The 55,417-nt window shown below is 70.9% G+C and carries 59 protein-coding genes and 1 tRNA gene (1 of these 60 cut by a window edge); 45 read left to right on the forward strand and 15 right to left on the reverse strand.

The window, feature by feature from the left end; translation table 11 throughout:
* Nucleotides 1-126: 126 nt before the first annotated feature.
* Together AB0E77_RS25580 and AB0E77_RS25585 are read right to left on the reverse strand one after the other, a co-directional pair.
* Complete coding sequence (locus AB0E77_RS25580; RefSeq protein WP_361574381.1) at nt 127-369, reverse strand: hypothetical protein; 243 nt, start codon at nt 367-369, stop codon at nt 127-129.
* A complete protein-coding gene (locus AB0E77_RS25585) occupies nt 366-1,454 on the reverse strand; it encodes a DUF1152 domain-containing protein (protein WP_361574383.1) in 1,089 nt (362 codons plus the stop codon). Before AB0E77_RS25585 ends, AB0E77_RS25580 begins: the two co-directional genes overlap by 4 nt.
* 85 nt (nt 1,455-1,539) lie before the next feature.
* Here AB0E77_RS25585 and AB0E77_RS25590 point away from each other — a divergent pair, with 85 nt between their 5' ends.
* The 13 genes from AB0E77_RS25590 to AB0E77_RS25650 all read left to right on the forward strand — a co-directional run bounded on the left by AB0E77_RS25590 (nt 1,540) and on the right by AB0E77_RS25650 (nt 10,253).
* Nucleotides 1,540-2,280, forward strand: coding sequence for a GntR family transcriptional regulator (locus AB0E77_RS25590; protein ID WP_019527047.1), 741 nt, complete (start codon nt 1,540-1,542; stop codon nt 2,278-2,280).
* 280 nt (nt 2,281-2,560) lie between these two features.
* On the forward strand, nt 2,561-2,998 hold the full coding sequence (locus tag AB0E77_RS25595) for an ATP-binding protein (RefSeq protein WP_054099018.1): 438 nt from the start codon (nt 2,561-2,563) through the stop codon (nt 2,996-2,998).
* 89 nt (nt 2,999-3,087) lie between these two features.
* Nucleotides 3,088-3,816, forward strand: coding sequence for a GntR family transcriptional regulator (locus AB0E77_RS25600; protein WP_361574385.1), 729 nt, complete (start codon nt 3,088-3,090; stop codon nt 3,814-3,816).
* Between the two features lie 126 nt (nt 3,817-3,942).
* Nucleotides 3,943-4,293 (forward strand): hypothetical protein, encoded by a 351-nt coding sequence (locus AB0E77_RS25605; RefSeq protein WP_361574387.1) that lies wholly within the window; start codon nt 3,943-3,945, stop codon nt 4,291-4,293.
* A gap of 5 nt (nt 4,294-4,298) precedes the next feature.
* A complete protein-coding gene (locus tag AB0E77_RS25610) occupies nt 4,299-5,672 on the forward strand; it encodes an FtsK/SpoIIIE domain-containing protein (protein WP_361574389.1) in 1,374 nt (457 codons plus the stop codon).
* Between the two features lie 81 nt (nt 5,673-5,753).
* The gene (locus AB0E77_RS25615) at nt 5,754-6,383 is read left to right on the forward strand and encodes a DUF2637 domain-containing protein (protein WP_361574391.1); all 630 of its coding nucleotides are present in this window, start codon (nt 5,754-5,756) and stop codon (nt 6,381-6,383) included.
* Nucleotides 6,384-6,401: 18 nt separating this feature from the next.
* Nucleotides 6,402-6,593 carry a hypothetical protein gene (locus tag AB0E77_RS25620; protein ID WP_121720106.1) on the forward strand — a complete coding sequence of 64 codons (192 nt, stop codon included), beginning with the start codon at nt 6,402-6,404 and terminating at the stop codon, nt 6,591-6,593.
* Nucleotides 6,593-6,784, forward strand: a complete 192-nt coding sequence (locus tag AB0E77_RS25625) for a mobile element transfer protein (RefSeq protein WP_019527054.1) — start codon at nt 6,593-6,595, stop codon at nt 6,782-6,784. The genes AB0E77_RS25620 and AB0E77_RS25625 overlap by 1 nt, the downstream gene beginning before the upstream one ends.
* A 10-nt stretch (nt 6,785-6,794) precedes the next feature.
* A complete protein-coding gene (locus AB0E77_RS25630; protein WP_361574393.1) occupies nt 6,795-6,989 on the forward strand; it encodes a hypothetical protein in 195 nt (64 codons plus the stop codon).
* A 14-nt stretch (nt 6,990-7,003) separates the two neighbouring features.
* Nucleotides 7,004-7,261 carry a SpdD protein gene (locus tag AB0E77_RS25635; protein WP_361574395.1) on the forward strand — a complete coding sequence of 86 codons (258 nt, stop codon included), beginning with the start codon at nt 7,004-7,006 and terminating at the stop codon, nt 7,259-7,261.
* Nucleotides 7,262-7,393: 132 nt separating this feature from the next.
* A complete protein-coding gene (locus tag AB0E77_RS25640) occupies nt 7,394-8,716 on the forward strand; it encodes a replication initiator (RefSeq protein ID WP_361574397.1) in 1,323 nt (440 codons plus the stop codon).
* On the forward strand, nt 8,689-8,883 hold the full coding sequence (locus AB0E77_RS25645; RefSeq protein WP_031039432.1) for a helix-turn-helix domain-containing protein: 195 nt from the start codon (nt 8,689-8,691) through the stop codon (nt 8,881-8,883). Before AB0E77_RS25640 ends, AB0E77_RS25645 begins: the two co-directional genes overlap by 28 nt.
* Nucleotides 8,880-10,253 carry a site-specific integrase gene (locus AB0E77_RS25650; RefSeq protein WP_361574399.1) on the forward strand — a complete coding sequence of 458 codons (1,374 nt, stop codon included), beginning with the start codon at nt 8,880-8,882 and terminating at the stop codon, nt 10,251-10,253. Before AB0E77_RS25645 ends, AB0E77_RS25650 begins: the two co-directional genes overlap by 4 nt.
* Nucleotides 10,254-10,429: 176 nt before the next feature.
* On the opposite strand, the gene AB0E77_RS25655 is transcribed toward AB0E77_RS25650, so the two are convergent.
* Nucleotides 10,430-10,939, reverse strand: coding sequence for a hypothetical protein (locus tag AB0E77_RS25655; RefSeq protein ID WP_361574401.1), 510 nt, complete (start codon nt 10,937-10,939; stop codon nt 10,430-10,432).
* Between the two features lie 227 nt (nt 10,940-11,166).
* A tRNA-Arg gene (locus AB0E77_RS25660) sits at nt 11,167-11,238 on the reverse strand.
* Nucleotides 11,239-11,402: 164 nt separating this feature from the next.
* Here AB0E77_RS25660 and AB0E77_RS25665 point away from each other — a divergent pair.
* The 25 genes from AB0E77_RS25665 to AB0E77_RS25785 all read left to right on the forward strand — a co-directional run bounded on the left by AB0E77_RS25665 (nt 11,403) and on the right by AB0E77_RS25785 (nt 37,702).
* Complete coding sequence (locus AB0E77_RS25665) at nt 11,403-11,900, forward strand: response regulator (RefSeq protein WP_361574402.1); 498 nt, start codon at nt 11,403-11,405, stop codon at nt 11,898-11,900.
* A gap of 181 nt (nt 11,901-12,081) precedes the next feature.
* Nucleotides 12,082-13,179: an ArgS-related anticodon-binding protein NrtL gene (gene nrtL, locus AB0E77_RS25670; RefSeq protein WP_361574404.1), complete on the forward strand. Its 1,098-nt coding sequence runs from the start codon at nt 12,082-12,084 to the stop codon at nt 13,177-13,179.
* Nucleotides 13,180-13,197: 18 nt separating this feature from the next.
* The gene (lysA, locus tag AB0E77_RS25675) at nt 13,198-14,589 is read left to right on the forward strand and encodes a diaminopimelate decarboxylase (protein WP_361574406.1); all 1,392 of its coding nucleotides are present in this window, start codon (nt 13,198-13,200) and stop codon (nt 14,587-14,589) included.
* 160 nt (nt 14,590-14,749) lie between these two features.
* Nucleotides 14,750-16,042 (forward strand): homoserine dehydrogenase, encoded by a 1,293-nt coding sequence (locus AB0E77_RS25680; RefSeq protein WP_361574408.1) that lies wholly within the window; start codon nt 14,750-14,752, stop codon nt 16,040-16,042.
* A 6-nt stretch (nt 16,043-16,048) separates the two neighbouring features.
* On the forward strand, nt 16,049-17,107 hold the full coding sequence (gene thrC / locus AB0E77_RS25685) for a threonine synthase (RefSeq protein ID WP_159328455.1): 1,059 nt from the start codon (nt 16,049-16,051) through the stop codon (nt 17,105-17,107).
* A 381-nt stretch (nt 17,108-17,488) separates the two neighbouring features.
* A complete protein-coding gene (thrB, locus tag AB0E77_RS25690; RefSeq protein WP_361574410.1) occupies nt 17,489-18,418 on the forward strand; it encodes a homoserine kinase in 930 nt (309 codons plus the stop codon).
* A gap of 409 nt (nt 18,419-18,827) precedes the next feature.
* Complete coding sequence (gene rho, locus AB0E77_RS25695) at nt 18,828-20,867, forward strand: transcription termination factor Rho (RefSeq protein ID WP_361574412.1); 2,040 nt, start codon at nt 18,828-18,830, stop codon at nt 20,865-20,867.
* A gap of 365 nt (nt 20,868-21,232) precedes the next feature.
* On the forward strand, nt 21,233-22,378 hold the full coding sequence (locus AB0E77_RS25700; RefSeq protein WP_361574414.1) for an LCP family protein: 1,146 nt from the start codon (nt 21,233-21,235) through the stop codon (nt 22,376-22,378).
* Nucleotides 22,379-22,538: 160 nt separating this feature from the next.
* Entirely contained in the window at nt 22,539-22,763 is a 225-nt protein-coding gene (rpmE, locus tag AB0E77_RS25705) for a 50S ribosomal protein L31 (protein WP_019326867.1), read from the forward strand.
* 106 nt (nt 22,764-22,869) lie between these two features.
* On the forward strand, nt 22,870-23,946 hold the full coding sequence (gene prfA / locus AB0E77_RS25710) for a peptide chain release factor 1 (RefSeq protein WP_361574416.1): 1,077 nt from the start codon (nt 22,870-22,872) through the stop codon (nt 23,944-23,946).
* Nucleotides 23,947-23,996: 50 nt separating this feature from the next.
* Nucleotides 23,997-24,842 (forward strand): peptide chain release factor N(5)-glutamine methyltransferase, encoded by an 846-nt coding sequence (gene prmC / locus AB0E77_RS25715; RefSeq protein ID WP_361574418.1) that lies wholly within the window; start codon nt 23,997-23,999, stop codon nt 24,840-24,842.
* A 50-nt stretch (nt 24,843-24,892) separates the two neighbouring features.
* The gene (locus AB0E77_RS25720; RefSeq protein ID WP_361574420.1) at nt 24,893-25,540 is read left to right on the forward strand and encodes an L-threonylcarbamoyladenylate synthase; all 648 of its coding nucleotides are present in this window, start codon (nt 24,893-24,895) and stop codon (nt 25,538-25,540) included.
* Nucleotides 25,537-26,217: a protein-tyrosine-phosphatase gene (locus AB0E77_RS25725; protein WP_361574422.1), complete on the forward strand. Its 681-nt coding sequence runs from the start codon at nt 25,537-25,539 to the stop codon at nt 26,215-26,217. The genes AB0E77_RS25720 and AB0E77_RS25725 overlap by 4 nt, the downstream gene beginning before the upstream one ends.
* 94 nt (nt 26,218-26,311) lie before the next feature.
* A complete protein-coding gene (gene glyA, locus AB0E77_RS25730; protein WP_361574424.1) occupies nt 26,312-27,565 on the forward strand; it encodes a serine hydroxymethyltransferase in 1,254 nt (417 codons plus the stop codon).
* A gap of 130 nt (nt 27,566-27,695) precedes the next feature.
* Nucleotides 27,696-28,985, forward strand: coding sequence for an MraY family glycosyltransferase (locus AB0E77_RS25735; protein ID WP_361574426.1), 1,290 nt, complete (start codon nt 27,696-27,698; stop codon nt 28,983-28,985).
* Between the two features lie 287 nt (nt 28,986-29,272).
* Nucleotides 29,273-29,707 carry a hypothetical protein gene (locus AB0E77_RS25740; protein ID WP_361574428.1) on the forward strand — a complete coding sequence of 145 codons (435 nt, stop codon included), beginning with the start codon at nt 29,273-29,275 and terminating at the stop codon, nt 29,705-29,707.
* Nucleotides 29,708-29,917: 210 nt separating this feature from the next.
* Complete coding sequence (gene atpB / locus AB0E77_RS25745) at nt 29,918-30,754, forward strand: F0F1 ATP synthase subunit A (RefSeq protein ID WP_361574430.1); 837 nt, start codon at nt 29,918-29,920, stop codon at nt 30,752-30,754.
* A 76-nt stretch (nt 30,755-30,830) separates the two neighbouring features.
* Nucleotides 30,831-31,061: an ATP synthase F0 subunit C gene (gene atpE / locus AB0E77_RS25750; RefSeq protein WP_009321656.1), complete on the forward strand. Its 231-nt coding sequence runs from the start codon at nt 30,831-30,833 to the stop codon at nt 31,059-31,061.
* 41 nt (nt 31,062-31,102) lie between these two features.
* On the forward strand, nt 31,103-31,657 hold the full coding sequence (locus AB0E77_RS25755) for a F0F1 ATP synthase subunit B (RefSeq protein WP_102929168.1): 555 nt from the start codon (nt 31,103-31,105) through the stop codon (nt 31,655-31,657).
* A complete protein-coding gene (locus tag AB0E77_RS25760) occupies nt 31,654-32,469 on the forward strand; it encodes a F0F1 ATP synthase subunit delta (protein WP_361574431.1) in 816 nt (271 codons plus the stop codon). Before AB0E77_RS25755 ends, AB0E77_RS25760 begins: the two co-directional genes overlap by 4 nt.
* A gap of 175 nt (nt 32,470-32,644) precedes the next feature.
* A complete protein-coding gene (gene atpA / locus AB0E77_RS25765; RefSeq protein WP_361574433.1) occupies nt 32,645-34,234 on the forward strand; it encodes a F0F1 ATP synthase subunit alpha in 1,590 nt (529 codons plus the stop codon).
* Between the two features lie 21 nt (nt 34,235-34,255).
* Nucleotides 34,256-35,173 carry a F0F1 ATP synthase subunit gamma gene (locus AB0E77_RS25770; RefSeq protein ID WP_361574436.1) on the forward strand — a complete coding sequence of 306 codons (918 nt, stop codon included), beginning with the start codon at nt 34,256-34,258 and terminating at the stop codon, nt 35,171-35,173.
* The gene (gene atpD / locus AB0E77_RS25775) at nt 35,173-36,621 is read left to right on the forward strand and encodes a F0F1 ATP synthase subunit beta (RefSeq protein WP_361574438.1); all 1,449 of its coding nucleotides are present in this window, start codon (nt 35,173-35,175) and stop codon (nt 36,619-36,621) included. Before AB0E77_RS25770 ends, atpD begins: the two co-directional genes overlap by 1 nt.
* A 130-nt stretch (nt 36,622-36,751) precedes the next feature.
* Nucleotides 36,752-37,126 (forward strand): F0F1 ATP synthase subunit epsilon, encoded by a 375-nt coding sequence (locus AB0E77_RS25780; RefSeq protein WP_019326852.1) that lies wholly within the window; start codon nt 36,752-36,754, stop codon nt 37,124-37,126.
* Nucleotides 37,127-37,255: 129 nt separating this feature from the next.
* The gene (locus AB0E77_RS25785) at nt 37,256-37,702 is read left to right on the forward strand and encodes a DUF2550 domain-containing protein (RefSeq protein ID WP_361574441.1); all 447 of its coding nucleotides are present in this window, start codon (nt 37,256-37,258) and stop codon (nt 37,700-37,702) included.
* Nucleotides 37,703-37,775: 73 nt separating this feature from the next.
* Here the strand turns inward: AB0E77_RS25785 and AB0E77_RS25790 are convergent, their stop codons facing one another.
* From AB0E77_RS25790 to AB0E77_RS25800, 3 genes are all read right to left on the reverse strand, one after another.
* On the reverse strand, nt 37,776-39,602 hold the full coding sequence (locus AB0E77_RS25790; RefSeq protein WP_361574444.1) for a glycoside hydrolase family 18 chitinase: 1,827 nt from the start codon (nt 39,600-39,602) through the stop codon (nt 37,776-37,778).
* A 123-nt stretch (nt 39,603-39,725) separates the two neighbouring features.
* Nucleotides 39,726-40,367 carry a response regulator transcription factor gene (locus AB0E77_RS25795; protein ID WP_361574446.1) on the reverse strand — a complete coding sequence of 214 codons (642 nt, stop codon included), beginning with the start codon at nt 40,365-40,367 and terminating at the stop codon, nt 39,726-39,728.
* The gene (locus tag AB0E77_RS25800; RefSeq protein WP_361574449.1) at nt 40,364-41,554 is read right to left on the reverse strand and encodes a histidine kinase; all 1,191 of its coding nucleotides are present in this window, start codon (nt 41,552-41,554) and stop codon (nt 40,364-40,366) included. The genes AB0E77_RS25795 and AB0E77_RS25800 overlap by 4 nt, the downstream gene beginning before the upstream one ends.
* A 152-nt stretch (nt 41,555-41,706) precedes the next feature.
* Between AB0E77_RS25800 and AB0E77_RS25805 the strand changes: the two genes are divergently transcribed.
* Nucleotides 41,707-42,294 (forward strand): hypothetical protein, encoded by a 588-nt coding sequence (locus tag AB0E77_RS25805; RefSeq protein ID WP_361574452.1) that lies wholly within the window; start codon nt 41,707-41,709, stop codon nt 42,292-42,294.
* Here AB0E77_RS25805 and AB0E77_RS25810 read toward each other — a convergent pair.
* The 3 genes from AB0E77_RS25810 to AB0E77_RS25820 are packed head-to-tail and all read right to left on the reverse strand — an operon-like array spanning nt 42,291 to nt 44,417.
* Nucleotides 42,291-42,863 carry a cob(I)yrinic acid a,c-diamide adenosyltransferase gene (locus AB0E77_RS25810; RefSeq protein ID WP_361574455.1) on the reverse strand — a complete coding sequence of 191 codons (573 nt, stop codon included), beginning with the start codon at nt 42,861-42,863 and terminating at the stop codon, nt 42,291-42,293. The two genes, AB0E77_RS25805 and AB0E77_RS25810, sit on opposite strands and share 4 nt — an antisense overlap.
* A 13-nt stretch (nt 42,864-42,876) precedes the next feature.
* Entirely contained in the window at nt 42,877-43,626 is a 750-nt protein-coding gene (locus tag AB0E77_RS25815; protein WP_361574458.1) for an ABC transporter permease, read from the reverse strand.
* Between the two features lie 8 nt (nt 43,627-43,634).
* The gene (locus tag AB0E77_RS25820; protein ID WP_361574461.1) at nt 43,635-44,417 is read right to left on the reverse strand and encodes an ATP-binding cassette domain-containing protein; all 783 of its coding nucleotides are present in this window, start codon (nt 44,415-44,417) and stop codon (nt 43,635-43,637) included.
* A gap of 79 nt (nt 44,418-44,496) precedes the next feature.
* Between AB0E77_RS25820 and AB0E77_RS25825 the strand changes: the two genes are divergently transcribed.
* The 4 genes from AB0E77_RS25825 (at nt 44,497) to AB0E77_RS25840 (ending at nt 49,583) form a co-directional block, all read left to right on the forward strand.
* Nucleotides 44,497-45,138: a TetR/AcrR family transcriptional regulator gene (locus AB0E77_RS25825; RefSeq protein WP_361574464.1), complete on the forward strand. Its 642-nt coding sequence runs from the start codon at nt 44,497-44,499 to the stop codon at nt 45,136-45,138.
* Between the two features lie 136 nt (nt 45,139-45,274).
* A complete protein-coding gene (locus AB0E77_RS25830; protein WP_361574467.1) occupies nt 45,275-46,123 on the forward strand; it encodes a 3-hydroxyacyl-CoA dehydrogenase family protein in 849 nt (282 codons plus the stop codon).
* 205 nt (nt 46,124-46,328) lie between these two features.
* Entirely contained in the window at nt 46,329-46,652 is a 324-nt protein-coding gene (locus tag AB0E77_RS25835) for an STAS domain-containing protein (protein WP_003973611.1), read from the forward strand.
* Between the two features lie 264 nt (nt 46,653-46,916).
* Nucleotides 46,917-49,583 carry an ATP-binding protein gene (locus AB0E77_RS25840; protein ID WP_361574470.1) on the forward strand — a complete coding sequence of 889 codons (2,667 nt, stop codon included), beginning with the start codon at nt 46,917-46,919 and terminating at the stop codon, nt 49,581-49,583.
* 72 nt (nt 49,584-49,655) lie between these two features.
* Here AB0E77_RS25840 and nucS read toward each other — a convergent pair whose 3' ends face one another.
* Nucleotides 49,656-50,327 carry an endonuclease NucS gene (nucS, locus tag AB0E77_RS25845; protein WP_361574472.1) on the reverse strand — a complete coding sequence of 224 codons (672 nt, stop codon included), beginning with the start codon at nt 50,325-50,327 and terminating at the stop codon, nt 49,656-49,658.
* Nucleotides 50,328-50,607: 280 nt separating this feature from the next.
* Here nucS and AB0E77_RS25850 point away from each other — a divergent pair, with 280 nt between their 5' ends.
* Complete coding sequence (locus AB0E77_RS25850; RefSeq protein ID WP_161165284.1) at nt 50,608-51,000, forward strand: SCO5389 family protein; 393 nt, start codon at nt 50,608-50,610, stop codon at nt 50,998-51,000.
* 111 nt (nt 51,001-51,111) lie between these two features.
* On the opposite strand, the gene AB0E77_RS25855 is transcribed toward AB0E77_RS25850, so the two are convergent.
* Nucleotides 51,112-52,140 carry an LLM class flavin-dependent oxidoreductase gene (locus tag AB0E77_RS25855; RefSeq protein WP_361574475.1) on the reverse strand — a complete coding sequence of 343 codons (1,029 nt, stop codon included), beginning with the start codon at nt 52,138-52,140 and terminating at the stop codon, nt 51,112-51,114.
* 201 nt (nt 52,141-52,341) lie between these two features.
* Here AB0E77_RS25855 and AB0E77_RS25860 point away from each other — a divergent pair, with 201 nt between their 5' ends.
* Nucleotides 52,342-52,674, forward strand: coding sequence for an ATP/GTP-binding protein (locus tag AB0E77_RS25860; RefSeq protein WP_361574478.1), 333 nt, complete (start codon nt 52,342-52,344; stop codon nt 52,672-52,674).
* 7 nt (nt 52,675-52,681) lie between these two features.
* On the opposite strand, the gene AB0E77_RS25865 is transcribed toward AB0E77_RS25860, so the two are convergent.
* The 3 genes from AB0E77_RS25865 to AB0E77_RS25875 form a co-directional block, all read right to left on the reverse strand.
* Entirely contained in the window at nt 52,682-53,551 is an 870-nt protein-coding gene (locus tag AB0E77_RS25865) for an ABC transporter permease subunit (protein WP_361574481.1), read from the reverse strand.
* A complete protein-coding gene (locus AB0E77_RS25870) occupies nt 53,548-54,825 on the reverse strand; it encodes an ABC transporter ATP-binding protein (protein ID WP_361574484.1) in 1,278 nt (425 codons plus the stop codon). Before AB0E77_RS25870 ends, AB0E77_RS25865 begins: the two co-directional genes overlap by 4 nt.
* A 158-nt stretch (nt 54,826-54,983) precedes the next feature.
* On the reverse strand, nt 54,984-55,417 hold the 3' portion of the coding sequence (locus tag AB0E77_RS25875) for an ABC transporter permease (protein ID WP_361574487.1). The gene runs 343 nt beyond the window's last position; 434 of the gene's 777 nt are visible here — the last part of the coding sequence; its start codon lies beyond the right edge, outside the window; the stop codon is at nt 54,984-54,986.

Genomic DNA, 55,417 nt, shown 5'->3' on the forward strand with positions numbered 1-55,417 from the left:
TCGGCCATGAGAAACCGCCCAGCGCCTTACCGCACCATTAGGAGGCAGGCCGCGCCGCAGAGGCGGCGCGCGCCCGCGCCGTGCGCGGGCCTTGAACCCGTAGAGAAGGTTGTAACTCAGTTAGACTCAGGTGCTGGTTGACCTGTCTGGTCCTCTGCGGGCTGTGATCCTGCGTGCTTGTTCTGCTGCGCGCTGAAGTGCCTGGGCCACCTGGTCGGCATCGTCGGCGTTCAGCAGGATCTCTTGCGTCCAAAGGATCGAGAGCCTGACGGTGCCGTCGTGCAGGTGTACGGCTACGTCGACTTCTGTGTCGTGGCTGGCTGCGTCCCGGATGTCATCCAGTCCTGGGTCGCTGGCGAACGCGCTCATGCTCCGATGTTCCACAGTGGGGCGTCGTACTGGCTCGGTCGGCTGTGGATGAGAAGTCGGCGTAGCTCGTCGCGCTGGGAGCCGCTGAGGTTCAAGGCCTCGGTGATGTGGCGGAACGTCGTGTGGGTGACTCCGCGGGCTCGGGCCTCACTCTGGAACTGGTCGAGTCGGGATAGTACGTCGTCGGAGTCCAGCTTCGTCGGTGGCCGCTCAGTCAGCCATGCTGCCTTGTTGCGTTCGTAGTCGATCTCCGAGAAGCCGCAGATCTCGCGGCTGTGTGCCTCGGCCTCGCTCAGGGTGGCGGTCGTCATGATGGCGCGGGCCAGGCTGTTGCGGCTGACCGCGTCGTCCAGGTCGACTTCGTGGACCGTGGGTCCTTCGTCGGTGAGGGGTACGGGAAGGCCGGCGTCGCGCACCTCGCAGATGCCGCGGGCTCCTCGGGCTGTTGCGGCGAGCATGGCGGTGGCCTCCGAGGGGTGCCATTCCAGGATGCTGCCGATCGTCTCCACGTCCTCGGCCGTGAAGGTGTGGACGGGAGTGCCGAACAGAGGGTGCAGGTCGTCGGGGGAGATCTCGCCGTCCAGACCGGGGCCTGCGACCAGGAGCCGGATCGGGGCGTTGACCTGGCAGCAGGCGGCGAGGGTGAGGGCGTCGGCGAGTGGGCTCTTGAGGGTGGGTTCGTCGCCCTGGGCGAGGATGTCGCCGCCGACGTCGAGCAGATCGATCGAGGCCGGCGCCAGGTGGGACATCAACTCTTCGAGCTGGCGGGTGATGCCCTCGGCGCCGTGGTGCGGGTCGAGCAGAGCCAGGGTGTGCGGGAGCTCTGTCGCGAGTCGGGGGAGTGTGGAGCCTGCCGGGGCGATCGGCTGGGCCTCGGCCGGCACCGACCAGACGGACTGAGTGACGGGTTCGAGTCCCGTGAAGCTGTCGGTTCCTCGTGGTCCCGGGAGCGGGTCGATCAGGAGGCGGTCCCACGCGTACGTGAGGATCACCGCCCGGTCCTCGTCGCCGTAGAGGGCGGCGTGAAGCATGGCGGCGGCGACTGCGTCGCCCCCTCCTCCTGCTGCGACGATCAACCGCGTCATGCGCTCAGAGTACGGGTTCACGGGTTGGCCACTCACCCTATAGTGGCCAAAGGCCATAGCCACTTGGACGAGGAAGGGAGGGGAGATGCCGCAGATCGAAGAGGCCCAGCCGAAGTATCTCCAGATCGCCCACTACATCCGTGACCAGATCCTCCGGGGTGACCTGCGGCCGGGGGACGAGGTTCCCTCGGAACGGCAGCTCGCCGCGGACTGGAAGGTGTCCCGGCCCACGGCCGCGCGGTCGTTGGAGGCGCTGAGTCATCAGGGCCTGGTCGAGAAGCGTCAGGGCTCGGGGACGTACGTGCGCAGCCTCGAAGTGAACCGGCGCGCACGCGAGTTGTACGGACGCGCACGGCAGACCGGGAAGATCTACACGCCCGGAGAGTACGCGGTGATCACCTCGACCGGGTGGCTGGAGGCTCCGGACTACGTCGTCGAGGCGCTGGGGCTGGTGAAGGATCGCCGAGCCGTGCACCGCCGGCGGGTGACGAACAACCAGGACGGCCCGATCAACCTGTCCACTTCGTGGTTCGCTGCGGATGTCGGCCAGCGGGCACCCAAGCTCTTGGATCCCGAGCGGATCCAGGAAGGTACGCTCATGTACGTCGAGCGGATGACGGGGCGTCAAGGCAGTTACGCGGAAGACCGGATGTGCGCTCGTGCTGCCACGGACGAGGAGGCGGACGACCTGCGGTTGGAGCCGGGGTCCGCGGTCCTCATCGTCCATCACGTCGTCTTTGACCTCCAGGACCGTCCCCTGGAGTTCGCCGAAGCCACCTACCCGCCGCACCGCTGGGCGTTCGAGCAGGGCTACCCGCTCACCTGACGACGACTCGCCAGTTCCGGCGAACCGCTTGCACCTCTCAAGTGGCTAATGCCACTATCCAGAAAGTGGCTAAGGCCACTTGAGGAGAAGGGGGCACGACGCGACGAGTCGGCGGCCGGTACAGGGCGCGCGGTTAGCTTGCCGGGGGTGTCGGGGGCGTGGATGGAAGCGCGTCGGCTCCCGAACGGCGCTGGCGCTCTCCACGGCCAACGACCGCGACCGTGCCACGTCGAAGCGGCGCTGCCTCGACTGCGACGGCAGCGGCAAGGAGTGAGCACGCATGGCCTACACGATCGACCGCCACCCCTGTGAGGACTCGCCGCGGCTCGGAGCGATGACCTTGCATCCGGAGCCTGAGTCCGTGTCTCGTGCGCGGCGCTGGTTCCGGAAGTTCATCGCCCCGTACAACCCGGCCTGCTCGATCGACGACTGCACGCTGATGATCTCGGAACTGGTGACCAACGCCATCTGCTACGGGAAGTCGGATGACCCGTGGTTGGTGCGGGTCGAGTGGTACCGCGAGGGAACCTCGCTCCGCGTCGACGTGCACAACCCGGGCTTCCCGGCGAACGTGCGGCTGAGGCATCCGGAGGCGAACGACGCTCACGGACGGGGGCTGCTCCTGGTCGACTCCATCGCGGATTCCTGGCGCTCCGGGCCCAGCCACCTTGGCGGAACGGTCGTCTCTTTCGTGGTCGCTGATGCCTGGCCGGCGTGATGGGATAGCTCACCTCTCCTACTGCCGGTGTGAAAGTGTCGCTAGGCTGGTTGACCAGTTGACTTGGCCAATCCCGACAGGCGGCGTTCATGGTGTATGAAGTGGAGCCACCGAAGTACGTGCGCCTCGCACAGACGCTTCAGCAGCGCATCGAGGACGGCACGTACGCACCCGGCACCCGCGTCCCCAGTGAGAACCAGCTGGTGCAGGCATTCGGGATGTCCCGCCCGACCGTCGTCCGGGCGCTGGAGCTGCTGAAGCGGGACGGCTGGCTCGAGTCCCGGCAGGGGTACGGCACGATTGTCCGCGGTCGACCGGAAGTCGTCGAACAGAAGGACCGGCGGGGGCGTGAGGCGCTAGAGCGCGACGAATCGCAGGGTGCGGGGCGGCTGATCGAAGTCGGACGCGTACCTGTCCCGGCTCGGGTCGCCTCGGCGCTCGGTTTGCCGAAGAAGGCCGAAGTCCTCATGCGTCGCTTCTTGGTCGAAGAAGACGGTGAAGCTGTCGAGCTGGTCTCGTCATACTTCCCCGCCGGCCTGGTCGAGGGCACTGAGCTGGGGGCCGACGAACCTCTGAGCGGGAGCGTCCGCGAGCACCTCGAAGCACGGAAGAAGGTCCGCTTCGACCACGTGGTCGAGCGCGTGTCGGCCCGGCTGCCCGAAGCGGGTGAAGCAGAACTGCTGGATCTGCCAGCCGGTATGCCCGTGCTGAGTGTCCTGGTCGTCGCCTGTGACGCCTCCGGCCGGTCCTTGCAGGTCGCTGACGTACTCCTGCCTGCCGACCGGCAGGAACTCGAAGACACCTACCGCCTGAGCTGAGCCCCGTCCGGAGGCGAAACCCCGCGATAGCAGCTTGACAAGTCAACCTGGCATCCTTAGCTTCGAACTTGCTAAGTCAACTTGTCAGGTCGATGAGTTGATCAACTCTCAGAAGGAGCAATCCCTGTGCGTGTGATCCGCGTTGACGCCTCGGCCGCCACGATCCTGCTCACCGAAGCTCCGGTGCCGAAGGTGCGCGACCGGCAGACCGGTGAGATCGCCAAGGATGCGATGACCGGTGAGGCGCTGATGACCGTGGGCGTCGTCTACATCGACGAGGGCGAGTCGTCACTGATCCAGGTCACCGTCCCGGAGAGCGGCGTGACCGAGGGCCTGACGGTCGGTGCTCCGGTCTCGCTTCCGGGTCTGGTGGCGCGGCCGTGGCAGAGCGTCTTCAACGGCCGGGAGCGGCACGGCATCGCCTACCGGGCGACCGCCGTCGCTCCGGGTGCTTTCTCGATGGCTCAGGCGGGCTGACCGCCGTGACGGATCTGGTGACGTGGGCCGAGCTGGGCGGTTCGCTCGCTGCGATAGGCGGCGCCGCCTACGCCCGGCACGCCCACCCGGCGGCGTACTGGTCCATGGTCGGGTTGCCGCTCTCGGTGGTCCGGCTGCTGGCCTCGTACTCCTCGACCATGGACGCCTGCGGCCTGACCGTCGAGCCGTCCCGGTGGCGGGCGCTGGCTGTCCGGGCGGCCACCCGCCGTGAGGTCCGGCCGGTGCCTCCTCGCCGGGGTGTCATCCGTCCCACCACGACCGGCCTGCGCATGCGGCTGCGGCTGGCTCCGGGGCAGGAGCCGGCGGACGTGGCGGCCTCCGCCGAACGCCTCCGGCACGCCTGGGGCGTCCACGCCGTCCATGTGCGGGACGTCAAGCCGGGCGTCGTCGAGCTGCGGCTCGTCGGCTTCGACGTGCTGCGGAAGGTGCGGATGCCCCGGCGGCTGGACGGCGGACCGCTTCGGATCCCGGTGGCGTTACGAGAGGACGCGACCGCGTTCGTACGGGACTACCGGGCCGTGCCGCATGAACTGGTGCTCGGCGCCACGCTCTCGGGTAAGTCCATGTACCTGCGGAACCTGCTGACCGGACTTGCTGTTCAGCCGGTGGCCTTGGTCGGGATTGACTGCAAGCGGGGGGTCGAGCTGGCGCCCTTCGCACCTCGGCTCTCCGCCCTGGCGACCGACCCGGACCAGGCGGCCGAGCTGCTTCCCGCGCTTGTAAAGGAAATGGAGGACCGATACGACCTGATCAAGGCCCGGCAGGGCATCGCGCCCGGCACTCCGGAAGAACTGATCACCTCGGACGTCTGGGGACTGCCGGAGGGCGAACGCCCGGCCCCGATCGTGCTGTTCATCGACGAGGTGGCCGAACTCTTCCTCGTCGCCACGCGGAAGGAGGAGGAGCGGCGGGACGAGATGGTCACCCAGCTCATCCGGCTCGCCCAGCTCGGCCGGGCCGCCGGCATCTATCTCGAAGTCTGCGGCCAGCGCTTCGGCGCCGAGCTGGGCAAGGGCGCGACCATGCTCCGCGCTCAGCTCACCGGCCGCGTCTGCCACCGTGTGAACGACGAAGCCTCGGCGAAGATGGCGCTCGGCGACATTGCCCCTGAGGCCGTCTTCGCGGCCTGCGCCATCGCCGCCGAGCTGCCCGGCCTGGCCGTCGTCGGCGACACCTCCGGCGGCTGGTCCCGCATCCGCACCCCCTACCTCTCCCTCGCCGACGCCGCGGCCACCTGCCGCGCCACGGCGGACCTCGCCCCCGACTTACCGGCGCTCCACCCCTTCCGGCCGTACGTCCCGCCGATGCCGGTGGAGGCGTCCGGGCCCGTAGCCACGGCCCGCCCAGTCACCGAGTAAGCGCACCCACCCACGGCCGGCACGGCCGTCCCGTGCCACGTCCCTACCCCCTCCATGCCTGGAACCGGAAGGAGCTGCGCCGTGCGTGCCCTGTCCGTCCGCATCGACGCCGTACTCGTCCAAGCGCTGATCGCCGCCGCGCTGTCCTTCGCCCACCTGCACGACCTGGCGCTGGCCGCCGGACAGGACGGCTGGAAGGCCTGGGCCTACCCGGTCTCCGTCGACCTGCTGTTGGTCGCAGCCTGGCGGCGGCTGCGCTCCGGTGAGGCGAAAACGGCCGGGTGGTGCTGGTTCCTTGTCGCCCTGACCGCCTCGCTCGGCGCCAACGTCGCCACGGCCGGACTCCTCGACCTCGACGACGTGCCGGACTGGCTGCGCATCCTCGTCGCCGGATGGCCCGCGATCGCCTTTCTGGGCGGAACGCTGCTCGCCCACGGAGCAACCGCGGACGCCTCGACGGGGGGACGCGAGTCGGCCCCGGAACCCATCGCGCCCGAAGCGCCTGCGTCTGCACCTGAGTTGCCCGCTGCGGAGTCGGAACCGGCTCCGCCCTCCACGCCCCCGGTCCCGCCGGCGCTCGTCACGCTTGCGCGCAAGCTCGCCGACGAACACCGCGCCCGGACCGGAACGCCCATCGACACCTCGACCCTTCGCGCCCGGCTCGGCGTCCCGCTGCCGCTGGCCGAAGTCCTCTCCGCCCACCTGACCTGACCCGGAGGACTTTCCCCCGTGCGCCCGTCCACGCTCCGCGCGCTGAAGCGCGCCGCCGAGCTGACCCGACAGAACCGCCTCACCGAAGCCGTGCTCATCGCCGAGCCCGTGATCCTCGCCGCCGACGAGTACGAGGGCGACGAGATCCTGCGCTGGCTGGCCGAGCACGTCACCGACTTCACCGGCCAAGACCTCAAGGAGACCCCCTGATGACCGCCAACCGCCGCTTCCGCCGCGTCGTCCGCATCGGCCCCGTGCAGGTCGCCACCTACTACGACGGCCGCGGCCGCGAGAAGCACACCGCAGCCTGCACGGCTCCACGCTGCGGCTTCGCCACGGACTACGACAGCCGCGCCGCCGCCGAGCTGGCCGCCCGTACCCACCGCTGCGCCATCCGCTGAGGGAGCTCCCGTGACCGTTTCGCTGCCGCTCGTCTTCGTCCTGGGCGTCATCGCCTGGGCCGCGATCAAGTTCCTCGGCGTCCGGCTCTGGGTCGCCGTCGTGATCGCGCTCTTCGGCTTCTGGCTCTCGCACACCTTCCTCGCCTCCGCCATCGAGTCCGGCACCCGCTCCGGGGTCGACGTCGTCAACGGCACCCACGAGTGACAAGGAGATCCGTCGTGTTCCGTCCCAAGCTGCCCGACGTCCCGACCCTGCCGACGCCGACCGTCACGCATCAGCAGACGCAAGCTCCGGTTGCCTCGGCCGGTCGTCCGGTCGCCCCGTACGTGGGCATCGGTGCCGGCGCGGTCGCCGCCGTGGTCGTCGTCGGGATCGTGCTCACCGCGCTCCTGGCGGCGGTCGCCGTCTCGGCCGTTTCCGTGGCCATCGCCGCCGTGGTCCTGCGCTCGCTCGTCAACGGCGCACACAAGCGCTGACCGGCCGCCGGGGCGGCAACAAGCCGCCAAGCATCCCGCCGCCCCGGGGCCGTCCCTTCCGAACCATCACGACAGCCGAAAGGAACTCCCATCATCACCCGGCAGACTCCGCCTCCGCTGGCGGAACTCTCCATGCTGGCCTCCCTCGGCACCCTGCCCGAGCTGGGCCGCCAACTGTCCGGCCTGGGTGGCTGCACCCGCCCGGTACGCCTCGACGGCCACCGCACCGAGTACGCGGTGGACCGGACGACCGGGGAGATCGGCCGCGTCCTGCACCACCTGGACTCGTCGGCCCTGCCCGCCGGTCAGCTGCTCGTCCGCTGCAACAACCGACGCGCCACCCGGTGCGCGGCCTGCGCCGAGACCTACCGCCGCGACACCTACCACCTGATCACCGCCGGACTCCACGGCGGCAAGGGCACCCCCGAACAGGTCGCCACCCACCCGCGCGTTTTCGCCACCTTCACCGCCCCCGGCTTCGGCCCGGTCCACAACCGCCCCACTGGCGGGCGCCCCTGCCGCTGCGGCATCCGCCACGACGACCAGGACCCGGCCCTGGGCACACCCCTCGACCCGGACACGTACGACTACGAAGCGGCCGTGCTTTGGAACGCGCACGCCGGTGCCCTCTGGCAACGCTTCTCGATCTACCTCCGCCGGGAGGTCGCCAAGCGAGCCGGCCTCACCCAGCGGGCCTTCCGCAACCATGCCCGGGTCTCCTTCGCCAAGGTGGCCGAATACCAGAAGCGTGGCGCCGTCCACTTCCACGCGGTCATCCGCCTCGACGGCCCGGAAGGCGGTGAGACCGCGCCCCCGGCCTGGGCGACGGCCGAGCTGCTGACCGACGCCATCCGTGCTGCCGCCACTGCCGTCCGCGTCGACGGCCCGGAGGTCAACGGCCGATTGCACACCTTCGTCTTCGGCCGACAGCTCGACGTCCGTACGATCCGGTCCACCGACTTCGACGACGGCCAGGACCTGACCGAGCGGGCCGTAGCGGCGTACGTCGCCAAGTACGCCACCAAAGGCGCCGAGACGGCGACGGGCACCCTCGACCGGCCGATCCGCTTCCTCGCCGAGCTGGCACAAGCGAGGATCACCGACCACGCCCGGCGCATGATCCGCACTGCCTGGACCCTGGGCGCACGCACCGAGCTGGCAGACCTCCGCCTGCGGGCCTGGGCCCACATGCTCGGCTTCCGCGGCCACTTCTCCACCAAGTCCCGCCGCTACTCCACCACCCTCTGCGCCCTCCGCGACGCCCGCGCCGAATGGCGCCGTGCCCAAGCCGCTCCGGCCGTCGACACCGGCCAGGAAACGACTCTCGTCCTCGCGCACTGGGTCTTCGCCGGAACGGGCCTTTCCGGCGCTGAAAGCTGGCTCGCCGCCACCCTCGAACCCGCTCCCGGAACGGAAGGAGAACCGACATGGACCGCCGACGCGACGAACTCATGACCGTTCCGCAGATCCTTGCCGAGCTGGGTGGGGTGTCCCGGCGCACCTTCTACCGCTGGCGCGAGCTGGGCCAGGGCCCCGCTGCGTTCAAGTTGCCCAATGGGGAGCTTCGGGTGTGGCGGAGTGACTTCACCACGTGGCTGCGGCAGTTGGAGGCGGCGGCGTGAAGTCTCTCGACGTGAAGGTCTGGAGCGTCCGTAAGCGGGACACCAAGACGCCCTCGTACGGGGTCCGCTGGTCTGTTGTGGGCAACGTCTTCTCGGAGTCCTTCCGGACCAAGGCGCTTGCCGACCACTACCGCACGAAGCTCATGCGTGCGATGCGCGAGGGCGAGGAGTTCGACACGGAGTCGGGCCTTCCGGCCTCGATGGAAGAGAAGAAGTCGGCCGTGTCGTGGTACGCCTTCGCTCTCAGGTACCTCGCCATGAAGTGGCCCCATGCCGCCCCCAACACGCGGGACGGCATCAACGAAGCCCTCACCAGCGTGACGCTGGAACTTCTCGACGAGCGCCCCGGACGGCCGTCCGACGAGGTGATCCGCAGAGCACTGCGCAACTGGGCCTTCGTGCTGCCGGGACCCGATGACCGGGAAGTTCGGGACGACGTGCGGAACGTTCTCCACTGGGTGTCCAAGGCGTCTCGGCTGCTCGCCGACCTCGCTGAACCGGCCACGGCCCGCGCGGTCCTCGACTCGCTGAAGCTCAAGCTCGACGGCACGGCGGCAGCGGCGGAGACCGTGCGGCGCAAGCGTCGGACGCTCGTCAACGCCGCGAATTACGCCGTCGACCTGGGGGAGCTGCGGGAGAACCCCATCACGGCTGTCCGTTGGCAGAAGCCGAAGGTGTCCAACCAGGTCGATCCGCGGGTCGTCGCCAACCCGGAGCAGGGGCGGAACCTGCTGGCGGCGGTTTCCTACGTGGGCGGGTACCGGCGTGCCCGTGGTCGTCGCCTCGTGGGTCTGTTCGCTGCCATGTACTTCGGCGGTCTCCGGCCGGCGGAGGCGGTCGGCCTCGTCGAGACGGACCTGAGCCTTCCCGGGCAGGGCTGGGGCTCGGCGCTGCTCCACCGGACTCGTCCGTCCGTCGGCAAGCAGTGGACCGACTCGGGGGAGACCCATGACGACCGCGGGCTGAAGAACCGGCCGACCGAGGATGTGAGGCGGGTGCCCATCCCGCCGCACCTCGTTGCCGTGCTCCGTGAGCACCTGGCCACCTTCGGCACGGCGGACGACGGGCGGCTGTTCTTCAGTGAGAAGGGCTCGGTCGTTCCGTCCTCGACCTACTACCGCGTGTGGCAGGAGGCCCGGCTCCTCGCGCTTCCGCCGGCCGTCGCGGCCTCGCCGCTCGCGAGTCGGCCGTACGACCTCCGGCACTCGGCGCTGTCGACGTGGCTCAACGCCGGTGTCGACCCGACCGAGGTGGCCGAGCGCGCCGGCAACAGTGTCGAGGTCCTGCTGACCCGCTACGCGAAGTGCCTCGACGGACGGCAGGACGTCGCCAACCGACGGATCGAGGACCTGTTGCGCGAGTACGAGTGAGACATCCTGCACCGATACGGAGGCCCCGGGTACTGTGCCCGGGGCTTCTTTTATGGGCCCAATGCCTAGTGATGACCGCGAAGGCTGCTGTCGCGTCAGCGAGTGTCCGGATCGAATCGGCGCACCTCAGATGGCTCCGCTGAACAGGACTTCTTGCGTGTCCGCTGCCTGTTGCCCTACTCCAGGGCCAGTCGAGCTTCCTCCTCCAGCTCTGCCAGAGCATGAGTCATGAAGTCATCGAGGTTGCTGTTCGCCCTGGCCCAATCGGCGCTCGGTTTGGGCAGCCGCTTACGGTCCAAGCGGGCTTCCAAGCACTCTCGGATGTCGCGCATGGCGACATGGGTCACCGCAAGCATGGCGTCGTCCCCGTGTGTATCACGGGCCATGGCTGCACTGGTAATCAAGTCAACGGAAGCCGTGAGACGCCTTCGCACCCGTCGGTCACGGAAGGCAAACACCGACGTCATGCAGTCCTCAGTGAACTCTTCCTGCTCAAACCAGCCGGTAAGACGGCGTCCCTCAACACGCATGCGCCGCAGAAGTCCAAGGAGTGTGACAGCGGCCTTCCGCTCCTCAGCGGCTTCACGACCCCAGCGGGTGTCTCGAATGACGAAGTAGTTCCCGAGCAGGGCGATGACTGCACCAAGGGGCCCGCCGATCAGGCCGCCTATGATCGCTTCCGACATGAGGCACAGTCTGCCAGGCGGACAGTGCTGGCCAGAGAGCTTCTTGTGGGTGTGAGTCCCTAGTCTTTCCTAGACCTCACCTGCGGCGATGCTTCAAGATCCCGTCCACGCCTCGTCCACAGGCCCCGACATACGGCCGCTCCGGGCGGCACACGCCTGCACATACGCGAAGACCCCGCTCTCAGCGTTTCCGCTGGTGACGGGGTCTCTGGGCACCTCATGCAGGGTGCCCCCGGCAGGATTCGAACCTGCGCACACGGCTCCGGAGGCCGTTGCTCTATCCCCTGAGCTACGGGGGCGTGTCGGCCGGGGAGCTGTTGCTCGCGGCGACGGGTAGAACACTACCAGCTCGCCCGGGGTGGTCATGAACGGGTTTTCCCCGCGGGCGTCCCTGGTCTGCGGAGGGTGGAAGCGGAGGGGTGGCGTCAGCACGCGGGGGCGGGGTCGCCCGCGCGGGGTGGAAGTGGGGAAAACCCGGACGCGGTGGCCGGGACGGACCTACTCTCGAGTTGTGCCTAGGGCGTCTGGCCGAGTTCTTGTTGTCGACGACAACAAGGTCATCCGGCAGCTGATCAGGGTCAATCTCGAGCTGGAGGGCTTCGAGGTCGTGACCGCGGCCGATGGTGTCGAATGTCTGGAAGTGATCCATCAGGTGCGGCCCGACGCCGTCACGCTGGACGTGGTCATGCCCCGGCTGGACGGGCTCCGGACTGCTGCGCGGCTGCGTGCGGATCCCCGGACCCGGGATCTTCCCCTCGCCATCGTCAGTGCCAGCTCCCAGTACGAGGTGGGGGGTGCGGGCGATACCGGTGTGGGGGTCAGTGTGGACGCCTTTCTTGCCAAGCCCTTCGAGCCCGCCCAGCTCGTCGCCCTCGTGCGGCAGCTCGTTGACGGGCGGGGCGAGAGGGGCGGGGCCGGCGGGGAGAGTGAGGCCTCCGCTCAGGCCGAGTCCGCCGGGTAACCCGGTCCGTCGCCGCCCGGGTTCGATGGTCGAGCGCGGCGGTCGAGTGCGTAGCCCAGTCAGGCGGTCGAGTGTCCAGCCCCTCCCGGCGAGCCCCGGCCGCAGCCGCCCCCGTCCCACATCCCGGGATTGCCGTAAACCGGTTCGCTCACCCACCCCCCTCCTCCCATACGCTTGACCCGTGACTCCCGTAGAGCTCTCCCGCACCGTGCTGCACGCGGTGCGTCGCGCCGTCGACGCGGGGGAGCTCCGGGTGGACGTGCCCGAGCGGGTCAAGGTCGCTCCGCCGGGGCCCGGGGGGTGTGGCGACTACGCCACCAGCATCGCCCTCCAGCTCGCCCGGCCGGCCGGGCAGACCCCGCGCCGTGTCGCCGAGGTGCTCCAGCCCTATCTCGCCGACGCCGAGGGCATCACCGACGTCGTCCTGACCGGGCCCGGGTTCCTCAACATCAGTCTCTACGGCACCGCCCCCGCCCTCCTCGTCGAGGAGATCCTGCGGCGCGGCACCCGCTACGGGTACGCCGACGGGCCGGACGGACCCGACGGGCAGGCCGTGCAGCTGCACTGCCCCCACGACCTGCGTGCCGTCGTCGTCGCCCAGGCCGCCGCCCGCATCCTTCGTTCCCAGGGTGTCCTGGTGCGCACGAGCTGCGCGGCCCCCCTCGACCCCGAGTGGGCCGCCGTCCTCGGTGCCCGTGTCGATGCCGAGGGGCCCGCGCCCGCGGAGGTCGCCGTGAGGGTGCGGCCCGTTCCCGTCGCGCCCGGCGATCCCGACCCGCTCCGCCTCGGGCGTGACGCCGGCCGCTGGGCCCTGCTCCACCCCGCACCCCACGACCGGCCCCGCACCGGCGGCGAACACCTCGTCCAGCGCGAGAGCAACCCCCTCTTCCGCGTCCGGTACGCCCACGCCCGCACCCGTGCGCTCGGCCGCAACGCCGCCGACCTGGGGTTCGGCGCGGACCCGGCCGGCCTCACGGCCACCGAGACCGGCAGCGAGACCGGTGCCGAGGCCACCGCCCCCCAGGGCGTGCTCGCCGCCCTCGCCGATCACCCCCGCGTCCTCGCCGCCGCCGCGCGGCACCGCGCCCCCGACCGGCTCGCCCGGCATCTCGTCACCGTCGCCGACGCCGCGCTGCCCTTCCTGCCGACCGTGCTCCCGCGCGGGGCGGAGAAACCCTCGGCCGCCCACCGCGCCCGGCTCGCGCTCGCCGAAGCCGTCGGGACGGTGCTGGCCGGCGGCCTGACCCTGCTCGGTATCGACGCACCCGACCATCTCTGAGAGAGCCCTGAAGACGCCATGAGCCGTTCCGCCCACCCCGCCGGGCCCCGTCACGCCGACGTCCTCCCCGAGGGGCACTACTCCGCACCGCCGGCCGACCTCAACGCCCTCGACGCCAAGGTGTGGGCCCAGACCGTCGCCCGCGACGCGGACGGCGCCGTCACCGTCGGCGGGATCCCCGTCACGCGGCTCGCCGAGGAGTACGGCACCCCCGCCTACATCCTCGACGAGGCCGACTTCCGGTCCCGGGCACGGGCCTGGCGCACCGCCTTCGGCACCGACGCCGACGTCTTCTACGCGGGCAAGGCCTTCCTGTCCCGGGCCGTCGTGCGGTGGCTGGACGAGGAGGGGCTGAACCTCGACGTGTGCTCCGGCGGCGAGCTCGCCACCGCCCTCTCCGCCGGGATGCCCGCCGAGCGCATCGCCTTCCACGGCAACAACAAGAGCGAGCCGGAGATCCGGCGGGCCGTCGAGGCCGGTGTCGGGCGGATCGTGCTCGACTCCTTCCAGGAGATCGTCCGCGTCGCCCACATCGCGCAGGAACTCGGCAGGCGCCAGCGCGTGCAGATCCGTATCACCGTCGGCGTCGAGGCCCACACGCACGAGTTCATCGCCACGGCGCACGAGGACCAGAAGTTCGGGATCCCGCTGGCCGGCGGGCAGGCCGCCGAGGCCGTGCGGCGGGCGCTCCAGCTCGACGGGCTCGAGGTCATCGGGATCCACTCCCACATCGGGTCGCAGATCTTCGACATGTCGGGGTTCGAGGTCGCCGCGCACCGGGTGGTCGGGCTCCTCAAGGACATCCGCGACGAGCACGGCGTCGAGCTGCCCGAGATCGACCTCGGCGGCGGGCTCGGGATCGCGTACACCAGCGACGACGACCCCCGCGAGCCGCACGAGATCGCCAAGGCGCTGACCGAGATCGTGACGCGCGAGTGCGAGGCCGCCAGGCTCGCCACCCCGCGCATCTCCGTCGAGCCCGGGCGGGCCATCGTCGGGCCCACCGCCTTCACGCTCTACGAGGTGGGCACCATCAAGCCGCTGGAGGCGCTGCGCACGTACGTCTCCGTCGACGGCGGGATGTCGGACAACATCCGCACCGCGCTGTACGACGCCGAGTACAGCGTCGCCCTCGTCTCCCGCACCTCCGACGCGGAGCCCATGCTCGTCCGCGTCGTCGGCAAGCACTGCGAGAGCGGCGACATCGTGGTCAAGGACGCCTTCCTGCCGGGCGACCTGGCACCCGGTGACCTCATCGCCGTACCCGCCACCGGGGCGTACTGCCGGTCCATGGCCAGCAACTACAACCACGCCCTGCGGCCGCCGGTCGTCGCCGTGCGGGACGGCGAGGCACGCGTCATCGTCCGGCGCGAGACGGAGGAGGACCTGCTCCGGCTCGACGTCGGGTGAGCGCGGGGCGGGGACACGGCAGTGGCCGACGGGAAGATCTTTCGCTCGTCGGCCTCGCGAAAATGAAATAAATGTCTCACGATCCGGACGAAACGCAGAAAATCCCGTCCGGTGCGTGAGACTGGTCCAACCCTAGAAGGTATGAAGGAAACGAGGTCGGATGATGCGTACGCGTCCGCTGAAGGTGGCGCTGCTGGGCTGTGGAGTGGTCGGCTCAGAGGTGGCGCGCATCATGACGACGCACGCCGACGACCTCGCCGCCCGCATCGGGGCCCCGGTGGAGCTCGCCGGCGTCGCCGTCCGCCGGCCCGACAAGGTGCGTGAGGGCATCGACCCCGCCCTGGTCACCACCGACGCCACCGCCCTCGTCAAACGCGGGGACATCGACGTGGTCGTGGAGGTCATCGGCGGCATCGAGCCCGCCCGGACCCTCATCACCACCGCCTTCGAGCACGGCGCCTCCGTCGTCTCCGCCAACAAGGCCCTCCTCGCCCAGGACGGCGCCGCCCTGCACGCCGCTGCGGAGGCGGGCGGCAAGGACCTCTACTACGAGGCCGCCGTCGCGGGCGCCATCCCGCTGATCCGCCCGCTGCGCGAGTCCCTCGCCGGCGACAAGGTCAACCGGGTGCTCGGCATCGTCAACGGCACGACCAACTTCATCCTCGACGCCATGGACACCACCGGCGCCGGGTACCAGGAGGCCCTCGACGAGGCCACCGCCCTCGGGTACGCCGAGGCGGACCCGACCGCCGACGTCGAGGGCTTCGACGCCGCCGCCAAGGCCGCCATCCTCGCCGGGATCGCCTTCCACACGCGTGTGCGCCTCGACGACGTCCACCGCGAGGGCATGACCGAGGTCACGGCCGCCGACTTCGCCTCCGCCAAGGAGATGGGCTGCACCATCAAGCTGCTCGCCATCTGCGAGCGGGCCGCGGACGGGGCGTCGGTCACCGCGCGGGTGCACCCCGCGATGATCCCGCTCAGCCACCCCCTGGCCAGCGTGCGCGGGGCGTACAACGCCGTCTTCGTGGAGTCCGAGGCCGCCGGGCAGCTCATGTTCTACGGCCCCGGCGCCGGCGGTGCCCCGACCGCGTCCGCCGTGCTCGGCGACCTCGTCGCCGTCTGCCGCAACAGGATCGGCGGCGCCACCGGCCCCGGCGAGTCCGCCTATGCCGCACTGCCCGTCTCGCCGATGGGCGACGTCGTCACGCGCTACCACATCAGCCTCGACGTCGCCGACAAGCCGGGCGTCCTCGCCCAGGTGGCGACCGTGTTCGCCGAGCACGGTGTCTCCATCGACACCGTCCGGCAGTCGGGCAAGGACGGCGAGGCCTCCCTCGTCGTCGTCACCCACCGAGCGTCCGACGCCGCCCTCGGCGGTACCGTCGAGGCGCTGCGCAAGCTCGACACCGTGCGGGGTGTCGCCAGCATCATGCGGGTTGAAGGAGAGTAACCAGCAATGACCCACCAGTGGCGCGGAATCATCGAGGAGTACCGGGACAGGCTGCCGGTCTCCGACAGCACGCCCGTCGTGACGCTCCGTGAGGGCGGCACGCCGCTCGTGCCCGCGCAGGTGCTCTCCGAGCGCACGGGCTGCGAGGTCCACCTCAAGGTGGAGGGTGCGAACCCGACCGGGTCCTTCAAGGACCGCGGCATGACCATGGCCATCAGCAAGGCCAAGGAGGAGGGCGCGCAGGCCGTCATCTGCGCGTCCACGGGCAACACGTCCGCCTCCGCCGCCGCGTACGGCGTGCGCGCCGGGATGGTCTCCGCCGTCCTCGTGCCGCAGGGCAAGATCGCGCTCGGCAAGATGGGCCAGGCCCTCGTGCACGGCGCGAAGATCCTCCAGGTCGACGGCAACTTCGACGACTGCCTCACGCTCGCCCGCGCGCTGAGCGACAACTACCCCGTGGCGCTGGTCAACTCGGTCAACCCGGTGCGTATCGAGGGCCAGAAGACGGCCGCCTTCGAGATCGTGGACATGCTCGGCGACGCGCCCGACATCCACGTCCTGCCGGTCGGCAACGCGGGCAACATCACCGCGTACTGGAAGGGCTACAAGGAGTACGCCGCCGACGGGGTCAGCACGCGCAAGCCCCGCATGTGGGGCTTCCAGGCGTCCGGCAGCGCCCCGATCGTGCGCGGCGAGGTCGTCAAGGACCCCTCGACCATCGCCACCGCCATCCGGATCGGCAACCCCGCCTCGTGGGACTTCGCGCTCGCCGCGCGGGACGAGTCGGGCGGCGCCATCGACGAGGTGACGGACCGTGAGATCCTGCGCGCCTACCGGCTGTTGGCCTCCCAGGAGGGCGTCTTCGTCGAGCCCGCGTCCGCCGCGTCGGTGGCCGGTCTGCTGAAGGCCGCCGAGCAGGGCAAGGTCGACCCGGGCCAGCGCATCGTGTGCACCGTCACCGGCAACGGGCTCAAGGACCCCGACTGGGCCGTGGCCGGCGCCCCCCAGCCGGTCACCGTCCCGGTCGACGCCGCCACCGCGGCCGAGCGGCTCGGCCTCGTCTGAGCACACCGCCCGGACGCCGGGTAGAGGGTGGGGCGGCCCCGCCGCCCCACCGACGCGGAAACGCGCCCCTTCCACCGGCGCGAACGGGCGTAAGCGACGCCCAGCCGGGAAAGTCCTCTACGGGGGGTGCACAGGGGGCTTACGACACGCATCGTGCGCCTCCTGTGCGCCCTGTGTCGCCACAGAACCTTCCTTCGATAGGCTGTACCGAACCCGCCCGCCGCATATGCCGAGGTACCGCGCTGTCTCCGCGGTCGGCAAGCGGCAGCGGTGAGGTCGCCCGTCCGGCAGGAAGCGGCGGCACCGGGGGACCCCGTACGTCACCGAATGCCGATCGCACGTCATTCGACCACCACGCAGCTCAAGGAGAGTCATCGAGAGATGGCCGGTCCAGCGTTCCGCGCCGCCGCCGTCCGGGTGCGCGTCCCCGCCACCAGCGCCAACCTCGGCCCGGGCTTCGACGCCCTCGGCCTCGCGCTGGGCTTGTACGACGACGTGGTCGTCCGGGTGGCCGACTCCGGGCTGCACATCGACATCGCGGGTGAGGGCAGCGAGACGCTGCCGCGCGACGAGAAGCACCTCCTCGTCCGCTCCCTGCGCACCGCCTTCGACCTCCTCGGCGGACAGCCGCGCGGCCTGGAGATCGTCTGCGCCAACCGCATCCCGCACGGCCGCGGCCTCGGCTCCTCCTCCGCCGCCATCTGCGCCGGCATCGTCGCCGCGCGCGCGGTGACCATAGGCGGCGAGGCCCGCCTCGACGACGCCGCGCTGCTCGACCTCGCCACCGAGATCGAGGGTCACCCCGACAATGTGGCGGCCTGTCTGCTGGGCGGCTTCACCCTGTCCTGGATGGAGGCCGGCGCCGCGCGGGCGATCAGGATGGAGCCGTCCGATTCCATCGTTCCGGTGGTTTTCGTGCCCGGAAAGCCGGTACTGACGGAGACCGCGCGCGGTCTGCTGCCGCGCACCGTGCCGCACGTCGACGCCGCCGCCAACGCGGGCCGCGCCGCCCTGCTCGTCGAGGCCCTCACCCGGCGCCCCGAGCTGCTGCTGCCGGCCACCGAGGACCGCCTCCACCAGGAGTACCGGGCGCCGGCCATGCCGGAGAGCGCCGCACTGGTGGAGCGACTGCGCGGCGACGGCATCCCGGCCGTCATCTCCGGAGCCGGTCCCACGGTCATGGCGCTGGCCGACGCCGGCACGGCCGACAAGGTCGAGGCGCTGGCGGGCACGGACTGGGCGGCCAACCGGCTGAGCCTGGACCAGCAGGGCGCCAGCGTCCTGCCACTGGCGGCCTCCGGCGACATGTAGGCGGACGGTTGCCGGATTTCGAGAGGGGGAATGTTTGTTGGATCCGGTAGTGTTAATCTCAAGTCTGCACCCGACCCCACCATGGCGAGGTGCCTCGTGTCCCCGTCCGGGACAGACATTCTTCCGGGAGCTCCCCAAGCCGCCTTGTGTGCTCGACGTCGTACGTCATCAGTACGGCCGACACGGACACTGAGCGGCCCGCCGGGCACGCCTCGGAACCGGTGCGACCACACCGCGTGACACAGACACTGGGTGCCACGGCCAGGGGGAGCGCCATCACCAGATATCTCTTCCGCCGCTTAGGCGGACCACCGCCCCGGCACGGTTCACACAGCAAGGACCGAAGCCGGACAGCACAACCGGTCGCCGAGCCAGACAGGCCGACGTCCGCTCCAGGGAAGGACCCTTCGTGAGCGACACCACCGATCTGATGGGCGCACGTGTCGAGGAGACCGCTGCCGCGCCCGCCACGGACGCTTCCGCGCCTGCCACCGGTGCCGGCTCCCGGCGGCGCCGCGGTACCGGCCTCGAGGGCATGGTGCTGGCCGAGCTGCAGCAGGTCGCGTCCGGCCTCGGCATCAGGGGCACCGCGCGGATGCGCAAGAGCCAGCTGATCGAGGTCATCAAGGAAGCGCAGGCCGCGGGGGGAGCCCCCGCCAAGGCCGCGCCCGCCGCGGACGCCGCCGGCGAGACCAAGCCGAAGCGCCGCGCCACCTCCCGGACCCGTACGGGTGACGAGAGCGCCACCGCCGAGAAGGCCCCGAAGGCCGCCAAGGCCGAGAAGAAGGCCGCCGACCAGGCCGTGGCACAGCAGCAGATCGAGATCCCCGGCCAGCCGTCCCCGAAGGCCACGGCCGGCGCCGACCAGTCGGGCGCCCCCGCCGACGAGGCGCCCACCGAGCGCCGTCGCCGTCGTGCCACCGCCGACGCCGGCAGCCCGGCCGGCGGCGCCGACACGGCCGTCGCCGAGGTCAAGACCGACTCGAGGAACGACTCCGGCGCGCAGCAGTCGCAGCAGAACCAGGGCGACGGACGCGGCGACGCCGACGGCGGCGAGGGCCGCCGTCGCGACCGCGGGCGTGACCGCGACCGCGGGCGTGACCGCGACCGCGACCGCCGCGGCAAGGGCGACGACCAGCAGCAGGGCGGCGGTCAGCGCCAGCAGCAGGGCGGCGGGCGCCAGGACCGTCAGCAGCAGGAGGACGACGACTTCGAGGGCGGCCGTCGCGGCCGTCGCGGCCGCTACCGGGACCGCCGGGGCCGCCGCGGGCGCGACGAGATCGCCTCCGAGCCGCAGATCAACGAGGACGACGTCCTGATCCCCGTCGCGGGCATCCTCGACATCCTCGACAACTACGCGTTCATCCGGACCTCCGGCTACCTGCCCGGCCCGAACGACGTGTACGTCTCCCTAGCCCAGGTCCGCAAGAACGGCCTGCGCAAGGGCGACCACCTCACCGGTGCGGTGCGGCAGCCGAAGGAGGGCGAGCGGCGCGAGAAGTTCAACGCGCTGGTCCGCCTGGACTCCGTCAACGGCATGGCGCCCGAACACGGCCGCGGACGGCCGGAGTTCAACAAGCTGACGCCGCTGTACCCGCAGGACCGCCTCCGTCTGGAGACGGACCCCGGCGTCCTCACCACCCGCATCATCGACCTCGTCTCGCCCATCGGTAAGGGCCAGCGCGGTCTGATCGTGGCCCCGCCGAAGACCGGCAAGACCATGATCATGCAGGCGGTCGCCAACGCGATCACCCACAACAACCCCGAGTGCCACCTGATGGTCGTCCTCGTCGACGAGCGTCCGGAAGAGGTCACCGACATGCAGCGGTCGGTGAAGGGCGAGGTCATCTCCTCGACCTTCGACCGCCCGGCCGAGGACCACACCACGGTCGCCGAGCTCGCCATCGAGCGCGCCAAGCGCCTGGTGGAGCTGGGACACGACGTCGTCGTGCTGCTCGACTCGATCACGCGTCTGGGCCGTGCGTACAACCTCGCCGCCCCGGCCTCCGGCCGCATCCTGTCCGGTGGTGTCGACTCGACCGCCCTGTACCCGCCGAAGCGCTTCTTCGGTGCGGCCCGCAACATCGAGGACGGCGGCTCGCTGACCATCCTCGCCACCGCCCTGGTGGACACCGGGTCCCGCATGGACGAGGTGATCTTCGAGGAGTTCAAGGGCACCGGCAACATGGAGCTCAAGCTCGACCGCAAGCTCGCCGACAAGCGCATCTTCCCGGCGGTGGACGTGGACGCGTCCGGCACCCGCAAGGAAGAGATCCTGCTCGGCAGCGACGAGCTGGCCATCGTCTGGAAGCTGCGCAGGGTGCTGCACGCGCTCGACTCGCAGCAGGCGATCGAACTGCTCCTCGACAAGATGAAGCAGACCAAGTCGAACGCCGAGTTCCTGCTCCAGATCCAGAAGACGACCCCGACGCCGGGCAACGGCGACTGACGTCTTCGCAGCACCACCGAGCCGCCCCCGTCACACCCGTGACGGGGGCGGTTTCGTGCGTCGCCGGGGCGGCGACGGTTCCGCATCGCGATCTTCGCCACAGCCGCACGGGTCGGCAGCCGCCTCGGCGGTCCCCGCGCCGTCGGCCGAAACCGCAGGTGACCGCCGGATTCGCGACCGGCCCGGCGACGCTCCGTGCCCGGCGCGTCACGCGTGCGGCACAGGACGCTGTGCAACCCTGTCCCGAGTTCCGCCGTCCTCCGTACGGAGGGACGATGGTGAGGTACCGGTGGAAAGCCACCGGAGCCGCACCGAACCGACCCTGAGCGCAGGGGGTAGCCGACCGGACGAGAACCGAGGAGCACATGTCCGCCGAGAGCACGCCGGATCCCGCCATACCCGGCCCCGGAGAGTCCCGCGCCGACGGGCCCCGCCGCCGGAGCAAGGGGCGCCGCCGCAAGCCCCGCGACAGACGTCGCAAGGCGCTCCTCGCCATGGCCTGGACCGCCGCGGGCATCGTGGTCCTGGGCGGCACCGGCGCGGGCGTCCTGTACTTCAAGCTCAACGGCAACCTCACGAGCGTCGACATCGACCAGGCCCTCGGCGCCGACCGGCCCGAGAAGGCCGACAACGGCTCCGAGAACATCCTCGTCCTCGGCTCGGACACCCGCTCCGGCGGCAACAAGCAGCTCGGTGGCGGCACCGACGACGGCACCGCCCGCTCCGACACGGCGATGGTCGTGCACGTCCACAAGGGCCACAAGAAGGCCAGCGTGGTCTCCATCCCCCGCGACACCCTCATCGACCGGCCCGCGTGCACCGACGCCGACGGCGGCGAGCACCCCGCCGAGACCGACGTGATGTTCAACTCCGCCTACTCCACCGGCGGCGCCGCCTGCGCCGTGAAGACCGTCGAATCGGTCAGCGGGCTGCGCATGGACCACTACCTCGAGGTCGACTTCAGCGGCTTCCAGCAACTCGTCGACGACCTCGGCGGCGTCGAGGTCACCACCACCGAGGACATCAAGGACCCCGACAGCCACCTCGACCTGGAGGCCGGCACCCACCGGCTCGACGGCGAGCAGTCCCTCGGCCTGGTCCGCACCCGGCACGGCGTCGGAGACGGCTCCGACCTGGGCCGCATCCAGCTCCAGCAGGCCTTCGTCAAGGCGCTGCTCCACCAGGTCCAGCACATCGGCCTGCTCGGCAACCCCAAGAAGCTCTACGACATCGCCGACACCGCCACCAAGACCGTCACCACCGACTCCGACCTGGGCTCGGTGAACTCCCTGATGTCCTTCGCGAGCAGCCTCAAGGGCATCGGCCCCGGCGGCATGCAGATGGTCACCATGCCGGTGATCTACGACCCCGCCGACGCCAACCGCGTCCTCGTCGAGCAGGCCAAGAGCCGGCAGGTGTGGGACGCCCTGAGGAACGACCGGCCGATCCCGGCGGGCGCCACCGAGGACACCGCCTCCGGCCAGGCCAAGGACGTCGTCTCGGCGTCCTGAGCCCCGCCCCCGACAGGGCGCGCCGGCCCCGGGAATAGATCGCTCCGGCCCCCGGTTTTGGGAGATGCGGCCGGTCCTGGCAGACTGGTACGTCGGCCCCGGTTCACGCTCCCGCATCCCGCGGCGGCGACCCGGAGCCCTCCCGAACCTAGGAGACACCTTGAAGCGCGACATCCACCCCGAGTACGTCGAGACGCAGGTCAGCTGCACCTGTGGCGCGTCGTTCACCACCCGCAGCACGATCGAGAGCGGCACCATCCGTGCCGAGGTCTGCTCCGAGTGCCACCCGTTCTACACGGGCAAGCAGAAGATCCTCGACACCGGTGGCCGCGTGGCCCGCTTCGAGGCCCGCTTCGGCAAGGCTGCCGCCGGCTCCAAGAAGTAGCGAGCCCCAATCGCCGGTCCACGGCCGCGACCCCAGCCGGGGGAGCGCCGGGACCGGCGTTTTTGGTCGCCCGCCTTCCCCTTCACCGCAGTAGCAGGAGCCCAAGATGTTCGAGGCCGTCGAGGAACTCGTCGCCGAGCACGCCGACCTGGAGAAGAAGCTCGCCGACCCGTCGGTCCACTCCGACCAGGCCAACGCGCGCAAGCTGAACAAGCGGTACGCCGAGCTGACCCCGATCGTCGCCACGTTCCGCTCCTGGAAGCAGACCGGCGACGACATCGAGACCGCACGCGAACTCGCCGCCGACGACCCCGACTTCGCCGCCGAGGTCAAGGAGCTGGACAAGCAGCGCGAGGAGCTCACCGAGAAGCTGCGCCTCCTGCTCGTCCCGCGCGACCCCAGCGACGACAAGGACGTCATCCTCGAGATCAAGGCCGGCGCCGGGGGCGACGAGTCGGCGCTGTTCGCCGGCGACCTGCTGCGCATGTACCTGCGCTACGCCGAGCGGGTCGGCTGGAAGACCGAGATCATCGACGCCACCGAGTCCGAGCTGGGCGGCTACAAGGACGTCCAGGTCGCCGTGAAGACCAAGGGCGGCCAGGGCGCCACCGAGCCCGGCCAGGGCGTGTGGGCCCGCCTCAAGTACGAGGGCGGCGTGCACCGCGTGCAGCGCGTGCCGGCCACCGAGTCCCAGGGCCGGATCCACACCTCCGCGGCCGGCGTGCTCGTCACGCCCGAGGCCGAGGAGATCGACGTCGAGATCAACCCCAACGACCTGCGCATCGACGTCTACCGGTCCTCGGGTCCCGGCGGCCAGTCCGTCAACACCACCGACTCCGCCGTGCGCATCACGCACATCCCCACCGGAGTCGTCGCCTCCTGCCAGAACGAGAAGAGCCAGCTGCAGAACAAGGAGCAGGCGATGCGTATCCTGCGCTCCAGGCTGCTCGCGGCGGCTCAGGAGGAGGCGGAGAAGGAGGCCGCGGACGCCCGCCGCAGCCAGGTCCGCACCGTCGACCGCTCCGAGAAGATCCGTACGTACAACTTCCCGGAGAACCGCATCTCGGACCACCGCGTCGGCTTCAAGGCGTACAACCTGGACCAGGTCCTGGACGGCGACCTCGACTCGGTGATCCAGGCCTGCGTCGACGCGGACTCGGCGGCCAAGCTCGCCGCCGCGTAAGCACCGCCGCACACCCGCACCGGACCACAGCTCAGCCCCGGAGGACCAGCGTGAACCTGCTGCTCATGGAGGTGGCCCAGGCCACCCAGCGGCTGGCCGACGCCGGCGTGCCCTCGCCGCGCACCGACGCGGAGGAGCTCGCCGCGTACCTGCACGGCGTCAAGCGGGGCGAGCTGCACACCGTGCCGGACGCGGACTTCGACGCCCGGTACTGGGAGGTCGTCGCCCGCCGCGAGGCGCGTGAGCCGCTCCAGCACATCACCGGCCGCGCCTACTTCCGCTACCTGGAGCTCCAGGTCGGCCCCGGCGTCTTCGTGCCCCGCCCCGAGACCGAGTCGGTCGTCGGCTGGGCCATAGACGCCGTGCGCGCCATGGACGTCGTCGAGCCGTGCATCGTCGACCTGTGCACCGGCTCGGGCGCCATCGCGCTCGCGCTCGCCCAGGAGGTGCCCCGCTCCCGCGTGTACGCCGTGGAGCTGTCCGAGGACGCCCTGGTGTGGACGCGCAAGAACATGGAGGGGTCCAGGGTCGAGCTGCGCCAGGGCGACGCCCTGACCGCCTTCCCGGACCTCGACGGCCAGGTCGACCTGGTGGTCTCCAACCCGCCGTACATCCCGCTCACCGAGTGGGAGTACGTCGCCCCCGAGGCCCGCGACCACGATCCGCAGATGGCCCTGTTCTCCGGCGAGGACGGACTCGACCTGATCCGGGGCCTGGAACGCACCGCGCACCGCCTGCTGCGGCCCGGCGGGGTCGTCGTCGTCGAGCACGCCGACACCCAGGGCGGCCAGGTGCCGTGGATCTTCGCCGAGGAACGGGGCTGGGCGGACGCGGCCGACCACCCCGACCTCAACAAGCGCCCCCGCTTCGCGACCGCCCGCAAGGCGCTGCCGTGAGCACCGAACCGACGTCGACCCCGCAGTACCCGTACGAGGAGGCCCGCTAGATGGCTCGGCGATACGACACCAACGACGCGACCGACCGTGTGACCGGTCTGCGCGAGGCCGCGTCCGCCGTCCGCCGTGGCGAGCTCGTCGTGCTGCCCACGGACACGGTGTACGGCATCGGCGCCGACGCGTTCTCGTCGGAGGCCGTCGGTGACCTGCTGGAGGCCAAGGGGCGCGGCCGCAACATGCCGAGCCCCGTCCTCATCGGCTCCCCGAACACCCTGCACGGCCTGGTCACCGACTTCTCCGAGAAGGCCTGGGAGCTGGTCGACGCCTTCTGGCCGGGCGCGCTGACGCTCGTCGCAAGGCACCAGCCCTCGCTCCAGTGGGACCTCGGCGAGACCCGCGGCACGGTCGCCGTGCGGATGCCGCTGCACCCCGTCGCCATCGAGCTGCTCACCGAGTTCGGCCCCATGGCCGTCTCCTCCGCCAACCTGACCGGCCACCCGGCGCCGGAGGACTGCGACGCCGCCCAGCAGATGCTCGGCGACTCCGTCTCCGTCTACCTCGACGGCGGCCCCACCCCGGGCAACGTGCCGTCGTCCATCGTCGACGTCACCCGCGAGGTGCCGGTGCTGCTGCGCGCGGGCGCGCTGTCGGCGGAGGAGCTGCGCAAGGTGGTACCCGACCTCGAGGTGGCGAATTGACGGCCCCTGAGACGGGGCGTGGCATAGGCGACGGGGAACGCGCCGCGGAGATCACGACGACGTTCGTCGGACTGCCGCGCGACAGCTTCCGCATCCTCCACGTCAGCACGGGCAACGTCTGCCGCTCGCCCATCACCGAGCGGCTGACCCGGCATTTCGTGACGGAGCGGCTGGGCGTCCTGGGCGGCGGCCTCGTCGTGGAGAGCGCGGGCACCTGGGGCCACGAGGGCGCGCCGATGGAGGCGAACGCGGAGACGGTCCTCGCCGAGTTCGGCGCGGACGCGGCCGGCTTCACCGGGCGGGAACTGCTCGACGAGCACGTGATCCGCGCCGACCTGGTGCTCACCGCGACCCGCGACCACCGCGCCCAGGTCATCTCCATGGGCCACTCGGCGGGACTGCGCACCTTCACGCTCAAGGAGTTCACCCGCCTGGTGAACGCCATCGACCCCGCGACCCTGCCGCCCCTGGAGGACGGCGTGGTCACCCGCGCGCGTGCCCTGGTCCGCGCGGCGGCGGCTCTACGCGGGTGGCTCCTGGCCCCCACGGCGGAGGCGGACGAGGTGTACGACCCGTACGGCGCACCGCTGACGTTCTTCCGGTCCATCGGCGACGAGATACACCAGGCGCTGGATCCCGTGGTGACGGCACTGACGGGAGTTCCGGCACGGGCGTGAGCGGGGGCGCCGGTGGCTGCGCAACGCGGGCGGCCGGGACCTTGCGGGCCTACATTGGTCGTACGTCACCGTCGACGCACGCCCGGAGCGCACCATGTCGGTCACCCCCGCCCTCGAGGCCGATGACAGCGGGCTCGACCTCCTGCTGCGGCAGGACCCCGAGCTGGCCGAGATCCTGCTCGCCGAAGGCCGCAGGCAGTCGACGACCCTCCAGCTGACCGCCGCCGAGAACTTCACGTCCCCCGCCGTGCTGGCCGCCCTCGGCTCCCCCCTCGCCAACAAGTACGCCGAGGGCTATCCGGGCGCCCGGCACCACGGCGGCTGCGAGATCGTCGACGTGGCCGAACGGCTCGCGGTCGAGCGGGCCCGGGACCTCTTCGGCGCCGACCACGCCAATGTGCAGTCCCACTCGGGCTCCTCCGCCGTGCTCGCCGCCTACGCCGCCCTGCTGCGCCCCGGCGACACGGTCCTCGCGCTCGGCCTGCCCCACGGCGGACACCTCACGCACGGAGCGCCCACCAACTTCTCCGGCCGCTGGTTCCGGTTCATCGGCTACGGCGTCGACGCGGAGACCGGGCTCGTCGACCACGACCAGGTCCGCACCCTGGCCCGCGCGCACCGGCCCAAGGCGATCGTGTGCGGGTCGATCGCCTACCCCCGCCACCTCGACCACGCCTTCTTCCGCGACGTCGCCGACGAGGCCGGCGCCTATCTGATCGCGGACGCCGCACACCCGATCGGCCTGGTCGCCGGGGGAGCGGCGCCCAATCCGGTGCCGTACGCCGACATCGTCTGCGCCACCACGCACAAGGTGCTGCGCGGCCCCCGCGGCGGCATGATCCTGTGCGGAAGCGAACTGGCCGAGCGCGTCGACCGCGCCGTCTTCCCCTTCACGCAGGGCGGCGCCCAGATGCACACCATCGCCGCCAAGGCCGTCGCCTTCGGCGAGGCGTCGACCCCGGCCTTCGCCGCGTACGCCCATCAGGTGGTCGCCAACGCCCGGACCCTCGCCGCCCACCTGGGCGCGGAGGGCTTCGTCGTCACCACCGGCGGCACCGACACCCACCTGGTCACCGTCGATCCGGCCCCGCTCGGCGTCGACGGCAGGACCGCGCGGGGCCGGCTGGCGGCGGCGGGGATCGTGCTGGACTGCTGTGCGCTGCCGCACGCGGACGCCCGGGGCCTGCGCCTGGGCACGGCGGCGGTGACCACGCAGGGCATGGGGGAACCGGAGATGGGGACCGTGGCCACGCTGCTCGCGGGGGTGCTGCGGGGCGCCACGGACACCGCGGCGGCGCGGGACGCCGTACGGGACCTGGTCGCCGGTTTCCCGCCGTATCCGGGCTGAGGCGGGGTAGGAGCACGCGTGTGCACAGCCACTCGTGCAACCATCGTCGCTACCCGGAAGTCCTCACACATATGCGCGCATCGCTAGGGTGTGGGGCTGGGAATGGCCAGCGAGATCTGTGGGGAAGCCCGTGCGTGAATACCTGCTGACGCTCTGCGTCACGGCCGCGGTGACGTATCTGCTGACAGGGCCGGTACGGAAGTTCGCGATCGTGGCGGGAGCGATGCCGGAGATCCGGGCACGCGACGTGCACCGGGAACCCACTCCGCGGCTCGGCGGGATCGCGATGTTCTTCGGACTGTGCGCGGGCCTCCTGGTCGCCGACCACCTCACCAACCTCAACGAGGTCTTCGAGAAGTCGAACGAGCCACGGGCCCTGCTCTCCGGCGCCGCCCTGATCTGGCTGATCGGCGTCCTGGACGACAAGTTCGAGATCGACGCCCTGATCAAGCTCGGCGGCCAGATGATCGCCGCCGGTGTGATGGTGGTGCAGGGTCTGACCATCCTGTGGATCCCCGTGCCGGGCGTCGGCACCGTCGCCCTCACCCAGTGGCAGGGCACGCTGCTCACCGTCGCGCTGGTCGTCATCACCATCAACGCGGTCAACTTCGTGGACGGCCTCGACGGGCTCGCCTCCGGCATGGTGTGCATCGCGGCGGCCGCGTTCTTCATGTACGCCTACCGGGTCTGGTACTCGTACGGCATCGAGGCGGCCGCCCCGGCCACCCTGTTCGCCGCCATCCTCATGGGCATGTGCCTGGGCTTCCTGCCGCACAACATGCACCCCGCCCGGATCTTCATGGGCGACTCCGGGTCGATGCTGATCGGCCTCATCCTCGCGGCCGGCGCGATCTCGGTCACCGGGCAGGTCGACCCGGACGTGATGAATCTCTTCTCCGGGTCCGAGCGCAACACCGTGCACCAGATGGTGCCGGTCTACATCCCGCTGCTGATGCCGCTGACCATCATCGCCATCCCGGCCGCCGACCTGATCCTCGCGATCGTGCGGCGCACCTGGCGCGGCCAGTCGCCGTTCGCCGCGGACCGGGGGCACCTGCACCACCGGCTGCTGGAGGTCGGGCACTCGCACAGCCGCGCGGTGCTGATCATGTACTTCTGGTCGGCGCTGATCGCCTTCGGCGCGCTCGCCTACTCCGTGAACTCGGCGTCCATGTGGATCGTGCTGGGCGTGGTCTTCCTCAGCGCGGTCGGCCTGGTCCTGCTCCTGCTGCCCCGCTTCACCCCCCGCGCCCCGCGCTGGGCCGAGCGCTTCGTGCCGCCGCGCTACCGGCGCCGCCGCAAGGCCGCCGCCGAGTCGCCGGCCGCCGCGGAGGAGGCGGAGGACCGGGTGCCGGTCGCCGCCGGCGTCTCGGGCGTCAACGGCGCGACCGCCGTGGGCCCCCGCTCGGGCACAAGGTAAGAATCTGACGAGAGCATTGCCAACTCGTGGGGGAACAAAGCTCCGCAATATCAGACAACTCGGTGCCGTAATTGCACAGACGCGCGCTGTCACTCTCATGTGTGACAGCAAGCACACCCACAGGTAAAGACCTCATCAAATAGTTTGTGATACGGTTCACGAGAACCCCCGGGTAGAGCCTAAGGACCGTAGTGCGACGGTCTCTTGGCCGTCAGGACACCGTTCGGCCCGGGACTACGCTCGTCCATGACGACACACTGCCCCCTGTGAAAAGCGGAGTTGCCGCCATGCCGTCCAATGACGTCCGGATCTTGCTTCAGGCTGCCGTGCCCACGGCTGCCGTCGGCGCTGTAGCCGCCGTCGTCAGCGGTGTGGTCGCCGGCGGCAAGGGGGCGGTCGGAGCCGTGGTGGGGACGCTCGTGGTGATCCTCTTCATGGGGCTCGGTCTCTACATCCTTCAGCGCACCGCCAAATCGCTTCCGCACCTCTTCCAGGCGATGGGCCTGATGCTCTACGCGGCACAGATTCTTCTGCTGTTCGTCTTCGTCGCCGCGTTCAAGAACACGACGCTGTTCAACCCCCGGGCCTTCGCGCTCACTCTGGTCGCCGGCACCCTCGCCTGGATCGCCGCCCAGACGCGCGCCCACATGAAGTCCAAGATTCTTTACGTCGAGCCCGAACAGTCGGGTAAAAAGCCCGAAAAGACGGGCCACTCGTCGTGAGGGGTAGGGCCGGGATAAAGAGGCATGTGAAGTCCTGCTATCGTCCGGTGCCAACTGCGGCATCGCGGGCGCGGGCATCCCAGCTGACGCCTGCTCAATCGCGAGGCGAGATGCCCCACAGCCGCCCCCACATCCGTAACACCAGTCCCGTGCCGAACTGCGGCCCCGCGCCGCGCCGACACAACGAGGTTGCCGTACCCATGCGCCACGATGAAGGAGCCCGCGGTGAGTGCTGACCCGACGCAGGTGCTCGCCTTCGAGACCGACTGCCACATCTTTGACGGCTGTGGCTTCCCTTCTCCCGGCCTGCACTCGTTCCTGTTCGAGCCCCTGTGGGGCGACCACGACAGCAACCTGTACTTCAACAAGCCGATGCTGCTGGCGCTGCTCGGTTCGGTCGTCATCGTCGGGTTCTTCTGGGCGGCCTTCCGCAAGCCGAAGGTCGTCCCCGGCAAGCTCCAGATGGTCGCCGAGGCGGGTTACGACTTCATCCGGCGCGGGGTCGTCTACGAGACCATCGGCAAGAAGGAAGGCGAGAAGTACGTCCCGCTCGTCGTCTCGCTCTTCTTCTTCGTCTGGATGATGAATCTCTGGTCGATCATCCCGGTCGCCCAGTTCCCGGTCACCTCGATCATCGCGTACCCGGCCGTGCTGGCCGCGGTCGTCTACGTCACCTGGATCACGCTCACCTTCAAGCGCCAGGGATTCGTCGGGTTCTTCAAGAACGTCACCGGCTACGACAAGTCGCTCGGCCCGGTGCTGCCGCTGGCGATGCTGATCGAGTTCTTCTCGAACATCCTCATCCGCCCGTTCACCCACGCCGTGCGACTGTTCGCGAACATGTTCGCCGGTCACACCCTGCTGCTGCTCTTCACGATCGCCAGCTGGTACCTGCTGAACGGCATCGGCATCGCCTACGCCGGCGTGTCGTTCATCATGACCGTGGTGATGACCGCCTTCGAGCTCTTCATCCAGGCTCTGCAGGCGTATGTGTTCGTCCTTCTGACGTGCACCTACATCCAGGGCGCCATGGCCGAGCACCACTGAGCGAACGCGCCCCCGACCTCCACTATTCGTCCGGTGGCCAACCCCCACCGGTCCGTTGAGAAAAGGAAGAACTGGCATGTCCCAGACCCTTGCTGCCGTCGAAGGTTCCCTCGGTTCCATCGGTTACGGCCTCGCTGCCATCGGCCCCGGCGTCGGCGTCGGCATCATCTTCGGCAACGGCACCCAGGCCCTGGCCCGTCAGCCCGAGGCGGCCGGCCTGATCCGCGCCAACCAGATTCTGGGCTTCGCCTTCTGTGAGGCGCTCGCCCTGATCGGTCTGGTCATGCCGTTCGTCTACGGCTACTGATCGCTGATCCCAGACCAGCCGACTAGACGAAAGGCAAACCCATGAGCCCGATGCTCCAGATCGCGGCCGAGGAGATGGAGAATCCCCTCGTCCCGCCGATCCCCGAGCTCGTCATCGGCCTGATCGCCTTCGTCATCGTCTTCGGCTTCCTCGCCTGGAAGCTCCTCCCGAACATCAACAAGGTTCTGGAAGAGCGTCGCGAGGCCATCGAGGGCGGTATCGAGAAGGCCGAGGCCGCGCAGACCGAGGCCCAGAGCGTCCTTGAGCAGTACAAGGCCCAGCTCGCCGAGGCCCGGCACGAGGCCGCGCGCCTGCGCCAGGAGGCGCAGGAGCAGGGCGCCACGCTCATCGCCGAGATGCGCGCGGAAGGCCAGCGGCAGCGTGAGGAGATCATCGCCGCCGGTCACGCCCAGATCCAGGCCGACCGCAAGGCCGCCGCGTCCGCGCTGCGCCAGGACGTCGGACAGCTGGCCACTCAGCTGGCCGGCAAGCTCGTCGGCGAGTCCCTCGAGGACCACGCCCGGCAGAGCCGCGTCATCGACCGCTTCCTGGACGAGCTCGACGACAAGGCGACGAAGGCCGAGGCCACGCGATGAACGGAGCGAGCCGCGAGGCCCTGGCCGCCGCACGTGAGCGTCTCGACGCGCTGACGGACTCCACGTCCGTGGACGCCGGCTCGCTCGCCGACGAGCTGGCCTCCGTCACGGCGCTGCTCCACCGCGAGGTGTCGCTGCGTCGGGTCCTGACCGACCCGGCGCAGGCCGGCGAGGCCAAGGCCGAACTGGCCCAGCGTCTCCTGGGCACCCAGATCAGCGGCCCCGCCGCCGACCTGGTGTCCGGCATGGTGCGCTCCCGCTGGTCGCAGTCCCGCGACCTGGTGGACGCGCTGGAGGAGCTGGCGAACACCGCCGACCTCACCGCCGCGCAGAAGCGGGGCCGGCTCGACAACGTCGAGGACGAGCTGTTCCGGTTCGGCCGGATCGTCGCCTCGAACACCGAGCTGCGGGCCGCGCTGACCAACCGGTCGGCCACCGCCTCGGCCAAGAGCGAGCTGCTGCGCAGCCTGCTCGGCGGCCGGGCGGAGCGGACCACCGAGCGTCTGGTGACGCGCCTTGTGACCGCGCCGCGGGGACGTAGCCTGGAGTCGGGAATCGAATCCCTGTCCAAGCTCGCCGCCGACCGGCGAGACCGGATGGTCGCCGTCGTCACCTCGGCGGTGCCGCTGAGCGACACGCAGAAGCAGCGCCTCGGCGCCGCCCTCGCGAAGATCTACGGCCGTCCGATGCACCTCAACCTGGACGTGGACCCCGAGGTCCTCGGCGGGATGCGGGTGCAGGTCGGCGACGAGGTCATCAACGGCTCCATCGCGGACCGTCTGGAGGACGCCGGCCGCCGCCTGGCGAGCTGACGTTCCCGCCGCGGCGACAGCACGCGACAACAGCACGACAAGCAGTAGCAGTACGTACTTACGACGGCCCTGGTTGGGCCGTGCAGAGGATTCACCTCTTACTGGGGGGAGTCCCGAATCGTGGAATACCCCCCAAGTGAAACTTCGGGCCCAACAAGGAGAGCAGGGAACTCAGATGGCGGAGCTCACGATCCGGCCGGAGGAGATCCGGGACGCACTGGAGAACTTCGTCCAGTCGTACAAGCCGGACGCGGCCTCGCGCGAGGAGGTCGGTACGGTCACCCTTGCCGGCGACGGCATCGCGAAGGTCGAGGGCCTGCCCTCGGCCATGGCCAACGAACTGCTGAAGTTCGAGGACGGCACCCTCGGCCTCGCCCTCAACCTCGAGGAGCGCGAGATCGGTGCCATCGTCCTCGGTGAGTTCAGCGGCATCGAGGAGGGGCAGCCGGTCTCGCGTACCGGTGAGGTCCTCTCCGTGGCCGTCGGCGAGGGCTACCTCGGCCGCGTCGTCGACCCGCTCGGCAACCCGATCGACGGCCTCGGCGAGATCGAGACCTCGGGTCGCCGCGCCCTCGAGCTGCAGGCCCCCACGGTCATGCAGCGCAAGTCGGTGCACGAGCCGATGGAGACCGGCTACAAGGCCGTCGACGCCATGACCCCGATCGGCCGTGGTCAGCGTCAGCTGATCATCGGCGACCGCCAGACCGGCAAGACCGCCCTGGCCGTCGACACGATCATCAACCAGCGTGACAACTGGCGCACCGGCGACCCGAACAAGCAGGTCCGCTGCATCTACGTCGCCATCGGCCAGAAGGGCTCCACCATCGCGTCGGTCCGCCGCGCGCTGGAGGAGAACGGCGCGCTGGAGTACACGACCATCGTGGCCGCCCCGGCGTCCGACCCGGCCGGCTTCAAGTACCTGGCGCCGTACACCGGCTCGGCCATCGGCCAGCAGTGGATGTACGAGGGCAAGCACGTCCTGATCATCTTCGACGACCTGTCGAAGCAGGCCGACGCCTACCGTGCCGTGTCGCTGCTGCTGCGCCGCCCGCCGGGCCGCGAGGCCTACCCGGGCGACGTCTTCTACCTGCACTCCCGTCTGCTGGAGCGCTGCGCCAAGCTCTCCGACGACATGGGCGCCGGTTCGATGACGGGCCTGCCGATCGTCGAGACGAAGGCCAACGACGTCTCGGCGTTCATCCCGACCAACGTCATCTCCATCACCGACGGCCAGTGCTTCCTGGAGTCCGACCTGTTCAACGCCGGCCAGCGTCCGGCCCTGAACGTCGGTATCTCGGTCTCCCGCGTCGGTGGCTCCGCCCAGCACAAGGCCATGAAGCAGGTCTCCGGCCGCCTCCGCGTCGACCTCGCCCAGTTCCGTGAGCTGGAGGCGTTCGCCGCCTTCGGTTCCGACCTGGACGCCGCGTCGAAGTCGCAGCTGGAGCGCGGTCAGCGCATGGTCGAGCTGCTGAAGCAGGACCAGTACCAGCCGATGGCCACCGAGGACCAGGTCGTCTCCGTCTGGGCCGGCACCACCGGCAAGATGGACGAGGTGCCCGTCGCCGACATCCGCCGCTTCGAGAAGGAGCTGCTCGAGTACCTGCACCGCCAGGAGCAGGGCCTCATGACCTCCATCCGCGAGGGCGGCAAGATGTCCGACGACACCCTGCAGGCCGTCGCCGAGGCGATCGCGTCGTTCAAGAAGCAGTTCGAGACCTCGGACGGCAAGCTGCTCGGCGAGGACGCCCCGTCCGCCGCCAAGTGACGTAAGGAAGGGACCTGACTCATGGGAGCCCAGCTCCGGGTCTACAAGCGTCGCATCCGATCCGTCACCGCGACCAAGAAGATCACCAAGGCGATGGAGATGATCGCCGCCTCGCGCGTCGTCAAGGCGCAGCGCAAGGTGGCGGCCTCCACGCCGTACGCGCAGGAACTGACCCGCGCGGTCACGGCGGTCGGCACCGGGTCGAACACGAAGCACCCGCTCACCACGGAGGCGGACAACCCGACCCGTGCCGCGGTCCTGCTCCTCACGAGCGACCGCGGTCTGGCCGGCGCCTTCAACTCCAACGCCATCAAGGCGGCGGAGCAGCTGACCGAGCGCCTCGAGCGTGAGGGCAAGCAGGTCGAGACGTACATCGTCGGCCGCCGTGGTCTGGCCCACTACAACTTCCGCGAGCGCAAGGTCGCGGAGTCGTTCACGGGCTTCACCGACGAGCCGACGTACGCGGACGCCAAGAAGGTCGCGGCGCCGCTGATCGAGGCCATCGAGAAGGAGACGGCGGACGGCGGCGTGGACGAACTCCACATCGTCTACACCGAGTTCGTCTCGATGATGACGCAGACGGCGATCGACTCCCGACTGCTTCCGCTGCGCCTCGAAGAGGTGGCCCGAGAGTCCGCGGCGAAGGACGAGATCCTTCCGCTGTACGACTTCGAGCCGTCGGCGGAGGACGTCCTCGACGCCCTGCTGCCGCGCTACGTCGAGAGCCGCATCTACAACGCGCTGCTGCAGTCGGCCGCTTCCAAGCACGCCGCCACGCGGCGCGCGATGAAGTCGGCCACCGACAACGCGGGCGAGCTGATCAACACGCTCTCCCGTCTTGCCAACGCGGCCCGCCAGGCCGAAATCACCCAGGAAATCAGCGAGATCGTCGGTGGCGCGAGCGCACTGGCCGACGCGACCGCGGGGAGTGACAACTAATGACCACCACTGTTGAGCCGACCGCTGCGTCGGGCGTGGCCACCGGCCGCGTCGCGCGGGTCATCGGCCCGGTCGTCGACGTGGAGTTCCCCGTCGACGCGATGCCGGACATCTACAACGCGCTGCACGTCGAGGTCGCCGACCCGGCCAACGCCGGCGAGCTGAAGACGCTGACCCTCGAGGTCGCGCAGCACCTCGGTGACGGCCTGGTCCGCACCATCTCCATGCAGCCCACCGACGGTCTGGTCCGCCAGGCTCCGGTGACCGACACGGGCTCGGCCATCTCCGTCCCCGTCGGCGACTTCACCAAGGGCAAGGTGTTCAACACCCTCGGCGAGGTCCTGAACGTCGACGAGCAGTACACCGGTGAGCGCTGGCCGATCCACCGCAAGGCGCCCAACTTCGACGAGCTCGAGTCGAAGACCGAGATGTTCGAGACCGGCGTCAAGGTCATCGACCTGCTGACCCCGTACGTCAAGGGCGGCAAGATCGGTCTGTTCGGCGGCGCCGGCGTCGGCAAGACGGTGCTCATCCAGGAGATGATCTACCGCGTCGCCAACAACCACGACGGTGTCTCCGTGTTCGCCGGTGTCGGCGAGCGCACCCGTGAGGGCAACGACCTCATCGACGAGATGAGCGAGTCCGGCGTCATCGACAAGACCGCGCTGGTCTTCGGTCAGATGGACGAGCCGCCGGGCACCCGTCTGCGCGTCGCGCTGGCCGGCCTGACCATGGCCGAGTACTTCCGTGACGTCCAGAAGCAGGACGTGCTGTTCTTCATCGACAACATCTTCCGCTTCACCCAGGCGGGCTCCGAGGTGTCGACCCTGCTCGGCCGCATGCCCTCCGCGGTGGGCTACCAGCCGAACCTGGCCGACGAGATGGGTCTCCTCCAGGAGCGCATCACCTCGACCCGTGGTCACTCGATCACCTCGATGCAGGCGATCTACGTCCCCGCGGACGACCTGACCGACCCGGCCCCGGCCACCACCTTCGCCCACCTCGACGCGACGACGGTTCTGTCCCGTCCGATCTCCGAGAAGGGCATCTACCCGGCCGTGGACCCGCTGGACTCGACGTCCCGCATCCTCGACCCGCGGTACATCGCGGCGGACCACTACCAGGCCGCGATGCGCGTGAAGAACATCCTGCAGAAGTACAAGGACCTGCAGGACATCATCGCGATCCTCGGTATCGACGAGCTCGGCGAGGAGGACAAGCTCGTCGTCCACCGTGCCCGTCGTGTGGAGCGCTTCCTGTCCCAGAACACCCACGTCGCCAAGCAGTTCACCGGCGTCGACGGGTCGGACGTCCCGCTGGACGAGTCGATCGCGGCCTTCAACGCGATCTGCGACGGCGAGTACGACCACTTCCCGGAGCAGGCCTTCTTCATGTGCGGTGGCATCGAGGACCTGAAGAAGAACGCCAAGGAGCTCGGCGTCTCCTGAGCCCCGTGCTCATCGTGGGCCTCACGGCTCACACCGGAGGGGGCGGGCACGTCCCGCCCCCTCCGGCACGCCCCTTAGACTTGTAACCAACACCCGGCTCTCCCGCCGGGTGGTGACCCGAGGAGCCACCTTGGCTGCTGAGCTGCACGTCGCGCTGGTCGCGGCCGACCGAGAGGTCTGGTCCGGCGAGGCCACCCTGGTCGTCGCGCGCACCACGTCCGGCGACATCGGCGTCATGCCCGGTCACCAGCCGCTGCTCGGTGTGCTGGAGTCGGGCCCGGTGACCATCCGTACGAGTGATGGTGGGACGGTCGTCGCCGCGGTGCACGGCGGTTTCATCTCGTTCGCGGACAACAAGCTGTCGCTGCTGGCCGAGATCGCCGAGCTGTCGGACGAGATCGACGTCCAGCGTGCGGAGCGGGAGCTCGAGCGCGCGAAGGCGGAGGGCGACGCCCACGCCGAGCGCCGCGCGGACGTCCGTCTGCGCGCGGCGGCGGGGCGCTGACCCACGGCGCTGTGCTATGACGTCACTCAGCCGCGGCTGGGACCGGAGCGATCCGGACCCGGCCGCGGCTGAGGCAGATCAGGGTGATTTTTCCGTTCCGTTACCTAGGAGACGAGGAGGTCGGTGCCGATGGTCCTCGCTCTGACCGTGTGCGGAATTGTCGTCGCCCTGGTGGTGGTCGGACTGTTCGTCTTCGGCCTGCGCCGCAGACTGATCCAGCGTTCCGGCGGCACCTTCGACTGTTCCCTGCGCTGGGACGCGCCCGGGGAGGGCGACGGCGGCGGTAAGGGCTGGGCCTACGGTGTGGCCCGCTACAACGGTGACCGGGTCGAGTGGTACCGCGTCTTCTCGTACTCTCCCCGGCCGCGGCGGGTCCTGGAACGCTCGGCGATCGAGGTGGCCGGCCGCCGGCTGCCGGACGGCGAGGAGGAGCTGGCACTGCTCTCCGACGCCGTCGTCCTCGCGTGTCTGCACCGGGGCACCCGGCTCGAACTGGCGATGAGCGAGGACGCGCTGACCGGATTCCTCGCGTGGCTGGAAGCAGCCCCACCCGGACAGCGGGTGAACGTGGCGTAGCCTCGTTCACCCGCTGGGTGGGGGTCCCCCGGACGGGGTCTGGGGGAGCGTCGATGTGGCTTGGTGCTGTCTGTTACTTCAGGCCGCTGTCGATGGCGCTCACCAGTTCGCCGTTCGCGGTGTCTCCGCTGAACTCCCAGAAGAAGGCGCCGCCCAGGCCCTGGTTCTCGGCCCAGTCCATCTTGGACTTCACGGTCGCCGGGGTGTCGTAGGACCACCAGTTGGTGCCGCAGTGCGCGTAGGCCGTGCCGGCGACGGTGCCGGTGGCCGGGCAGGTGTTCTTGAGGACCTTGTAGTCCTCGATGCCCGCCTCGTACGTACCGGCCGCCGGGCCGGTCGCGGTGCCGCCGGGCGCCGCCTGCGTGACGCCGGTCCAGCCGCGGCCGTAGAAGCCGATGCCGAGCAGCAGCTTGGTGGCCGGCACGCCCGTCGCCTTGAACTTCGCGATCGCCTCGGCGGAGTTGAAGCCCTGCTGCGGGATGCCGTCGTACGAGGTCAGCGGCGAGTGCGGAGCAGTCGGGCCGTTCTTCGCCCAGGCGCCGAAGAAGTCGTACGTCATCACGTTGTACCAGTCGATGTACTGCGCGGCGGTGCCGTAGTCGGCGGCCTCGATCTTGCCGCCGGTGGAGGCGTCGGCGGTGACGGCCGCGGTGACCAGGTCGTTGCCGAACTCGGCGCGCATCGCCTTCATCATGGAGCTGAAGGCGGTCTTGGTGCTGGTCTCGTCACAGCTGAGACCGCAGGCGTTCGGGTACTCCCAGTCCAGGTCGATGCCGTCGAAGACGTCGGCCCAGCGCGGGTCCTCGACCAGGTCGTGGCAGGACTTCGCGAAGGCGGCCGGGTTCTTGACCGCGTCGGGGAAGCCACCGGACCAGGTCCAGCCGCCGAAGGACCAGATGACCTTGATGTGCGGGTACTTGGCCTTCAGCTTGCGCAGCTGGTTGAAGTTGCCGCGCAGCGGCTGGTCCCAGGTGTCGGCGACGCCGTCGACGGACTGGTCGGCGGTGTACGCCTTGTCGTAGTCGGCGTAGGCGTCGCCGATGGTGCACTTGCCGCCCTGGACGTTGCCGAAGGCGTAGTTGATGTGCGTGATCTTCTCGGCGGAGCCGGAGGTGACCAGGTTCTTCACGTGGTAGTTGCGCCCGTAGACGCCCCAGTTGGTGAAGTAGCCGAGCTTGACCTTGTCGCCGCCGCCCGGGTTGCCGCCGTCGTCGCCGCCGGTGGTGCGGACCTTGACGGCGCCGCTGACCGGGCCGGTCTGGTCGGCGGTGTCGCGGGCCTGGACGGTGTAGGAGTAGTCGGTGCCCTTGGTGAGGCCGTTGTCCGTGTACGTGGTGCCGGTCACGGTGGCGACCTTGGCGCCGTCGCGCAGGACGTCGTAGTTCTTGACGCCCTTGTCGTCGGTCGCCGCCGACCAGGTCAGCTTCACCGAGGTGTCGGTGATGCCGGAGGCGGTCGGGGTGCCCGGCGCGGAGGGGGCCTCGTCGCCGGGGACGGAGGTTCCGTCGCAGCTGCCGCCGTTGAGCTTGCAGCCGGACGGGGAGCCCGAGCCGATGCCGTTGAAGCCGAAGGAGACGGACGCCCCCGGGGCGAGGGTGCCGTTCCAGCCGACGTTCTTGGCGGTCCAGTGGTCACCGGAGTTGGTGACCGTGGCGTCCCACGCCGAGCCGACCTTGGTCCCGGAGGGGAAGTCCCACTCCACGGTCCAGGAGCTGATGGTCGTGGTGCCCGTGTTCTTCACGGTCCAGCTGCCGCCGAAGCCCGTGCCCCAGTCCGAGGTCTTGGCGAAGGTGGCCGTCGCACTCGTGGCCGCCTGGGCGGGGCTCGCGAGCCCGACCAGTCCGGCGAAGGGGAGGGCCAGGGTCGCGGCCAGTGCCGCGGCTCTGTGTCTGAAGCGCATGCTGCGCCTCCTTATGTGGGGATGTTGTTGTGGGCATGACTGAGCCTCATGCCCGCAGTGCCGCGAGAATAGAAAGGTCTGGACCAGAGGTCAATAGGTCTGGACCACTGCTCGTGAAGCCGGCTAGATCCCCAACTCCTGAGCCAGCATGGCCGCTTGCACTCGGCTGCGCAGCTCCAGCTTCCCCAGCAGGCGGCTGACGTGCGTCTTCACCGTGGCCTCGGCCATGTCGAGGCGGACGGCGATCGCGGCGTTGGACATCCCCTCGCCGAGGCAGGACAGGACCTCGCGCTCCCGCCGGGTCAGGCTCTCGAGGACGGCCGGGTCGGCGGCGGGCTCCCGGACCGGCCGCGCCGCGAACTCGGCGATCAGGCGCCGCGTGACGGCCGGGGCGACGATCCCCTCGCCGCCCGCCACCGTGCGCACGGCGCCGATGAGGTCCTTCGCCTCGGTGTTCTTCAGCAGGAACCCGGCGGCGCCCGCCCTGAGCGCCCCGAAGACGTACTCGTCGAGGTCGAAGGTGGTCAGCACCAGCACGTCGGCCAGCCCTTCGCCGACCACCCGCCGGGTCGCCGACACCCCGTCGAGGCGGGGCATCTGCACGTCCATCAGGACCAGGTCGGGCCGCAGCTCCCGGGCCAGCTCCACCGCCCGCTCGCCGTCCGCCGCCTCGCCGACCACCTCGATGTCCGGGGCGCTGCCCAGGATCAGCACCAGTCCCGCGCGGACGGCGGACTGGTCCTCGGCGACGAGGACGCGGATCATGCGGGGTCTCCTTCATCGGTGAGGGGCAGGGCGGCGCGGACGGTCCACACCGTCGCGCCGGCCGCCGGTCCGGGACCGGCCTCGAACGTGCCGTGCAGCAGCGCGGCCCGCTCCCGCATGCCGACCAGGCCGGCGCCCGAGCCGGGGGCGCGCGGCCCGTCCCGGTCACCGTACGGGCTGGTGACCCGGACGCGCAGGAGGCCCCCGTCACGGGTGACGGCCACCTCGACCGGTCCCGGCGAGGCGTGCTTCAGCGCGTTCGTCAGCGACTCCTGCACGATGCGGTACGCGGCCAGCTCGACCGGCGCCGGGACGCCCTCGCCGGGCTCCGCCTCCAGGGTGACGTCGAGGCCGTTGGCGCGGGCGCCGTCGACCAGGGCGCCGAGGCCGTCGAGGGTGGGCGCGACGGCCGGCGCGGTGTCGCCCCCGGTGTCCCGCAGGATGCCGATCAGCCGCCGCATCTCGGCCAGGCCCGCCACGCTGTTCTCCCGGATCACGCCCAGGGCCTGCCGGGTGGTGGCGGGGTCGTCCAGGGAGAGCGCGGCCGTGGAGTGGATGGCGATCGCGGAGAGGTGGTTGGCGACCATGTCGTGCAACTCCCGGGCCATCCGCGAGCGTTCCGCCGTCACCGCCTGCACGCGGTCCGTCTCGGCCAGCAGCGCGGTCTGCTCGGCGCGCAGCCGGGCCGCGTCGGCCGCCTCCCGGTGGTTGCGCACGATCAGTCCGGTGGACGCGGGCGCGAACGACACGATCCCGACCCCGACACCGATCAGCAGCGCCTCGGGCACCCGCCACACCGCGTAGGGCACGATCGCGCCGGCCACCGTGAGCAGCCCGGTGATCCACGGGATGCGGCGGGCCGAGGCGGGCGGTCCGTAGAGCACGGCGGCGTACATCAGGTCGGTGTACATGATCACCGTGACCAGATTGCCCTGCGTGAGCGTGTCGCCGACCAGCGCGGCCGTGCCGATCAGCAGCCCCGTGCGCGGCGCCGTCCGGCGCAGCAGCTCGCAGCCGGCCATGACGGCCAGCGGGACCAGCAGCGGCCAGCGGCCTTCGAACAGCACGACCGGCTCGTCGCGGGACTGGAGGCCCAGGCCGATGCCCCACAGCAGCAGGCCGCCGAGCAGACCGGCCGACGCGATGTACACCTCGAAGCGGCGTGGGCGGAGGAGTCGTACGGCCATGTCACCATCCAACACGGCCCGCGCTCCGCCCGCCTGGTCCCGGGGAAGGGTCCGGCACTGCATCCTTCGATGTACCGCGGGTTCGTCACCGGCGACGACGAAAGCGGCGGGATCCCCCGGGAGCCTGGAAGGGTGAACGAAGGGAGCGTGTCGTGGTCGTCGCGTTGATCATCGCCTGCGAGGTGGGCTTCTGGGTGCTGCTGGCACTCGGACTGGCCGCCCGCTACCTGCTGAAGTGGCGCCGCACGAGTGTCGTCCTGCTGCTGTGCGAGCCGCTGCTGGAACTGGTGCTGTTCGCCGTCACGGCGGTCGACCTGAGGAACGGCGCCGAGCCGGGCTGGGAGCACGGCCTGGCGGCCCTGTACATCGGCTACACCGTCGCGTACGGCCACTACACGATCCGCTGGCTCGACGGGCACGCCGCCCACCGTCTGGCCGGCGGCCCGCCCCCGCCGAAGCCGCCCCGCTACGGCACCGCCCGCGCGCTGCACGAGGCCCGGCTGTGGCTGCGCACGGTGCTGGGCGCCGCGGTGGCCTGCGCACTGCTCCAGGGCGCCGTCTGGTACGTCGGGGACGACGGCGACGTCTCGTCGCTGCGAGGCTTCCAGTGGGTGGCGCTCAGGGCGGTGGGCGTCCACGGCCTGATCGCGCTGACGTACGCGATCTGGCCGAAGAAGGCCCCGGCCGCGACGGCCCCGGTCCCCGCGGGACGGGACACGGAGCGGGAGGGAGCGCGCTAACGCTCCCCGCCCGGCACCCACAGCACGTCGCCGACCTCCTTGTTGGCGACGCGCGCCAGGATGAACAGCAGGTCGGAGAGGCGGTTGAGGTAGGTCGCGGTGAGCGGGTTCATCGTCTCGCCGTGGACCTCCAGCGCCGCCCACGTCGAGCGCTCGGCCCGCCTCACCACCGTGCACGCCTGGTGCAGCAGGGCCGCGCCGGGCGTGCCGCCGGGGAGGATGAAGGAGCGGAGCTTCTCCACCTCGGCCAGGAAGCGGTCGCAGTCCGCCTCCAGCTTGTCGACGTAGAACTGCTCGACCCGCAGGGGCGGGTACTCCGGGTCCTCCACCACCGGCGTCGACAGGTCCGCGCCCACGTCGAACAGGTCGTTCTGGACGCGGACGAGGACCTTGACGAGGGCGTCGCTCAACCCGCCGAGGGCGATCGCCGTGCCGATCACCGCGTTCGCCTCGTTGGCGTCGGCGTACGCGGAGATCCTCAGGTCGGTCTTGGGGACCCGGCTCATGTCACCGAGGGCGGTGGTGCCCTGGTCGCCGGTCCGGGTGTAGATGCGCGTCAGGTTGACCATGGGGCCAGCGTAGTTAGGCTCCGGCGGTCCGGAACACGCGTGTGCCCACCGTCACGGACAGCACCGTCAGGCCGACGGCGACCAGGACGCCGTACAGCATGTGCGCGGTGGCGTAGTGGCCGACGAAGGCGTCCCGCACGGCGTCCACCAGATAGCGCAGCGGCATGAAGTGGGACAGCACGTCCAGCCAGCGCGGGCCCAGCGTCATGGGCAGCATCAGGCCGCTCAGCAGCATCGCGGGCATGGTCAGCGCGTTGATCACCGGCCCGAACCCCTGCGGGGTGGCGACCTTCATCGCCAGCGCGTAGGACAGCGACGCCAGGGAGACGGTGAGCAGCGCGACGAACGCGAACCCGATCAGCACGCCCGGCAGCGGCGCCCTGAGCCCCATCGCGACCGCGGCCAGCACCAGCAGCACCGCCTGGAAGACGAACACCGTCGCCTCCCGCAGCACCCGGCCCAGCAGCAGGGCCAGCCGGCTGACGGGCGTGACGCGCATCCGCTCGACCACCCCCTGGCCCTTCTCCAGGATGATCATGAAGCCGGCGAACGAGGCGCCGAACAGCCCGAGTTGGAGCAGCAGCCCGGGCACCAGCACCTGCCAGGAGCTGCCCCGTCCGCCCAGCGGCAGGCCGGTGAGGAGCGGCCCGAAGAACAGCAGGTACAGCAGCGGCATCAGCACGCCGAAGAGCAGCGCGAAACGCGAGCGCAGCGACTGGCGCAGATAGCGGCCGTAGACGAGAGCGGTGTCGTGCAGCAGCATGCGGGGTCCTATACGGCGACGGGGGCGGCGTCGGCCGGGGCGGGGCCGCGGCCGGTGATGGCGAGGAAGGTGTCCTGGAGCGAGGCGTCGAGCGTGCCTCCGTACTCCAGCTTCAGGGCGGTGGGGGTGCCCTCGGCGGCCACCACGCCCCGGTCGACGACGACCAGGCGGTCGGAGAGCGCGTCGGCCTCGTCGAGGTAGTGGGTGGTCAGGAAGACCGTGGTGCCCCGCTCGTCGCGCAGCCGGCGCACCAGCTCCCACAGGCCGGCGCGGCTGCCGGGGTCCAGGCCGGTCGTCGGCTCGTCCAGGAAGAGCACCACCGGGTCGTGGGTGAGCGCCATCGCGATGTCCAGCCGGCGCCGCTGGCCCCCCGAGAGCGCGCCGCACTTGCGGTCGAGCAGCCCCTCGAGGTCCAGGTCGCGGGCCAGCTCCTCGGCGCGCCCGGCCGCCCGCGCCCTCGGCAGGCGGTACAGGCGGCCCTGGGTGACCAGCTCCTCCCGCACGGTGATCTGCGGGTCCACGCCGCCCGACTGCGCCACGTACCCGCAGGACCGGCGCACGCCGGCGGGGTCCCTCACCAGGTCGTGCCCCGCGACGGTGGCCGCGCCGCCGGTGGGGGCGAGCAGGGTCGTGAGCATCCGGAGGGTCGTGGTCTTACCGGCGCCGTTGGGTCCCAGGAGGCCGAGGATCTCGCCCTCGCGCACGGTCAGGTCGATGCCGCGCACGGCCTCGAGCGGGCCTTGTTTCGTCCGGAAGGTACGGGCCAGACCGGCCGTACTGATGATTGCCATGCCCCCAGAAAAACAGAGTCACTTAAATTTTGCAATGACACCAAGTTTTGAGCGGCCCCAGCGAAGCTAGGATGCGGACATGGCCGAGGGACTCAGGGAACGGAAGAAGCGGCAGACCCGGCAGTACATCTCGGATGTCGCCACGGGCCTGTTCCTGGAGCGCGGCTTCGAGGCCGTCACGGTGGCGGAGGTAGCGGACGCCGCGAACGTCTCCGTCAACACCGTCTACAACTACTTCCCGGCCAAGGAGCACCTCTTCCTCGACCGCTCCAAGGGCGTCGTCGACCGCCTCTCGCGCTGGGTGCGCGGCCGGCGGGAGGGGGAGTCGGCGGCCCGCGCCGTGCTGCGCGAACTGCGCGAGGAGGTCGAGACGGTCTCCCCCCGCGTCGGCCTCATGGAGGGATACGCGCGGTTCATGGGGGTCATCGAGGCCTCACCCGCGCTGCGCTCCCGGCTCTGGGCGATCGCCCAGGAGGTGCAGGACGACCTGGAGCGCACCCTGCGCGAGGTGACCGGCGCCCCGGACGGCGACCCGGTGCCCTCGCTGATGGCGGGTCAGATCAGCTGGCTGCACGGCACGGTGATGACGGCCATCGGCCGCCGCATGACGGCCGGCGGAAAGCCCGCCGAGGTCTCCCGCGACACCCTCGTACTGCTGGACGAGATGGAGGACCTGTTGAGCGACAGGGTGCTCAACTACGCCGTCCGGGGCGCGGACTGACACCCGAATGGCACCGCGCGGTGTGACGTCCGTCATTTGAGACGTGACGCGCGTTACTAACCGGTCACACAGCGGCTCACGCCCGCTAATCTCCGGCCGAGAGGACACACACGGCCTGTATCAGGGGAGTCGCACAGTGGCACGGAAGCTCGCCGTCATCGGAGCCGGACTCATGGGGTCCGGCATCGCCCAGGTCTCCGCGCAGGCGGGCTGGGACGTCGTCCTGCGCGATGTCACCGACGAGGCGCTCCGGCGGGGCACCGACGGCATCAAGGCCTCGTACGACAAGTTCGTCGCCAAGGGCAAGCTCGCCGCGGACGACGCCGAGGCCGCTCTCGCCCGCATCACCGCGACCACCGATCTGGACGCCGCCGCCGACGCGGACGTCGTCGTCGAGGCCGTCTTCGAGAAGCTCGAGGTCAAGCACGAGATCTTCCGCGCCCTCGACAAGCTGGTCAAGGACGAGGCGATCCTCGCGTCCAACACCTCCGCCATCCCGATCACCAAGATCGCGGCCGCGACCGAGCGCCCCGAGCGGGTCGTCGGCGTCCACTTCTTCTCGCCGGTCCCCATGATGCAGTTGTGCGAGCTGGTGCGCGGCTACAAGACCAGCGACGAAACGCTCGCCACCGCCCGGGAGTTCGCCGAGTCCACCGGCAAGACCTGCATCGTCGTCAACCGCGACGTCGCCGGGTTCGTCACGACCCGCCTCATCTCCGCCCTCGTCGTCGAGGCCGCGAAGCTGTACGAGTCGGGCGTCGCCACCGCCGAGGACATCGACCTCGCCTGCAAGCTGGGCTTCGGCCACGCCATGGGGCCGCTGGCCACCGCCGACCTGACGGGCGTGGACATCCTGCTGCACGCCACGAGCAACATCTACACCGAGTCCCAGGACGAGAAGTTCGCCCCGCCGGAGCTGATGCGCCGGATGGTGGACGCCGGTGACATCGGGCGCAAGAGCGGGCAGGGCTTCTACACGCACTGAGTCCGCACCGAGTCCCGCCCCGGCCCGGGCAACATCACACGCCGGGGTGAATTCGGTATCGGTTCGCTCACAGGCGGCAACCTCCGATCGTTTCGCTCAGTCAGAGGTTGCATGACCTGATATCGCCGAGAGACCACCTCTCGCGGGACGAGAGATCACCCCGTGGGACACATCGCCGAGACGAGACGCACTCCGGGGAGCGCATATGCACATCAGGGGCGACCACGTCGAGCTGGTCGTCGGGGGCCGCCTCGACGTCCGCAGCGCGGCGGACGCCCGTACGGTCCTGCACTCGGCCGTCGACGACGGAGTCGGCGACCTGGTCCTGGACCTGTCAGAGCTGGACTCCTGGGACGCCACCGGACTCGGGGTGATCATGGGGGCCCACCGGCGGGCCGGCCGCTGCGGCCGGCGCCTGGTGCTGCGCGGCGTACCGCCGCAGATGCAGCGCCTGCTGGTGGCGACCCGGCTGCACAGGATCCTGGCCATCGAGGGCGGCATCGGCGTGGAGACCCTGCCCAGGGTGTGACTCCCCGGTGGCGGCGCGGACCCGCGGGACACGGCCCGGCGAAACGCCCGACGCGCGCAATCCTCACGAGACTGTGACGTCTCGGACGGGTCGGCACCCCGGACTGTCGGAGATACTGAGCGAAGGTTTAGGGTCTGGCTGCCCGCCGCATCGCAACCCACTGGCGGGCCCGGACCAGAAGCGACAGCGCGGTGTGCGGCAAGGCCGGGAGGGGTGGTCCCGACCGGGGACCCGGCACACGACGCTTTTGGGGGGCTTGGACCTATGGACCCGAACAACCGGGGACCCGAGGAGCACGGCCACGACGGCAGCACGCCGCGCACGCGCCCGCCCAGGGACCCCCTCACATCCGACTTCGGCCAGCACACGCCCGCGCTCGCCCGCACCGTGCAGCTCGTCTCCGGCGACTTCCTGCTCACCGTCAACCCCGTCGACGGCAGCGAGATCGAGGTCTGCCCGCCTGGGGGCACCTCCCGCTCGAGCGAATTCGAGAGCGGGGGAGAGCGCCCCGCCCGGCCGGAGAAGCTCACCGCGGCCGAACGCGCCGAACTGGACCGCGCCGCACGGCCGCCCGTCCCGCCGGGACCGGTGCGGCCCGCGCTCGGCCTGCTGGCCCGCGACGACGAACGCGAGCGCCTGGCCCGGCTGCTCGCCCGCGGCCGCTCGGTGCGCCTGACCGGCCCCGCCGGCTCCGGCCGCACCAGCCTCCTCGACGTCGTCGCCGAGGACTGCGCCGACCTCGCGCCCGACGGCGTCATCCGCCTGAACGGCTTCCACCGCACGCCCGACGACCTGCTGTACGACCTCTTCCACGCCGTGTACCGCGCGCCCCTGCACCGGCCGGAGCGGGAGGAACTGCTCGGCCTCGTCCGCGAGGTCGGCGCCGTCGTCGTCCTGGACGACGCGGAGTTCGGCGGCACCGCCCTCGACGAGCTGCTGGACGCCACCCCCGAGTGCGCCTTCCTCATCGCCGCGACGCCGGACGTGCCCGCGCCCTCCGCCGCCTCGTCCGTCGAGGAGGTCTTCCTCACCGGCCTGGACCGCTCGGACGGCGTGGAGCTGCTGGAGCGCGCCGCCGGACGGCCCCTCACCGACGAGGAGGCCAACTGGGCCGGCGACCTGTGGTTCGAGTCCGAGGGCCTGCCGCTGCGCTTCGTGCAGGCCGGTGCGCTGCTGCGCCGGCGCGACCGGCTGCGGGCCGGTGCCGACGCCGTCGACGAGTTCGGCGTCTTCACCGACGCCCGCCCCGCCGAGGACACGCCCTACGACGGCGCCGAGACCGACGAGGTGCCCCTGCCGTCCGTCGGCGAGGCCGCCGCGCCCGCTCCGCTGCTCGCCTCCCGGCTGAGCGCCTCCGCCCGCACCGCCCTCGAACTCGCCGTCGCCCTCGGCGGCGAGGTGCCGCACCAGGCGCACCTGCCCGCGCTGGTCGGCGACACCCACGCGGACGCCGCCCTCGGCGAGCTGGCCGACTGCGGACTGGTCTCGCCCGTCGGCTCCCGCTACCGGCTCGCCGCCGGCGTGCTCGCCCAGCTGGAGAGCGCCGGATACGCCGACGGCATACGGGAGAAGGCGCCGGCCACCGCCCGGCACTACGCATGGTGGGCCGGACACCCCTCGGTCACCCCCGAGCGCGTCTGCGCCGAGGCCGACGCCGTACTGGCCGCCCTCGCCGTGCTGGTGCCGACGACGACCCCGGCAGCGGAGGACGAGGAGAGCCCCGCGGTCCGGCTGGCCCGCACCGCGGCCCCCGCCTTCGCCGCCGGGCTGCACTGGAGCGCCTGGGAACGGGCGCTGCGCTCCGGCGCGGAGGCCTCCCGGCTCGCCGGAGACGTCGCCGAACAGGCCTACTTCCACCACGAGCTCGGCGTCCTCGCGCTGTGCGAGGGGCAGCTGGACCGGGCCCGCGCCGAACTGGAGGCGTCCATCGGGCTGCGCGGAGCGCTCGCCGACAAGCGCGGCGCCGTCGCGGGACGGCGTGCCCTCGCCCTGGTCGCGGACCGCGCCGGGGACACCCCCGGCCCGGGCACCGGCACGCCCGGCGCCGCCTTCGGGGCCCTCGGCCCGGGCACCGGCGCGGCCTTCGGCCCGACCGCGGGCGAGGAGGTGCCCGACGCCCGGCACGAGGAGTCGGCGTCGCCGCCGGCCGGTGTGCCGGCGCCCTTCCCGCCGCTCCAGCCGTCCCCGCAGTCCCCGACGCTCATCGTGCGCCGGGACGAGTCCCCGGGGCCGTCCGGGAAGGCCGGGAGCGGCATCAAGGGCTTCGCGCGGCGCAATCTCGTGGCCGCCGGTGCGGGCGCGCTGCTCGTCGCCGTGCTCGGCACGGTGGTGACGCTGGGCGCCACCTCCGAGAACGACGCGGGCACGCCCTCCGACCAGGTCGGCGTCAACCCGTCGGCCAGTCAGGGCGTCGACGACGGCAGCCTGGGCGCCGACCGGCCGGCCGACGACGGCAACGGCTCCGCGGACACCGGCGAGGCTACCGACCGGCCGACCGACCCCGGCCCCGACGGCACGCTCGGCACCTCCGACGACCCGACGCCCAGCGAGACGGCCCGGCCCTCGGCCGGCTCCGGCGGCGGCGAGTCCGGGCGCCCGAGCGGCTCCGGCGGCCCGAGCAGCCCGTCCGGCACCGGCGGGCCGACGAAGACGCAGCCGCCGACGTCGTCGAAGCCGCCCACGCCCTCGAAGCCGCCGACGTCCGAGCCGCCCACCGGCACGCCGTCGCAGACGCCGACGTCCGAACCGCCCACGGAGTCGCCGACGTCCGAGCCGCCGCCGTCGACCCCGCAGACATCCGACAGCGCGACCGGCCCCGGCACCACCACGCCGACCACCGCGAGCGCTCCCGCCGGTTCCGCGAGCGCGACGCAGAGCGGCACGCCGACGGGCGGCGCGGGATCCGCGCCGGCGACCGGCGAGATCATCTGAGACGGCGGCACGAGAAGAGGGGCCGGGTCCGCACCACGGACCCGGCCCCACTTCTTCTCGCTCGCGCTCCGCTCAGAACAGCCGCAGCTTGTCGTCCTCGATGCCGCGCAGCGCGTCGTAGTCCAGCACCTGGCAGCCGATGCCGCGGTCGGTGGCCAGGACGCGGGCCTGCGGCTTGATCTCCTGGGCCGCGAAGACACCGCGCACCGGGGCGAGACGGGGATCGCGGTTCAGCAGCTCCAGATACCGCGTGAGCTGCTCCACGCCGTCGATCTCGCCGCGTCGCTTGATCTCGACGGCGACCGTCTTCCCCTCGGCGTCCCGGCACAGGATGTCGACGGGCCCGATGGCCGTCGGGTACTCGCGGCGGATCAGGGTGTAGCCCTCGCCGAGGGTCTCGATGCGGTCGGCGAGCAGCTCCTGGAGGTGCGCTTCCACGCCGTCCTTGATCAGGCCGGGGTCCACACCCAGTTCGTGCGAGGAGTCGTGGAGGATCTCCTCCATCGTGATGATGAGCTTCTCGCCCGCCTTGTTGACGACGGTCCAGACACCCGCCTCGTCACCGGCGCCCTCCTTGAGGGTGCAGGGCGGCGACATCCAGTTCAGGGGCTTGTAGGCCCGGTCGTCGGCATGGATCGAGACGCTGCCGTCCGCCTTGACCAGGATCAGCCGGGGGGCCGAGGGAAGGTGGGCGGTGAGCCGTCCGGCGTAGTCGACGGAGCAGCGGGCGATGACGAGACGCATGGTCGGCAACGCTACTCGACGCGCCCGCCCCGACGCGATTCGCCTCCGCCTCCGGCGCCCGGCGGAAAGCCCCACTTCTCCCATTGGACCCGTGTTGCGCACTGGCCGATTGTGTGCGTACCGGATGATGCCCATCTGGGCATTCTCCTGGTGCGGTCACGATCGGTTGCTTACGGTATTGAACGGGAGGTCGCGAGGTGTGTACTCAGCGTGTCCGACATCGCGCGCTCCCTTCACTGTCCGGCAACCCCTGCTGGTCGGGGGTGCGAGAGGAGTACCCATGTCGCTCGACGTCTCACCGGCCCTACTCGAAAAGGCCGAGCGAGGCGAGGTCGACGAAGCAGAATTCGTCGACTGCGTCCGGACCTCCCTGCCCTACGCATGGGAGATGGTCAGCTCCCTGGTGGCCCAGCTGAAGGTCGACGGCGGAGCGTTCGCCGACAACCAGACGCCTCCGCCGGACGAGCAGGCGCGCGGTCAGCTGCTGCGTGCGCTCGCGAGTGACGCCATACGCGGTGCGCTGCAGCGCCACTTCGGAGTGCGGCTGGCCTTCCAGAACTGCCACCGGGTGGCGGTGTTCCCGTTGGACTCCTCCGTCGACGAGACGCTGACCCGTTTCACCTCGGTGCGCAGCCAGATCCTGAATCAGTCGCCCGAGTTCCGCGACTGCTGAGGCGATGATCGTCCGCTTGCCGCTCCGTACGCGGGAGGTGCAGTTCGTACGGGAGCGGCAAGCCCGCCCGGCCCCTCGCGGTTCCCGGGTGCGAGTCCGTCACCGGCCCGCTCAGCGGAGCCGGGGGAGCACCTCGGTGCCGAGCCGCCGCACGTTGTCCTCGGTGGCCGCGAGGTCGCCGGAGCCCTCGACGAGCAGTGCGAAACGGGAGATGCCGGTCCGCTCACTGGTCGCCGCGAGCCGGTCCGCGCAGAGCCGGGGCGTGCCCACCGGGTGCAGCCCGCAGAGCAACTCCGTGTACGCCAGCGGGTCGCGCATCCGCCGGGCCCGGCCGTCCACCGTGACATGGGCGCCCAGCCCCTGCCGCAGCCAGCCCGGCATCATCTTGAGCAGCGTCTCGGCCGCGTCGGCGCGCCGGTCCGCGATCTGGCAGACGCCGGCCGAGACATGGGCGGCGTCGCGGATCTCCGGCTCCGGACGGCCGGCGGCGCGGGCGTGCCGCTGCCACAGGGCGACCATCTCGGCCTTCTCCTCGTCCCCGACGTGCATCCCGAGCAGCATCGGCAGCCCCCGCTCGGCGGCCGTGCGCACGCTCGCCGGGGAGGTGCAGGCCACCACGACCTCCGGCCCCGGTGCCTCGGACAGGGCCTGTGCGGGCCGCGGGACGACCGGCACCTCGCGGAACCGGAAGCGGTCCCCGTCGGCGCCGACGGCCGGTTCGCGCAGCCAGCGCACCAGCAGATCGAGCGACTCCGGGAAACCCGACTCGTACGCCTCCAGGCCCGAGCCGAAGACCTCCAGGTCGACCCACGGGCCGCCGCGGCCCACGCCGAGCGAGAACCGGCCGCCGCTCGTGACGTGCAGCAGCGCGGCCTGCTCGCCGAGCGCCACGGGATGGACGGTGGGCAGCACGCTGACCGCCGTGCCGACCCGGATGCGACGGGTGCGCCCCAGCAGCAGCGCGGCCAGCGTCACGGCCGACGGACAGGTGCCGTACGGCACGAAGTGGTGTTCGGCCAGCCAGACCGTGTCGAGTCCCGCCTCCTCGGCGACCTCGGCCGAGCGGACCGCGCGGTGCAGCGCTTCCCCCTGGCCCTGGCCCGGGAACTGGGCGCCCAACACGAAACTTCCAACGCGCATTGCTCTTCCTGCTTCCTCGGCTCCGACACGGAGCTCCCCCACAGGGCATAACCGCCCGACACGTGCCGAGGACACGGCCGGGCGAAGGAATATGCGGATTGTCTGCAGAATCGGCCGTCACGGGAGGTCCGTGGGCGTCGCGCCCGTGCCGCGTAGGCTGGACGCGGTCCGTACTTCCTGTATAGCTCCGTGAGGTGTCCCGTGTCCCCGCGTCGCAACCGACCCAAGGGAGCCGGTCCGTCCGGCCGGAGCGCCGAGGACGACGGCGCCGGCCGCTACGGCGGCTGGCAGTCGTCGGAGAGCTGGCAGGGCGAGGACTGGAGCGTACGGCATGTGGCGGGCGCGAGCGCGCAGGGCAAGTCCTACCGCTGCCCGGGCTGCGACCAGTTGATTCCGGACGGCGTCCCGCACGTGGTGGCCTGGCCGGCCCACGCCGGCGTCGACGACCGCAGGCACTGGCACAAGGCCTGCTGGAACGCGAAGGACCGCCGCACCACGCGGGTGCAGCGGTCCCGTAACGCGCCGAGGTTCTGAGTGCCGCTCAGACGTCCCGCTGCCGCAGCAGCGCGAAGGCCCCGGCGAACGCGGCGGCCGTCACGACGAGCATGATCCACAGCGGGTCCCAGCCGGACGGTCCGGACTCCGTGAGCGAGTTGGTGTAGAAGATGCTCATCTGGTTCGGGATCGAGTACTCGAACAGGGCGTCGCGCACGTCCTCCAGGGACTTCGAGAACATGAACAGCGCGATCACCAGCGGCGCCAGCACGGCCCCGATCATGATGGTGATGGCACCCGCCGAGTGCCGGATGACCGAGCCGACGGCGAGCGAGAGCAGCCCGAGCAGCGCGACGTAGAGCGAGACGCCCACGGTGCCCTTCAGCCACTCCTCGCCGGTGGGCGACGCCGCGCCGTGGTCCTCCAGCAGGGCCACGTGCATCAGGGCGACGAGCGTCGCCGACACCAGCGTCACGACGAAGGCGACCAGGAAGAAGACGATGCCCTTCGCGGCGAGCACCCGGCCGCGGCTGGGGCACGCGGTCATCGTCGTGCGGATCATGCCGGTGCCGTACTCCGATGCGGTGGTCAGCACGCCGAGCGTGATCAGGCACATGCTGCCGAGCAGCAGACCGAAGAAGCCGAGGCTGAGCGCGCTCTCGCCGGAGGCGTCCGTGGTGGAGTTGGCGACCACCACGCCGGTCAGCGTCCCGATGCCGAGGACCAGCAGGACGAAGACGCCGAGCGTCCACATCGTCGAGCGCACCGACCTGATCTTGGTCCACTCGGAGGCCAGCGCGTGCCCGAGATGGGTGCGCACCACCGGGATCGGCGAGGTGTAGGTGGGGTACGGCGCGGCGGCCGCCGCCTGCCACTCGGGCGCGGCCTGCGGCATCGGGGGCTGGGGCGTGCTCATCGGGCGTCCTCGGACTTGGTCGGGTCGGTGACGGGCGCGGGGGCGGTGGCGGGGGAAGCCGGGGCGGCCGGCGTGGGTGAGGCGGCGGCCGGGGGAGTGGCGGGAGCCGCCGGGGACGGCTGCGCGTAGGGGTTGCCCGACGGTGTGCCGCCCGCCGCGGGACCACCGGGGGCGGCCGGGGCGGCGCCGTACGGGCCCGCGGGGGTCTGGACCGGCGGGCCCTGCGGCACGGGCCCGGGCCGAGCGCCCGGCTGGGGCGGCGGCGGGGCGTACCAGTCGGGCTGGCCCTGTCCGGGCACCGGCATCTGGGGCTGGGCACCGGGCGGCAGCGGCTGCTGGAGCCCGGCCTTCTGGTCGATGGTCGACCGGTAGTCGACGGCGCCCTGCGTCATCCGCATGTACGCCTCCTCCAGCGAGGCCTGGTGCGGCGACAGCTCCCACAGCCGTACGTCCGTCTCGTGCGCGATGTCGCTGATCCGGGGCAGCGGCAGGCCCGTCACCCGCAGGGCGCCGTCCTGCTCGGGCAGCACGTGCCCGCCCGCCTCGGTCAGCGCGGACGTCAGCTTCTCGCGCAGCTGCGGCTCGGTGTCCGGCGTGCGCACCCGCGCGAAGTCGGCGGAGTTCGCCGAGATGAAGGCCGTCACGCTCATGTCGGCGAGCAGCTGGCCGCGCCCGATGACGATCAGGTGGTCGGCGGTCAGCGCCATCTCGCTCATCAGGTGCGAGGAGACGAAGACCGTACGGCCCTCCGCCGCGAGCGCCTTCATCAGGTTCCGCACCCAGAGGATGCCCTCGGGGTCCAGGCCGTTGACCGGCTCGTCGAAGAGCAGCACCTGGGGGTCGCCGAGCAGCGCGGCGGCGATGCCGAGCCGCTGGCCCATGCCCAGCGAGAAGCCCTTGGAGCGCCGCCTCGCGACGTCCTGGAGTCCGACCACGCCCAGCACCTCGTCCACGCGCCGGGCGGGGATGCCCGACAGCTGGGCCAGGCTCAGCAGATGGTTGCGGGCGGACCGGCCGCCGTGCACGGCCTTGGCGTCGAGCAGGGCGCCGACCTGGCGGGGCGCGTTGGGGAGCCTGCGGTACGGGTGGCCGCCGATCGTCACGTGTCCCGCGGTCGGATTGTCCAGGCCGAGGATCATGCGCATCGTCGTCGACTTGCCGGAGCCGTTGGGTCCGAGGAAGCCGGTGACGGCACCGGGCCGCACCTGGAAGGACAGGTTGTACACAGCGGTCTTGTCGCCGTAGCGCTTGGTCAGGCCGACTGCCTCGATCATGCTCCGCACCCATCGAAAGGTTCAGGACAGCGGGGCACACGCCCCCGTAAGGGTTAGGAGGATATCGAGGCGCTGACGGTTCCCTTCAAGTCCGGGTAAAAAAACCGGCCGCCCGGACCTCGTTCCCCCGCCTTCCTCCCAGCCGTCCCGCCGCCTTCCTAGGCGTCCCGCCGCTTCAGCACGAGATATCCGCCGACGAGCGCCGCCACCACCCAGAGCGCCATGATCCCGAGGCCGCCCCACGGGCCGTACGGTGTGTCGTCGTCGAGCGGGGTCACCACCTGCATGATCTTGCTGCCGGCCTGGTCGGGCAGGAACTGGCCGACCTTCTTGGTCACGTCGACGTTGCCGAGGATGTTGGAGATCAGGAAGAAGAACGGCATCAGGATGCCGAGCGACAGCATCGGCGAGCGCAGCATCGCGGCGACGCCCATCGAGAACATCGCGATGAGGGTCATGTAGAGGCCGCCGCCGATGACCGCCCGCAGCACCCCCGGGTCGCCGAGCGACGCCTTGAGGTCACCGAGCATGGCCTGCCCGAGGAAGAAGGTGACGAAGCTGGTGACCATGGCGACGACCAGGGCGAGACCCG

Source organism: Streptomyces sp. NPDC032940, from assembly GCF_040636935.1.
Taxonomy (GTDB): Bacteria; Actinomycetota; Actinomycetes; order Streptomycetales; family Streptomycetaceae; genus Streptomyces.

Coding starts and splice junctions, on each gene's coding strand:
- AB0E77_RS25855 (WP_361574475.1), bottom strand. CDS start 52,140: ATGCGCGTTGGAAGTTTCGTGTTGGGCGCCCAGTTCCCGGGCCAGGGC.
- thrB (WP_361574410.1), top strand. CDS start 17,489: ATGGCCGGTCCAGCGTTCCGCGCCGCCGCCGTCCGGGTGCGCGTCCCC.
- prfA (WP_361574416.1), top strand. CDS start 22,870: ATGTTCGAGGCCGTCGAGGAACTCGTCGCCGAGCACGCCGACCTGGAG.
- AB0E77_RS25785 (WP_361574441.1), top strand. CDS start 37,256: ATGGTCCTCGCTCTGACCGTGTGCGGAATTGTCGTCGCCCTGGTGGTG.
- AB0E77_RS25835 (WP_003973611.1), top strand. CDS start 46,329: ATGCACATCAGGGGCGACCACGTCGAGCTGGTCGTCGGGGGCCGCCTC.
- AB0E77_RS25640 (WP_361574397.1), top strand. CDS start 7,394: ATGCTGGCCTCCCTCGGCACCCTGCCCGAGCTGGGCCGCCAACTGTCC.
- AB0E77_RS25865 (WP_361574481.1), bottom strand. CDS start 53,551: ATGAGCACGCCCCAGCCCCCGATGCCGCAGGCCGCGCCCGAGTGGCAG.
- atpD (WP_361574438.1), top strand. CDS start 35,173: ATGACCACCACTGTTGAGCCGACCGCTGCGTCGGGCGTGGCCACCGGC.
- AB0E77_RS25625 (WP_019527054.1), top strand. CDS start 6,593: ATGACCGCCAACCGCCGCTTCCGCCGCGTCGTCCGCATCGGCCCCGTG.
- atpB (WP_361574430.1), top strand. CDS start 29,918: ATGAAGGAGCCCGCGGTGAGTGCTGACCCGACGCAGGTGCTCGCCTTC.
- AB0E77_RS25680 (WP_361574408.1), top strand. CDS start 14,750: ATGATGCGTACGCGTCCGCTGAAGGTGGCGCTGCTGGGCTGTGGAGTG.
- AB0E77_RS25850 (WP_161165284.1), top strand. CDS start 50,608: ATGTCGCTCGACGTCTCACCGGCCCTACTCGAAAAGGCCGAGCGAGGC.
- AB0E77_RS25870 (WP_361574484.1), bottom strand. CDS start 54,825: ATGATCGAGGCAGTCGGCCTGACCAAGCGCTACGGCGACAAGACCGCT.
- nucS (WP_361574472.1), bottom strand. CDS start 50,327: ATGCGTCTCGTCATCGCCCGCTGCTCCGTCGACTACGCCGGACGGCTC.
- AB0E77_RS25770 (WP_361574436.1), top strand. CDS start 34,256: ATGGGAGCCCAGCTCCGGGTCTACAAGCGTCGCATCCGATCCGTCACC.
- AB0E77_RS25815 (WP_361574458.1), bottom strand. CDS start 43,626: ATGCTGCTGCACGACACCGCTCTCGTCTACGGCCGCTATCTGCGCCAG.
- AB0E77_RS25600 (WP_361574385.1), top strand. CDS start 3,088: ATGGTGTATGAAGTGGAGCCACCGAAGTACGTGCGCCTCGCACAGACG.
- lysA (WP_361574406.1), top strand. CDS start 13,198: ATGAGCCGTTCCGCCCACCCCGCCGGGCCCCGTCACGCCGACGTCCTC.
- glyA (WP_361574424.1), top strand. CDS start 26,312: ATGTCGGTCACCCCCGCCCTCGAGGCCGATGACAGCGGGCTCGACCTC.
- AB0E77_RS25645 (WP_031039432.1), top strand. CDS start 8,689: ATGGACCGCCGACGCGACGAACTCATGACCGTTCCGCAGATCCTTGCC.
- AB0E77_RS25590 (WP_019527047.1), top strand. CDS start 1,540: ATGCCGCAGATCGAAGAGGCCCAGCCGAAGTATCTCCAGATCGCCCAC.
- thrC (WP_159328455.1), top strand. CDS start 16,049: ATGACCCACCAGTGGCGCGGAATCATCGAGGAGTACCGGGACAGGCTG.
- AB0E77_RS25790 (WP_361574444.1), bottom strand. CDS start 39,602: ATGCGCTTCAGACACAGAGCCGCGGCACTGGCCGCGACCCTGGCCCTC.
- AB0E77_RS25795 (WP_361574446.1), bottom strand. CDS start 40,367: ATGATCCGCGTCCTCGTCGCCGAGGACCAGTCCGCCGTCCGCGCGGGA.
- AB0E77_RS25580 (WP_361574381.1), bottom strand. CDS start 369: ATGAGCGCGTTCGCCAGCGACCCAGGACTGGATGACATCCGGGACGCA.
- AB0E77_RS25810 (WP_361574455.1), bottom strand. CDS start 42,863: ATGGTCAACCTGACGCGCATCTACACCCGGACCGGCGACCAGGGCACC.
- AB0E77_RS25840 (WP_361574470.1), top strand. CDS start 46,917: ATGGACCCGAACAACCGGGGACCCGAGGAGCACGGCCACGACGGCAGC.
- AB0E77_RS25585 (WP_361574383.1), bottom strand. CDS start 1,454: ATGACGCGGTTGATCGTCGCAGCAGGAGGAGGGGGCGACGCAGTCGCC.
- AB0E77_RS25755 (WP_102929168.1), top strand. CDS start 31,103: ATGAGCCCGATGCTCCAGATCGCGGCCGAGGAGATGGAGAATCCCCTC.
- AB0E77_RS25825 (WP_361574464.1), top strand. CDS start 44,497: ATGGCCGAGGGACTCAGGGAACGGAAGAAGCGGCAGACCCGGCAGTAC.
- AB0E77_RS25760 (WP_361574431.1), top strand. CDS start 31,654: ATGAACGGAGCGAGCCGCGAGGCCCTGGCCGCCGCACGTGAGCGTCTC.
- AB0E77_RS25720 (WP_361574420.1), top strand. CDS start 24,893: ATGGCTCGGCGATACGACACCAACGACGCGACCGACCGTGTGACCGGT.
- atpA (WP_361574433.1), top strand. CDS start 32,645: ATGGCGGAGCTCACGATCCGGCCGGAGGAGATCCGGGACGCACTGGAG.
- atpE (WP_009321656.1), top strand. CDS start 30,831: ATGTCCCAGACCCTTGCTGCCGTCGAAGGTTCCCTCGGTTCCATCGGT.
- AB0E77_RS25595 (WP_054099018.1), top strand. CDS start 2,561: ATGGCCTACACGATCGACCGCCACCCCTGTGAGGACTCGCCGCGGCTC.
- AB0E77_RS25740 (WP_361574428.1), top strand. CDS start 29,273: ATGCCGTCCAATGACGTCCGGATCTTGCTTCAGGCTGCCGTGCCCACG.
- AB0E77_RS25820 (WP_361574461.1), bottom strand. CDS start 44,417: ATGGCAATCATCAGTACGGCCGGTCTGGCCCGTACCTTCCGGACGAAA.
- AB0E77_RS25800 (WP_361574449.1), bottom strand. CDS start 41,554: ATGGCCGTACGACTCCTCCGCCCACGCCGCTTCGAGGTGTACATCGCG.
- AB0E77_RS25700 (WP_361574414.1), top strand. CDS start 21,233: ATGTCCGCCGAGAGCACGCCGGATCCCGCCATACCCGGCCCCGGAGAG.
- AB0E77_RS25655 (WP_361574401.1), bottom strand. CDS start 10,939: ATGTCGGAAGCGATCATAGGCGGCCTGATCGGCGGGCCCCTTGGTGCA.